The 57671-nt window shown below is 68.4% G+C and carries 46 protein-coding genes (2 of these 46 cut by a window edge); 30 read left to right on the top strand and 16 right to left on the bottom strand.

What is annotated here, in order from left to right; all coding sequences use genetic code 11:
- The 12 genes from ACIHAX_RS20630 to ACIHAX_RS20575 all read left to right on the top strand — a co-directional run.
- Positions 1-104, top strand: the 3' portion of a protein-coding gene (locus ACIHAX_RS20630; protein WP_355077680.1) for an ABC transporter permease. Its footprint begins 706 nt before the window's first position; the window shows 104 of its 810 coding nt (coding positions 707-810); its start codon lies beyond the left edge, outside the window; its stop codon occupies positions 102-104.
- 2 nt (positions 105-106) lie between these two features.
- Entirely contained in the window at positions 107-970 is an 864-nt protein-coding gene (locus tag ACIHAX_RS20625; protein WP_356961971.1) for an ABC transporter permease, read from the top strand.
- A gap of 8 nt (positions 971-978) precedes the next feature.
- Positions 979-2427 carry an MlaD family protein gene (locus ACIHAX_RS20620; RefSeq protein ID WP_397279070.1) on the top strand — a complete coding sequence of 483 codons (1449 nt, stop codon included), beginning with the start codon at positions 979-981 and terminating at the stop codon, positions 2425-2427.
- A complete protein-coding gene (locus ACIHAX_RS20615) occupies positions 2424-3446 on the top strand; it encodes an MlaD family protein (RefSeq protein WP_355077439.1) in 1023 nt (340 codons plus the stop codon). The genes ACIHAX_RS20620 and ACIHAX_RS20615 overlap by 4 nt, the downstream gene beginning before the upstream one ends.
- Positions 3443-4456 (top strand): MCE family protein, encoded by a 1014-nt coding sequence (locus ACIHAX_RS20610; RefSeq protein ID WP_397279068.1) that lies wholly within the window; start codon positions 3443-3445, stop codon positions 4454-4456. Before ACIHAX_RS20615 ends, ACIHAX_RS20610 begins: the two co-directional genes overlap by 4 nt.
- Complete coding sequence (locus ACIHAX_RS20605; protein WP_397279066.1) at positions 4456-5556, top strand: MCE family protein; 1101 nt, start codon at positions 4456-4458, stop codon at positions 5554-5556. The genes ACIHAX_RS20610 and ACIHAX_RS20605 overlap by 1 nt, the downstream gene beginning before the upstream one ends.
- The gene (locus ACIHAX_RS20600) at positions 5553-6683 is read left to right on the top strand and encodes an MCE family protein (protein WP_397279064.1); all 1131 of its coding nucleotides are present in this window, start codon (positions 5553-5555) and stop codon (positions 6681-6683) included. The genes ACIHAX_RS20605 and ACIHAX_RS20600 overlap by 4 nt, the downstream gene beginning before the upstream one ends.
- On the top strand, positions 6680-7858 hold the full coding sequence (locus ACIHAX_RS20595; protein WP_397279062.1) for an MCE family protein: 1179 nt from the start codon (positions 6680-6682) through the stop codon (positions 7856-7858). Before ACIHAX_RS20600 ends, ACIHAX_RS20595 begins: the two co-directional genes overlap by 4 nt.
- Positions 7859-7868: 10 nt before the next feature.
- Complete coding sequence (locus ACIHAX_RS20590) at positions 7869-8558, top strand: hypothetical protein (RefSeq protein ID WP_397279060.1); 690 nt, start codon at positions 7869-7871, stop codon at positions 8556-8558.
- Positions 8559-8568: 10 nt separating this feature from the next.
- Positions 8569-9819 (top strand): TetR/AcrR family transcriptional regulator, encoded by a 1251-nt coding sequence (locus ACIHAX_RS20585; RefSeq protein WP_397279058.1) that lies wholly within the window; start codon positions 8569-8571, stop codon positions 9817-9819.
- Between the two features lie 196 nt (positions 9820-10015).
- Complete coding sequence (locus tag ACIHAX_RS20580) at positions 10016-10288, top strand: hypothetical protein (RefSeq protein WP_364428450.1); 273 nt, start codon at positions 10016-10018, stop codon at positions 10286-10288.
- Positions 10285-11193 carry an oxygenase MpaB family protein gene (locus ACIHAX_RS20575; RefSeq protein WP_355077455.1) on the top strand — a complete coding sequence of 303 codons (909 nt, stop codon included), beginning with the start codon at positions 10285-10287 and terminating at the stop codon, positions 11191-11193. The genes ACIHAX_RS20580 and ACIHAX_RS20575 overlap by 4 nt, the downstream gene beginning before the upstream one ends.
- Before the next feature lie 189 nt (positions 11194-11382).
- Here the strand turns inward: ACIHAX_RS20575 and ACIHAX_RS20570 are convergent, their stop codons facing one another.
- Positions 11383-12258: an alpha/beta hydrolase gene (locus ACIHAX_RS20570; RefSeq protein ID WP_355077457.1), complete on the bottom strand. Its 876-nt coding sequence runs from the start codon at positions 12256-12258 to the stop codon at positions 11383-11385.
- A gap of 95 nt (positions 12259-12353) precedes the next feature.
- Here ACIHAX_RS20570 and ACIHAX_RS20565 point away from each other — a divergent pair, with 95 nt between their 5' ends.
- Positions 12354-12743 carry a winged helix-turn-helix transcriptional regulator gene (locus ACIHAX_RS20565; RefSeq protein ID WP_397279055.1) on the top strand — a complete coding sequence of 130 codons (390 nt, stop codon included), beginning with the start codon at positions 12354-12356 and terminating at the stop codon, positions 12741-12743.
- 35 nt (positions 12744-12778) lie between these two features.
- Here ACIHAX_RS20565 and ACIHAX_RS20560 read toward each other — a convergent pair whose 3' ends face one another.
- Complete coding sequence (locus ACIHAX_RS20560; protein ID WP_397279053.1) at positions 12779-13417, bottom strand: PAS and ANTAR domain-containing protein; 639 nt, start codon at positions 13415-13417, stop codon at positions 12779-12781.
- A 490-nt stretch (positions 13418-13907) separates the two neighbouring features.
- Here ACIHAX_RS20560 and ACIHAX_RS20555 point away from each other — a divergent pair, with 490 nt between their 5' ends.
- The 7 genes from ACIHAX_RS20555 (at position 13908) to ACIHAX_RS20525 (ending at position 22567) form a co-directional block, all read left to right on the top strand.
- Positions 13908-14591 carry a CPBP family intramembrane glutamic endopeptidase gene (locus ACIHAX_RS20555; protein WP_397279051.1) on the top strand — a complete coding sequence of 228 codons (684 nt, stop codon included), beginning with the start codon at positions 13908-13910 and terminating at the stop codon, positions 14589-14591.
- Between the two features lie 69 nt (positions 14592-14660).
- Positions 14661-15965: an APC family permease gene (locus ACIHAX_RS20550; protein ID WP_364428430.1), complete on the top strand. Its 1305-nt coding sequence runs from the start codon at positions 14661-14663 to the stop codon at positions 15963-15965.
- Positions 15966-16116: 151 nt separating this feature from the next.
- Entirely contained in the window at positions 16117-16662 is a 546-nt protein-coding gene (locus ACIHAX_RS20545) for a hypothetical protein (protein WP_355077465.1), read from the top strand.
- Between the two features lie 157 nt (positions 16663-16819).
- Positions 16820-17878: a TIGR03617 family F420-dependent LLM class oxidoreductase gene (locus tag ACIHAX_RS20540; RefSeq protein ID WP_397279049.1), complete on the top strand. Its 1059-nt coding sequence runs from the start codon at positions 16820-16822 to the stop codon at positions 17876-17878.
- A gap of 84 nt (positions 17879-17962) precedes the next feature.
- On the top strand, positions 17963-20275 hold the full coding sequence (locus tag ACIHAX_RS20535) for an arylsulfatase (protein WP_397279047.1): 2313 nt from the start codon (positions 17963-17965) through the stop codon (positions 20273-20275).
- A 463-nt stretch (positions 20276-20738) separates the two neighbouring features.
- Positions 20739-21449, top strand: coding sequence for a hypothetical protein (locus ACIHAX_RS20530; protein WP_364428419.1), 711 nt, complete (start codon positions 20739-20741; stop codon positions 21447-21449).
- 107 nt (positions 21450-21556) lie between these two features.
- Entirely contained in the window at positions 21557-22567 is a 1011-nt protein-coding gene (locus tag ACIHAX_RS20525) for a DNA topoisomerase IB (protein WP_397279045.1), read from the top strand.
- Positions 22568-22606: 39 nt separating this feature from the next.
- Here the strand turns inward: ACIHAX_RS20525 and ACIHAX_RS20520 are convergent, their stop codons facing one another.
- Positions 22607-23809: an AI-2E family transporter gene (locus ACIHAX_RS20520; RefSeq protein ID WP_364428413.1), complete on the bottom strand. Its 1203-nt coding sequence runs from the start codon at positions 23807-23809 to the stop codon at positions 22607-22609.
- 503 nt (positions 23810-24312) lie between these two features.
- Here ACIHAX_RS20520 and ACIHAX_RS20515 point away from each other — a divergent pair.
- Complete coding sequence (locus ACIHAX_RS20515) at positions 24313-25377, top strand: DUF4185 domain-containing protein (RefSeq protein WP_356962009.1); 1065 nt, start codon at positions 24313-24315, stop codon at positions 25375-25377.
- Here ACIHAX_RS20515 and ACIHAX_RS20510 read toward each other — a convergent pair.
- The 6 genes from ACIHAX_RS20510 to mftR form a co-directional block, all read right to left on the bottom strand.
- The gene (locus ACIHAX_RS20510; RefSeq protein WP_355077478.1) at positions 25322-27613 is read right to left on the bottom strand and encodes a SpoIIE family protein phosphatase; all 2292 of its coding nucleotides are present in this window, start codon (positions 27611-27613) and stop codon (positions 25322-25324) included. The two genes, ACIHAX_RS20515 and ACIHAX_RS20510, sit on opposite strands and share 56 nt — an antisense overlap.
- The gene (locus tag ACIHAX_RS20505) at positions 27610-28245 is read right to left on the bottom strand and encodes a SpoIIE family protein phosphatase (protein WP_355077479.1); all 636 of its coding nucleotides are present in this window, start codon (positions 28243-28245) and stop codon (positions 27610-27612) included. The genes ACIHAX_RS20510 and ACIHAX_RS20505 overlap by 4 nt, the downstream gene beginning before the upstream one ends.
- On the bottom strand, positions 28238-28651 hold the full coding sequence (locus ACIHAX_RS20500) for an ATP-binding protein (RefSeq protein ID WP_051020806.1): 414 nt from the start codon (positions 28649-28651) through the stop codon (positions 28238-28240). The genes ACIHAX_RS20505 and ACIHAX_RS20500 overlap by 8 nt, the downstream gene beginning before the upstream one ends.
- Positions 28641-29030, bottom strand: a complete 390-nt coding sequence (locus ACIHAX_RS20495; protein ID WP_039798459.1) for an STAS domain-containing protein — start codon at positions 29028-29030, stop codon at positions 28641-28643. Before ACIHAX_RS20495 ends, ACIHAX_RS20500 begins: the two co-directional genes overlap by 11 nt.
- Positions 29031-29043: 13 nt before the next feature.
- Positions 29044-29949, bottom strand: a complete 906-nt coding sequence (locus ACIHAX_RS20490; RefSeq protein ID WP_039798458.1) for an STAS domain-containing protein — start codon at positions 29947-29949, stop codon at positions 29044-29046.
- Between the two features lie 138 nt (positions 29950-30087).
- Positions 30088-30684 (bottom strand): mycofactocin system transcriptional regulator, encoded by a 597-nt coding sequence (gene mftR, locus ACIHAX_RS20485; RefSeq protein ID WP_364428405.1) that lies wholly within the window; start codon positions 30682-30684, stop codon positions 30088-30090.
- A gap of 64 nt (positions 30685-30748) precedes the next feature.
- Here mftR and mftE point away from each other — a divergent pair, with 64 nt between their 5' ends.
- Together mftE and mftD are read left to right on the top strand one after the other, a co-directional pair.
- Complete coding sequence (gene mftE, locus ACIHAX_RS20480) at positions 30749-31450, top strand: mycofactocin biosynthesis peptidyl-dipeptidase MftE (protein WP_364428402.1); 702 nt, start codon at positions 30749-30751, stop codon at positions 31448-31450.
- A complete protein-coding gene (mftD, locus tag ACIHAX_RS20475; RefSeq protein ID WP_364428399.1) occupies positions 31447-32670 on the top strand; it encodes a pre-mycofactocin synthase MftD in 1224 nt (407 codons plus the stop codon). Before mftE ends, mftD begins: the two co-directional genes overlap by 4 nt.
- Positions 32671-32674: 4 nt before the next feature.
- Here the strand turns inward: mftD and ACIHAX_RS20470 are convergent, their stop codons facing one another.
- Positions 32675-33145: a MarR family winged helix-turn-helix transcriptional regulator gene (locus tag ACIHAX_RS20470; protein WP_355077485.1), complete on the bottom strand. Its 471-nt coding sequence runs from the start codon at positions 33143-33145 to the stop codon at positions 32675-32677.
- 274 nt (positions 33146-33419) lie between these two features.
- On the opposite strand from ACIHAX_RS20470, the gene ACIHAX_RS20465 reads away from it, so the two are divergent.
- From ACIHAX_RS20465 to ACIHAX_RS20450, 4 genes are all read left to right on the top strand, one after another.
- Positions 33420-35096 (top strand): fumarate hydratase, encoded by a 1677-nt coding sequence (locus ACIHAX_RS20465; RefSeq protein WP_356962016.1) that lies wholly within the window; start codon positions 33420-33422, stop codon positions 35094-35096.
- A gap of 137 nt (positions 35097-35233) precedes the next feature.
- Complete coding sequence (locus ACIHAX_RS20460; protein ID WP_397279040.1) at positions 35234-35716, top strand: hypothetical protein; 483 nt, start codon at positions 35234-35236, stop codon at positions 35714-35716.
- A gap of 712 nt (positions 35717-36428) precedes the next feature.
- Positions 36429-38213 carry an ABC transporter ATP-binding protein gene (locus ACIHAX_RS20455; protein ID WP_397279038.1) on the top strand — a complete coding sequence of 595 codons (1785 nt, stop codon included), beginning with the start codon at positions 36429-36431 and terminating at the stop codon, positions 38211-38213.
- 268 nt (positions 38214-38481) lie between these two features.
- Positions 38482-38901 carry a M15 family metallopeptidase gene (locus ACIHAX_RS20450; protein WP_397279106.1) on the top strand — a complete coding sequence of 140 codons (420 nt, stop codon included), beginning with the start codon at positions 38482-38484 and terminating at the stop codon, positions 38899-38901.
- A gap of 262 nt (positions 38902-39163) precedes the next feature.
- Here the strand turns inward: ACIHAX_RS20450 and ACIHAX_RS20445 are convergent, their stop codons facing one another.
- The 4 genes from ACIHAX_RS20445 to ACIHAX_RS20430 form a co-directional block, all read right to left on the bottom strand.
- A complete protein-coding gene (locus ACIHAX_RS20445) occupies positions 39164-43354 on the bottom strand; it encodes a TIGR02680 family protein (RefSeq protein WP_397279036.1) in 4191 nt (1396 codons plus the stop codon).
- A 3-nt stretch (positions 43355-43357) separates the two neighbouring features.
- Positions 43358-44782, bottom strand: a complete 1425-nt coding sequence (locus ACIHAX_RS20440; RefSeq protein ID WP_397279034.1) for a TIGR02678 family protein — start codon at positions 44780-44782, stop codon at positions 43358-43360.
- A complete protein-coding gene (locus ACIHAX_RS20435) occupies positions 44782-46431 on the bottom strand; it encodes a TIGR02677 family protein (protein ID WP_397279104.1) in 1650 nt (549 codons plus the stop codon). The genes ACIHAX_RS20440 and ACIHAX_RS20435 overlap by 1 nt, the downstream gene beginning before the upstream one ends.
- Before the next feature lie 155 nt (positions 46432-46586).
- The gene (locus tag ACIHAX_RS20430; RefSeq protein ID WP_355077686.1) at positions 46587-47726 is read right to left on the bottom strand and encodes an XRE family transcriptional regulator; all 1140 of its coding nucleotides are present in this window, start codon (positions 47724-47726) and stop codon (positions 46587-46589) included.
- A 331-nt stretch (positions 47727-48057) separates the two neighbouring features.
- Here ACIHAX_RS20430 and ACIHAX_RS20425 point away from each other — a divergent pair, with 331 nt between their 5' ends.
- On the top strand, positions 48058-48363 hold the full coding sequence (locus ACIHAX_RS20425; protein ID WP_350901430.1) for a hypothetical protein: 306 nt from the start codon (positions 48058-48060) through the stop codon (positions 48361-48363).
- On the opposite strand, the gene ACIHAX_RS20420 is transcribed toward ACIHAX_RS20425, so the two are convergent.
- Entirely contained in the window at positions 48265-50856 is a 2592-nt protein-coding gene (locus ACIHAX_RS20420; RefSeq protein ID WP_397279032.1) for an AMP-binding protein, read from the bottom strand. The genes ACIHAX_RS20425 and ACIHAX_RS20420 overlap by 99 nt on opposite strands.
- A gap of 114 nt (positions 50857-50970) precedes the next feature.
- Positions 50971-51855 carry a PAC2 family protein gene (locus ACIHAX_RS20415; protein ID WP_063018039.1) on the bottom strand — a complete coding sequence of 295 codons (885 nt, stop codon included), beginning with the start codon at positions 51853-51855 and terminating at the stop codon, positions 50971-50973.
- Positions 51856-52022: 167 nt separating this feature from the next.
- Here ACIHAX_RS20415 and metH point away from each other — a divergent pair, with 167 nt between their 5' ends.
- Both metH and ACIHAX_RS20405 read left to right on the top strand, forming a co-directional pair.
- Positions 52023-55619: a methionine synthase gene (gene metH / locus ACIHAX_RS20410; protein ID WP_355077499.1), complete on the top strand. Its 3597-nt coding sequence runs from the start codon at positions 52023-52025 to the stop codon at positions 55617-55619.
- 656 nt (positions 55620-56275) lie between these two features.
- Positions 56276-57671 carry the 5' portion of a protein kinase gene (locus tag ACIHAX_RS20405; RefSeq protein WP_364428369.1) on the top strand. The gene runs 425 nt beyond the window's last position, so the window shows 1396 of its 1821 coding nt (coding positions 1-1396); it begins with the start codon at positions 56276-56278; the stop codon falls past the right edge of the window.

Genomic DNA, 57671 nt, shown 5'->3' with positions numbered 1-57671 from the left:
ACGCGGTGAATTCGGCGGTGGTCAGCTCGGCGCTGATGTTGTTCGCAACCAACATCATTCTCACTCAGCTGTACAACACGCTCTTCCCGGCGAAGGTGGTGTGAGCATGGCGAGCAGCTACACACCTCCGGCGCTGCGGCCCCTGCATGCCGCCGGGAAAGTCGCGCTGGCGCCTGTGCACGCCAATCAGCGCGTGGGGCATCAGGCCATCACGTTCTTCCAGGCGCTGATCGCCATCCCGTTCGTCCTGAAGCACTATCGCCGTGAGGTGGCCCGGCTGACGGCCGATGTCGGCTGGGGCAACGGCTCGCTCATCGTGGGCGGCGGCACGATCGGTGTGGTCGTCATCCTGTGCGCGTTCGGCGGCATCATCGTCGGCATGGAGTCGTTCACGGCTCTGAATCTGCTGACGATGTCTCCGCTCACCGGAGCGATCTCCGGATTCGCGACCACTCGCGAACTCGCGCCGATCCTGGCGACCTTGGCTTTCGCCATCCAGGCGGGATGCCGGTTCACCGCTCAACTGGGCTCGATGCGCATCTCCGAGGAGATCGACGCGCTGGAATCCATCGCCATCCGCCCGCTGCCGTATCTGATCAGCACCCGCATGATCGCCGCGACCCTGACCATCATCCCGCTCTACAGCATCGGTCTCGCCACCGCCTACCTGGCCACCAAGATCACGGTGCTGTTCTTGGGCGGCACGGCGGCGGGCACTTACGATCACTACTTCTTCCAGTTCCTGATCGGCCCGGACGTCTTCTTCTCGCTGCTCAAAGTAGTGGTGTTCGTGCTGCTTTCGACGTTCATCCAGTGTTACCACGGCTACGTCGCCACCGGTGGCCCGGAAGGCGTCGGGGTCGCGGCCGGGCGCGCCATCAAGATGGTGATCGTCGTGATGGTGTTCGCGAATCTCTTTCTCACGCTGACGATCTGGGGCATCGATCCCGGATTCCGGATCTCGGGGTAAGGCCGACGATGATTCTTGACCCCAGTGGTCGCGGACCGACCGCGAGACAGCTCACCCTCGCCGGGTTGGCGGTGCTGACGACGGTCGCGGTCCTGCTGTACCTGCTCGCGCTGCGCTACACCGGCTACTTCGAGGACAAGGTCCCGGTGACCGTGGAGCTCACCAGCACCGGCGACGGCTTGCCCGGGCGGGCGGACGTCAAATTCCGCGGCATGGTCGTCGGCCGGGTGGCCGCGGTGGACGTGGTGGCCCGCGGCGCCCGGCAGCAGGCGCGCGTGGATCTGAAACCGGGTGTCGCCTCGACCATTCCGGTGAACGTGACGGCCAGGGTGATCCCGAACAACCTGTTCGGCGTCACGGCGATCGAATTCGTCGACAACGGCCCTGAACCGGAAACGCTGCGCGCAGGCGCCACCATCGCGGAGGACACCAGCAGCGAGACGGTGGCGTTGCAGACGACGTTGAATGTGCTGCGGAACGTGCTCGAGAACATCCAACCGGAGAAATTGGGCCGGGTGCTGGCCACTCTCGCGGCCGCCCTGGATCCCGCGGCGCGTGCGCCCGGCTCGACGGTGGAGCGCCTGGACAACTGGCTGACCGAAATTCGGGCGACGCCCGGCATCGACGCGCTCCTCGGCGATCTCGGGCGGGCATCGATCGCGTTGAGCCAGTCGGCTCCCGAACTGGTCGGGGTGCTGTCGGAGTCGGTGACCACCGCCCGCACGCTGGCCGAACGACGGTCGAAGCTCATCGACTTGCTGGCCACCGGTAACGCGACGGTCGACTCGGTCAACGCACTGTTCGCCCGCAACCCCGACGCGGGCAAGTTCCTCGTGTCCGGTCTGGACGATCTGTTCGGCGGGTTGGCCAAGGATCCCGAGGCCATCCCGTACACGGCCGCGAATCTGAACGTGGCCCTGCGACGGCTGGCGACCACGTTCCACTTCGGTCCGTCCAAACAGATGGTGTGGAAGATGGATGTCTCGTTCACGCCGTTCCAGCAGTACACGGTGAAGGACTGCCCGCACTACGGCGACCAGTACGGTCCCCGCTGCGGAGGCGCCACGGTGCCCGAGGTGGCGCCGGAGCAGAACTACCCGCCGCAGCTGATGCCGAAGTGGCTCGACGCGGCGGGGCCCGCACCCGTGCCGGTCGCGCCCGCGCCGCTGGGCGCGATGGGGCTGGTGCTGCCGGGCCTGCCTGCGATTCCCGGTCTCCCGTTCATCCCGGGTCTGCCGTCCGTCCCCGGCCTTTCGCCGAGCGCCGTGGCACCCGGCGAGCCCGGCCCGCAGAGTCCGGGCCCCGAGGCGCGGCCCATCGCGCTGCGCGGTTCCGACGCCGTGGCGGCGATCGTGGGAGCGCGGCCGACCGTGGCCCAGTACCTGCTGCTGACTCCGGTGCTGGCGGGCGGATCGGTCACCGTGACCGCCGCCGACGAGGGAGAGGCGCGCCGATGAGATCAGGCAAGGCGCTGGCGGGATTCAGCTTGTTCGCGGTGCTGGCGATCGCGCTCACCGTCACCATCTGGTCCACGTTGCAGCGATCGGTCACCGGGGATACCCAGCGCTACTCGGCGGTCTTCTCCGACGTGCTCGGCCTGCGCGTCGGGGACGACGTACGCATGGCAGGCGTGCGGGTCGGTCGCGTGGACAAGATCGACTTCACCGACGGCTACCGCGCCGAGGTGGAGTTCCGGATCGATGCGCGCCAGCATCTCACCACCACGACGAAGGCACTGGTGCGCTACCAGAATCTGATCGGTCAGCGCTATATCGCCCTGGCGCCGGGCAAGGAAGCCGGCGCCGTCGTCGCGGCGGGCGCGCGGATTCCGCTGGAGCGAACCGAACCGTCGTTCGACGTGTCCGCGTTGTTGTCCGGCTTCGAGCCGTTGTTCAGCGTGCTGCAACCCGATCAGGTCAATTCCCTGTCCGAGACGTTGATCCAGGCCCTGCAAGGCAACCAGGTGTCGCTCAGCAGCCTGATCACCCAAGCCGCGGATCTGGCGGGCACTTTCGGGCAGCGGGACAAGATCCTGGGGGAGGTCCTGAGCAACCTGAGCTCCGTGATCGGCGGCCTGGCCAATCGCAGCGGCGAGCTGGAGACGCTGCTCACCCAGGCCAGGGCGCTGGTCGAGGCGCTCTACTCGCAAGGCGAGAGTCTGAAGCAGTCGGTGGACCGCGTCGCGCACACGACCGACTCGCTGACCCAGCTGATCATGCAGGTCAAGCCAGGTTTGTCGAAGGCGCAGAACGATGCCACCACAGGTGTGGCGTTGCTGCTGCTCAACGGCGCTTCCTTGGACCGGGCTGCGGTCGAACTGCCCGCCGTACTCAACGGCGTCGCGCGCTTCACCAGCAACGGCGCCTACGGCAACGCGTATTTGTGCAGCCTCGACGTGTCGTTGTGGGGCGTGCTGTTGCCTCCTGGACTGTTCTCCCAGGTGGGCGGCAACTCGCATTCGGAGGTGTGCCGATGAGCAAGCGCATTCCGTGGCCGGGATTCCTGCGGAACCGGTATCTGCGACTCGGCCTGGTCGCCGCCGCGACGGTGGCCGCTCTGTTGATCGGCTCCAGTGTCCTGACCCAGGCCCGGTTGGGCGACAAGACGATTCACGCCGAATTCGCCCAGGCCGCAGGTTTGCGTCCCGGCGCGACGGTGGACGTGTCGGGAATCGAAGTGGGTGCGGTGCGCGCGGTCCGGCTCGAAGGCACCAAGGTCGTGGTCGATCTCAAAGTGCGTCGCGATCTCCGTCTCGGCCCCGACGCGCGTGCGGCGATCAAGATGTCGACGATTCTCGGCCGCCTGCACGTGGACCTGGTGCCAGGAGACGGAAAGGGCCTGCCGGGCAATCGCATCCGCATCGAGAACACGTCGGTGCCGTACAACCTGAGCAAGGTCATCCAGGACCCGAAGTACAAGAACTCCTTCGAACGCATCGAACGCCTCGACCCGCAGAAGCTACGCCAGGCGCTCGACCTGGTCGACCAGCAGATGGGGGATTCCCCGCAGCTGGCGGTCCAGGCGCTCGACAGCATCGGCGCGCTCGCCAAGGTCGTGACCGATCGCCGCGACGAAGTGGACTCGCTGCTGAAGAGCATGGATGAGGTGTCTCAGCTGGTCTCGGACAACCAGAACAGCGTGCTGTTGCTGCTGACCCGCGGCGAGGCGATCGGCGACGCCGTTCAGCAGCGACAGGAGCTGTTGAAACAGTTGCTCGACAACGTCGCGGCCCTGTCGAGATTGCTCCAGGAGATGGGTCTGGAGAACAACGGCCAGCTCGGGCCGCTGATCCACGACCTGAACACCATGTCCGAGGGATTGGTCAAGAACCGCGACAATCTGGACCGGCTCTACGAGAACATGCCGATCGCTCTGCGGCAGTTCAACAACGCCGTCGGCAACGGTCCGTACGGCGACGTCTGGGCGCCGTGGTTCTTCCCGGACAACTGGCTGTGCTTCGCTCGAGCCGTACAGGGGTGCAATTGATGAGAACACGACGATTCGCGCAGCTCGGCGTGCTGATCGTGGCCGCGCTGGTCACCGCGAGTTGCACGCTCGTACCGGACAGCCTGACCGCGCTGCCGCGGCAGTACCTCGGCGAGCGCATCCGCATCAGCGCCGATTTCGAGAACGTCGCCGGGCTGTACGCGGGCAACGAGGTCGCGGTGCTGGGCGTTCCGGTCGGCCGGGTCGACACCGTGGAGGCCAAGGGCAGCTACGTCCAGGTCACCATGAGCCTGGAACAGGGAACCAAGGTCCCGGCCGATGCCATCGCCGCCTTGGTGTCGCCGCAGCTGATCACCAATCGGCATGTCGAACTCGCCCCCGCGTACAGCGGGGACGGGCCGCTGCTCACCGACGGGACGCACATCCCGCTGGCCAGGACGCGCACACCGGTCGAACTCGACCGCATCCTGCAGAATTTCGACCAACTCGGCGCCGCGCTCAAAGGCGACGACCGGAACGGTCCGATGGCCAGCCGTGTCCTGTTCCCGCTCTTGGACGGCAACGGCGACAGACTGCGCGCGACCCTGGACGCGCTGTCCTCGGCGTTCGAGGTGACCTTCGCCAACAAGGACCAGATCTCGAACACGATCATCAAACTCAACGAGATCACGCAGATCATCGCCCAGAACGACCAGACGGTACGTGATTTCAGCGGCCGCCTCACCGAACTGGTGCAGCTGATGGGCGACCAGGCGCCCGGTCTGCAGGCGGTGCTGCGGCAGTTGGACCAGTTCGTCGCCAACACCGCCACGCTGGTCGGCGAGAACTCCGATCAGCTCGCCGGTGCGCTGGAGCGATTCACGACCATCACCGAACAGATGCGGGCCAACGCCCGCGGCCTCACCGAGATCGTCGACGTCGGGCCGTTGCTGTTCGAGAACTTGTCCAACGCGGTCAGCCGGGAGCACCAAGCGCTGCGCCTGCACGCGCTGACCGACAAGGTCCTGCTCGACAACGAGGTCGTGTCCCAGTTCTGCGAACGCGTCCAGATGCGCCTGGATGGCTGCCGCACTGGGAAGATCCAGGACTTCGGGCCCGACTTCGGCCTCACCGCGGCACTACTGGGGATTTCGAAATGACCGGAACGAACCCGCTTCGACGCACCGCGGTGGCGGCGGCGTTGGTCGTGGTCATGGGCACCGCGACCGGCTGCGGCGTGACGGTGGCGAATCTGCCGATGCCCAAACCGGGTATCGGAGCCCCCGGCTACACCATTCGCGCGGCCTTCCGTGACGCGCTCAATCTGCCCGATCACGCGCACGTGAAGATCGGTGGCACCGATATCGGCGTCGTCACCGCGATCAGCACGACCAACTTCATCGCGGAGGTGGAAATGCTGATCAGGGAGGACATCCAGCTGCCACGCGGTACCACCGCGGAGTTGCGTCAGGCGACGCCGCTCGGCGACATCTTCGTCGCGATGACGTTGCCCGCGGCCGCATCCGGCGGCGAGAATCTGCGCGCCGGTGACGTCATCGGAACCGAGCACACGTCGGCGGCCGCGTCCGTCGAGCAGCTGATGATGTCGGTCTCGATGTTGATCAACGGCGGCGGCATCAACCAGGCCGCGAAGATCACCTCCGAGATGGATTCGATGTTCGCGGGCCGCGCGCCACAACTCGCGCACCTGCTCAGCGAACTGACCGGTGTCATCGCCGCGCTGAATCAGCGCACCGGCGACATCGACAGCGTCCTGACCGGCCTCAACGTGCTCACCGGTGAATTGGCCAGGCGGAAGGCCGAGTTGGGCGACGCCGCGGATACCTTCCCCGGGCTGCTGGCTCTGCTCGCGGAGAACAACCAGTCCATCGTGGACCTGCTCGACAAAGTCTCGACCACGATGACCGCGCTCGGCGATTTCACCGAGACGACCGGCCCGCAGGCGGTCAGCTTGTTCGACAGCATCCAGCGGTTGATGGCGGGTTTCACCCAGATGGGCGACGACCTGGACGGAACGTTGAACGGCCTGCACACCATCTATCCCTCGCTGATGGCGAGCCTCGACGGGCCCGCCCTGGCCGTCGCCGCGACGGTGTCCTACCTCAGCGTCGGGGCCTTGACCGATCCCAGCGGCAGCAGGCTGCCCGAGATCGGCGACGTGCCCGCGTTCATCGGCAGCTTGGCGCAGGTGATCGAGAAGGTGATCGGCCGGGTCACCAGTCCGCCACAGCAACCTCAGCAGCCCCAGCAAGGAGGAGAGCGATGAATCCCCCCTTGTGGCGATGGCTGGTCCGCCGCCGTGTCGCGGTGGCGAACTTCGGATTGATCGTGGTGCTGATCCTCGGCGCGGTCTATCTCGGCGCCGAAGTCCTGCGGTTCGATCCGCTACGCGACGACTACACGGTGACTGTGGAGTTGCAGTCGTCCGGTGGCTTGTCGGCGGGCAACGACGTCACCTTCCGCGGCACCAGGGTCGGCAAGGTCCGCGAGGTGAAAGTCGCGGGCAGCGGCGTCGCGGCCGTGGCCGAGATCGACTCCGCTGCCGAGATTCCCGTGGGCGGCACGGTCGCCGTCGGCCGGTTGTCGGCGGCGGGCGAGCAGTACCTGGACTTCCGCCCGGATTCCGACACCGGCCCCTACCTCACCGACGGCGCGCTGGTGGAACGCTCCCAGACGACCGTGCCGGTGAGCGTGCAGTCGGTGCTGACCGATCTCAGCGGCTTCATCGGGGGATTGAACCCGGACCGGTTGAACGTGATCGTCGACGAACTCGACAAGGCGCTGGCCGGAGGCCCCGACCAGTTGCGCAACATGGTGTCGGGCATCAGTCGCGCCATGGCCGGGCTGACCGACCTGCTGCCGCAGACACGTCAGCTGATCGAAAACCTCGAAGTGATCGCGGAGACGACCTCGCATGCGCAACCGGACCTCGCGACACTCACGCGCACGGGCGGCGTGCTGTTCGAGCAGCTGACCGCGGCGGATCTGGAAGTACGTCACCTCCTGGACGAAGGGCCCGCCCAGCTCAGCACGCTCGGCGGCTTCGTGTCCCGCACCCAGGATCCCATCACGAACCTGGTGACGAACTTCGTCGCGATCACCAAGGCGGCCAAGCTGCGCGCCCCGGCGATCGCGGCACTGTTCCCCGCGCTGCGGGTCGGCTCGGAGGCGCTGGGCATACCCGCCCACGACAACGCCTTCTACACCCTGGTCGACATCTGGCCGCGCCCCACATGCGAATACGACACCATCCCCGTGGTGCCCACGGACAAGATGACCGACACCCGAGTCCGGCTCTACAACTACTGCGTCACCAACGATCCCGCCCTGCAGGTGCGTGGTTCGGCGAACGCGCCGCGTCCCGGCATTCCGGACAACGGGGCCGCCCGGCCGCCCGGTGTCCGTGGCGACGAACTGTCCCGCCCGGTCCCCGGCAACTAGGAGATTTCCGATGAAGAATGAAGACGTCGATCCGCCCGCCGAAACCGGCTCGCGCGCAACGCAAGCGGATGAGAAGGACGCCGAGTCCGTGCGCACCGACTCCGCGGGCACGACTGCGCCGGACGCGAATCCCGCCGGAACCGGCACAGCGAAATCCGGTGATCGGTGGCGCCGGCTGCGCGGTCTGCCGATCCGCCGTCCCGGTCCGATCGCCCTGCGTTCGGCGGCCGCGATCCTCGTGGGTGTGTCGGTGGCGTCGGCCGGTTACTGGTACGTCCAGGATCACAACAGCAAGAATCTGCTGGCGGCACAGGAAGACGCACGCGCCGCGGCCTGCCGGTACGCGCCCGTCCTGGCGAACTACGACTCGAAGAATCTCGACGCCTACTTCGCCGCCGTCAGCGACGGCGCCACCGGCGACTGGAAGAAACAATTCGAGTCCACCAGCACGGAGCTGCGTACGGTGCTCGGCGAAGGCCAGGTCACTTCGGCCACGCGCGACGTGCAGTGCGCGATTCGCGCCGGTGACGAACACTCCGCCGAAGCGATCGTGGTGATCGGCCAGACCATCACCAGTCTCGGCACCAAGGGCAAGCCCGCGCCGGGGCAATTGTCGATGGTGATGCGCTTGGAGAAGGTCGGGGACAGGTGGCTGGTGAACAAGGTCAACTCGCCGTTGACATTGCCCGCGCAACCGTGACGCCGGTGCCGTGAAAAGCGCGAGAACAGAATCCGCCGAGCCCGGCTCGGAACGGGTGGTGCGCAGGCGCCCGCGCAACCGGCGGGCGCAGATCGCGGCCACGTCCGCCGCCGCGTTCGGGGCCCTCGGCTATCACGGCGTCAGCATGGAGGAGATCGCGGCCAAGGTCGGGATCAGCTCCGCGGCGCTGTATCGCCACTACCCCAGCAAGTATTCGCTGTTCCGCGAAGAGTTGCTCCGCTTGGGCCAGATCACCGTCGACGCGGTGACACTTCCCGCCGAGGCCGAGAGCTGGAGCGCCGAGGCTCGATTGCGATACGTCATCGATGCCTTGATCGCCCAGGCCGTCACCAATCGCCCGACCGTGACTCTGGCGCGCTGGGAAGGCCGCTATCTGGATGACGAAGATGGCAAGACCCTCACCGATCAATTCGCGACCTCGATCACCGCGCTTCGCCGGCTGATCGCTGCGGTGCGCCCAGGGTTGAGCAAGCGAGACGAATTCGTCCGTGCGGTGGCGATACTCAGCATCGTCAGCAGCATCGGTGATCACCACGCCGCCCTGCCGACGAAATCCCTCGCGGTCCTGCTGGCCTCCGCCTGTTGGACGGCGGTGCACGCGGTGTTGCCGACTTTCGCCGAATCCCCCGTCGCGCAGCCGTCGACGGACCCGCCGACCCCTTTCAAACATCAGTTGTTGCTGGCGAAAGCCGTGGAACTGTTCCATGAGCGCGGATATCCGAATGTCAGCGTCGAGGACATCGCCGCCGCGGCGGACCTGGCCGCCGCGTCCGCGGTCTACCGCTACTACCGCAGCAAAAGCGACCTGTTGACCGCCGCTTTCCGTCGCGCCGCCGACCAGGTGGCGGACGCCATCGGTCCCGTCATCGCGTCTTCGGCCACTCCCTCCGTGGCGCTGACAGAATTGATCGAACTCTACGTCGCGGGCTCCTTCGCCGAGCGGGAACTGACATTCGTCTACTACACGGAGTTCTCGCACGTCCCGGCCGAAGACCGAGTCGTGTTGCGCAACATTCAGCGTCTGTCGGTGGCCGAGTGGGGCAAGCTGCTGGTCGCCGTGCGCTCCGATCTCTCCGCAGCGCAAGCGCGAATTCTCGTGCACGCCGCGTTCGGTCTGGTCGTCGACCTCGGCAGGGCCCTCGGCGACGGCAGGCACGGCTGTCCGCAGGATGCTGTGGCGCGCTTGATGCGGGTCATCTTGTTCGATACGGCGAGCCAACCGCCCGGCGTGCGGAAATGAGCGACCTGGCACGGCCATTCCGGCGGCCGGGCGATCGACGTTAGACTCAGAACATAGGGCGACATATGACGCTATGCTCCCGGTAAATGTCTCCTTGGTTACTAGTTTTATTGCGTCAGTAACTCGGAGTCGAGTAGAATCATCAGTAACATAAACACGGGTGGCCGGTCCAGGTCATCGAACGCAGGAGAGTCCGATGCCCGCCGATGTTCTCGTGGAGGAGCGACCGAAGTGGGAACGCGCCGGAGTCGGGCGTGCCCCGGCTTCGGAGTCCGCGGGGTGGCGCGACACGGTCGGGTCCGGACCGTCGACCGTCGGTCGGGTGCTGGGAGCGGAGTTGACCGTGTTCGAGTTCCTCGTCGTGCTCTCCGCCGCCGGGCTGGTGTTCGGCGGTGTCCGGCTGACGTCGGCGCGACTGGTTCGCCTGGTCGCGCGACGTATGAACGCAGATGGAAGGACATCCCGATGACCGCAGTCGCTCATCAACCCGATCGCGAACACAGTGCGTCGCTGACGAAGGACCGCACCCGCATCGGTATCAGCGTCACGCATCGGCCGTACACCAAGCGGCCGATCAAACTCACCGACGCTCTGGACTTCTGGTCCTTCGCCGGCGCCGCGGCCAACGTCGTCATGCAGATGGCCCGGCCGGGTGTCGGCTACGGCGTGGCCGAAAGCAAGGTGGAGTCCGGCTCGCTGATGAAGCACCCGTGGAAACGGGCGCGTACGACCACGCAATATCTCGCGGTCGCCATCCTCGGTACCGACGAAGAGCGCAAGGCATATCGCGAAGCGGTGAATGTGGCGCACCGGCAGGTGCATTCGGCCCCGGGCGCCGCCGTGAAGTACAACGCCTTCGACCGCAACCTCCAACTGTGGGTCGCCGCCTGCCTTTACATCGGTTTCGAGGACACCTACCAGTTGTTGCACGGGAGAATGAACGACGAGCAGGCCGAGGCGTTCTACACCTCGTCCTCCACTCTGGGCACCACCTTGCAGGTCACGGAGGACATGTGGCCCGCCACCCGCGCGGAATTCGACGAATATTGGAACACCGCGTGCGAGCAAGTCGTGCTGGACGACTACGTCCGAGGCTACCTCGAGAGCCTGCTGAATCTTCGCATGATCCACTGGTACCTGCGGCTGCCTTTCCGGAACCTGCTCCGGTTCCTCACCATCGGATTCCTGGCCCCGATTTTCCGGGAACAGCTCCGGGTCGAGTGGACCGACGCCGACCAGCGCAGGTTCGAGAACCTGTTCGTATTCGTTTCCTTTGTCAACCGCTTCATTCCGCGCTTCGTGCGGCACGGCGGATCGCACGCGCTGATGGTCGATCTGCGTCGGCGAATCCGCAAGCAGAAGAACCTCATATGAGTCCGAACAAGTTGCTCGTTGAACCATTCCGCCCCCGCGGAACCCGGGTTTGGTGATTTCGCGTACAGCCCGGTACATTCGTCTTGTCAAACTACCGAGCGATCGGTGGATAGGCGCGAATACCCCCGAGCGAGCCCCGACCCGATGTATACCGGTTCGGGGCTCGGTTGGTTTGTCCGCGCTTTCCCGTCAATCCGGCCGTAGTGCGGCCCCGCGGTCGGCGGCAAGAAAATCGCTGAGCAGCGACACCAGTTCCGTCGGTGCGTGCAGCGGGATGATGTGCCCGCAACCCGGAATCTCATGGTGGATCAGCACATCGGTGATGGGAGCCAATTGCCGGGCCAGCGCGTCACCCACCGGGTGTGCGCCGACGGCCATGGTCGGCACCGTGAGCCGTACGGTGGCCGCCGCGTCGTGTATCTGCCGGGCGCTGGCCGGCATCGCACGGTAGTAGGAGAACGCGCATCGCAGCGCCTCCGGGTTGCCGTAGGCCTCGACGAAGGCGTCCCGAATCGGCCCGGGGACACCGTGGCCCAAAGTGCCCGCGTCCAGAAACCAGTCGATATACGCCGCCTCGTTTCCGGCGACGACCTTCTCCGCGAGGCCCGGCACCGCATGGAACCCGAACCACCAGGGCGGCCCGGCGGACAGGAAATCCTCGGCGCCGGGCAGCGTGCCCAGCAGCGATTCCATCAGCACCAGTCGCCGCACCCGGTGCTGGTGCCGCATGGCCAGCAGAAAGGCGGGTGGCGTGCCCGCGTCGATTCCGACCACCGCCGCGGTCGGCTCGCCGAGCGCGTCCAGCAGTCCTGCGGCGTCGACGGCCAGATTCCCCGCGTCGTAGCCGTCGGCCGCGCGCGTGCTCGCCCCGAGGCCGCGCAGGTCCGGTGCGATCACTCGGTGCCCTCGCGCGAGCGGCCCGATCACCTCGGACCACAGCTGCCAGGTGTGCGGGAACCCGTGCAACAACAGGACCGCGGGCCCACGTCCGGCGATCGCGACATTCACCTCGATGCCATTGGTCGCGATGCGGCGCAACGAGATCTCGGAAGACAAGGTGGTCATCACCTACTCCTGGTCACTATTGGTTATCAGGTGACCGTAGGTAAGCTGAGCGGCGCTGCCAAGACCGCACCTTCGAATCAGGTGGTGAGCCCGAGGTGACTACCGATCCCCGGCGTAAGCACGTCGAAGCCGCCGGTGACCTGTTCGATCCCGCCTGTCCGACCCGGCGGCTGCTCGACCGCATCGGCACGAAATGGGTCTCCATGGTGGTGAAACTGCTCGCCGAGGCCGCGCCCGGCGAGATTCGCTTCGCCGAACTCCAGCGCCGCATGCCCGGTGTCTCGCAGAAGATGCTCTCCGTGACACTCCGGAATCTGACCGGGGACGGCCTGGTCGCACGGCGCGTGGAACCCACCGTGCCGCCGCGCGTGTACTACCGGCTCACCGAACTCGGTCTGTCGCTGGAAGTTCCGCTGGCGGCGCTACGCGCGTGGGCCGAAGCGCACATGGCCGAGATCGACCACGGCCGTCCGGACAACCACTGACACGACGGGGGAGTCGAGACCCCGACGACATCGGGTCAAGGGCAGCCCTGCACACGACGCCCGTCCGCGGTGAGCAGCACGTGGTCGAAGCGCGTGCGGGTCTGCACATCCGCACCGCCGAAATCGCTCAGCGCGGCCACGAGTTCCTCGGCCAGAACACGCAGTTTCGTATTCGTCTCTTGTGATCGCCAGGTGAGCACACGGAATGCCTGATCGGCCGAAATCCCGTACACCAGCATCAAGGCGCCCTTCGCCTGCTCGATCACTTCGCGGGCGGCGACCATCTCCGGCAGCGTGGCGTCGATGATCTCCTGGCGCTCCTCGTCGACGGTGTCGGTGACATCGATGTAGTACCCCGCCGTGCCGACCACCGCACCGGTGGCGTCACGCATCTGATCGCCGACGACCAGCACGTGGTGCGTCACTCCCATGGTATCGACGATGCGGTGGCGGCCGCTGAACGGCAGCCCGGTCCGCACCGCCGTCGCCAAAGTGTCGGCGACCTCCGCTCGGTCGTCCGGATGCTTGTGCGCCAGGACCAGTTCCGTCGTCGGTGTCACCTCACCCGGTGCGTACCCGTGCAGGGCCGCGACCTCCTCCGACCACTCCCAGCGTTGATCGGCGAACCAGAATTGGAAACTTCCCGTTCTTTTGGAGACGGGGACCGTGGGCACGGCCCCCGATGGCGCATTGTCGTTCACTGGTCCGGCATTCCCCGCCGCGTAATGGGTATGCGTGTGTACCGCGCAGGCGTGAACCGCCTCACGACGCCGCGACGCATCCGCGGGCGGCCGGGCGTCACAGCTGTGGAAGCGCCTGCGCGACCATCGTGCCCTGGTGCGGGAAGACCGACCATGCGCGTCGTGGCTCCGGCAGCAGGCACACTGTGCGAGGCATTCGCGAATGTCACAGTGGCGTGGTCTGCTCCGTCTGCTCGGAGAGAACGCGGGGCGCGAGCGGCGAAGCAAGGAGCGGGAAGTGGACCATCTGCCGTCGCCGCTCCGGCTGGCCGGTATCGTGCCGGTCGCGGTGGCCGCGATGGTGTGGGTGATCATGCCGCTGCTGTCCCGGTGGTTCGCAGGGTGGTTGTCCCGCTGAGGATGTCGGTACCCAATCGTCCGAATGTGATCGGCGCGATTGTCGCTGCGGAATTATGCTGGGGCCGTGCGGATCAGACTGCGGCGTCGGGTGTACCTGGGCGCCGAGTACGCGACACTGTTCTTCGGCGGAGCGACCGTCTACAACGCGGTGTCGCGCGGCAAGTCGCCGATTCCCGCACTGCTCGCGCTGGCCGCGGGCGCGGCGGTCTATCTGCGGCGTTCCTCCGATTTCGATCGCGCCGCGTTCTGGCGCAGCGAGGCACTGCGCGCCCAGGCGCGGTCGATGGCGGCGGGCGCGGCAGCGAGCGCGGTGGCGCTCACCGCGGCGGTCGCGGTGGTGCGGCGGGAGGATCTGTTCGATCTGCCCCGGCGGAATCCCGGGATATGGCTCGCGGTGATGGTGCTGTATCCCGTGCTGAGCGTGTACCCGCAGGAATTGATCTTCCGATCGTTCCTGTTCCACCGGTACGCGCCCGTCTTCGGGGAAGGCGCGGGGTTGGTGATCGCGAGCGCGGCCGCGTTCGGCTTCGTGCACATCGTCTTCGGCAGCTGGTTCTCGGTCGCCGCCAGCGGCGTCGGTGGCTGGATCTTCGCCTCGCGGTACTCGCGGACCCGGTCGCTGTTCACCGCGTCGGTGGAGCACTCGGTGTACGGAATCCTCGTGTTCACGGTCGGTCTGGGCAGGCACTTCTATCACGGCGCCGTGCAGGCGGCCCCCACCCGGATGATCGCGGCGACGCCGGCGTGACACGGCGCGAGCTTCGGCGTCGATGACGCGGGTATCCGCCGCCCTGTGGTGGATACTCTGCGACGGGCGGTGAGCACGCCTCTGCTGTACTTCTTCATTCTCGGTGACATCCTGGGCGCGGGCGTCTACGTGCTGGTCGGCAACATCGCGCGGGAGTCCGGTGGTGCGATCTGGTTACCGCTTCTGGTGGCCCTCGGTATGTCCTGCCTCACTGCCGGTTCCTATGCCGAGTTGGCGACGAAGTATCCCCAGGCGGGCGGCTCGGCCCACTACGCGGGCCGTGCGCTCGGGCCGGCCGCGGGATCGCTCGTCGGCTTCTGCATGCTCGCGGCCGGTGTGGTGTCGGTGGCCGCGCTGAGCAGGGCGTTCGCCGCGGACTACCTCCGCGCCTTGGTCACATTGCCGACCGCGCTGGTCGTGGTGGTGTTCATCGGCGCGTTGGCGCTGCTCAACATCTATGGCATCAAGGAGTCGCTCGGCGCCAACGTGGCCGCGACCGTGGTCGAACTCGGCGGGCTCGTCGTGGTCATCGGGCTCGGCGCGTGGGTGATCGTTCGGGGAGACGCCGAACCGGCCCGGCTCGCCGAGGTGGGGACCGAACAGCACGGCGTCGTCGGCGCGACCCTGGCGGGCGCGGTGCTGGCCTTCTACTCTTTCGTCGGGTTCGAGACCTCGGTGAATCTGGCGGAGGAAGTCGCCGAGCCGCGCAGGTCCTATCCGCGCGCGCTGTTCGGGGCGCTGCTTACCGCCGGTGGCGTGTACCTGCTGATCGGCTTCGTGGCCGGCGCGGCGGTGCCCACCGATCGGCTGGCGAATTCGAGCGGTCCGCTGCTGGAGGTGGTGCGCCTGGCCGGTGGCGTCCCAGACGAGTTGTTCGCCGTGGTCGCCCTGGTGGCCGTCGCGAACGGGGCGCTGCTGACCGGCATCATGTCCTCGCGGCTGGCCTACGGCATGGCTCGCGAGGAGCTGCTTCCGCGCGCGCTGGGCCGGATTCTGCCGGGCCGCCGGACGCCGTGGGTGGCGATCGCCGTGACCGCGGCGGCGTCGTTGTCGCTCGCACTGACCGGCGAGGTGGCCTCCCTCGCCGAGACATTGGTGTTGTTGCTGCTGGTCGTTTTCGCGGCGGTCAATGCGTCGGCGCTGATCCTGCGGCGGGAGCCCGACGTGGCCGAGCATTTTCGCGTGCCGCGCGTCGTGCCTTGGCTGGGACTGGCCTCCTGTCTGTTCCTGTTCACCCGGATCGACGGGGTCGTGTGGTTGCGGGGTTGCGTTCTGATCGGTATCGGATTGCTGTTCGCCGCCGTGAACGCGGTTCGCGCGCATCGGTCCCAGCCGGACGGCCATAACACTTTCTCGGCCGGGCGCGGCGCATGACGATTCGCTCTCCATTGCGCGGCGACACGGACAGGTCGTTGCACCTGGATGCGCCCGGTGGTACTTCTTCACGGCGCCACAGCGCCGATCGCAGTACGGAGATTCGGATCGGTACCCCCTGAACTCGCCCCTGTCCCGGAGGTTCCACGCGATGACTTATCCAGTGCACGGCGGCTCCTCGCTCCGCAGCAGACTCCGCGGCTACACCCCGCGGCGGTACAACCGGCTCCCGGCGGCGCATCGCGTTCTCGCCGTCCCGAATCGTCCCAGCGAATGGCATCCGGGGATGCTGTGGTGGGATGCGAGCACAGTGCGCGTGACGTACCCACGGCCGGAGGCCACGGGGCGTTGGAACACCGTGCCGCATCTCGTGTTACCGGTCGACCACGGGCGTCTGGCCTTCTGTATCTCGTCGCATTCCAGCGAGGCTCGGCATCTGGCCCGCGAACCTCGGGTCATCGTGCAGGCCGCGGACTGGCGAGGTGCGCCGGCTCTCGGGTCGCGGCAGCATCAGGGCACGGCCGAATTGCTTCGTACCGGGCCACTGTTCCACCAGGTGCGGACCGGTATGCAGACCAAATACGGACGATGGCTCGGTCTGGCGCGTCTGGGCCACAGACTGGCCATGGGCGCGGCGCCCTACGGCGACATCGTGGTCGTCGTCACCGTGAGCGAGAACTCGCTGCTCGGTACGTGACCTCACCCCTCGGGAGTTCCGCGGTCCGGCGGTGACATCGCGCGAAGCCGATCCGAGAGCGGTTCGCTCGAACTGGACATGTGCACAGAGCACTGTCCATACGATGGGGTCGTCGTGTCGCGGAAAGCGTGACGCACCGGCACCGGCGGAGGTCGGCGTGAAGGTTCATGTGCAGGTCACCGGAGCGCCACCGCACGTCGCGGCCGACGCGCGAGCGCTGGCCGAGACCGGGGCCGACGGCCTGTTCACCTTCGAGGGCCCGCACGACGTGTTCTTTCCCCTCGTCGTCGCAGCCGGAGTGACATCCCTGGAACTGATGACGAACGTGGCGATCGCCGGGCCGCGTAGCCCGATGCATCTGGCCCACGCGGCCTACGATCTGCGGCTCTACAGCGAGGGACGGTTCCGGCTCGGGTTGGGCTCGCAGATCCGCGCCCATATCGAGAAGCGCTACGGCAGCAGTTGGGGCGCGCCCGCGGAGCGCACCGCGGAGAGCGTGGCGGCGGTGAAAGCGATCCTCGCCGCGTGGGAAGGGCGGGGCCCGTTGAACTTTCGCGGCAAGTACTACACGCACACGCTGATGCCGCCCACCTTCGATCCCGGGCCGAACCCGTTCGGTCCGCCTCCGGTGCTGATGGGCGCGCTCGGACCGGTGATGACGCGCAAGGCCGCGGAGGTCGCCGACGGACTGCTGGTGATGCCGTTCAACAGCGGGCGCCATTTCACCGAGCGCACACTGCCCGCCGTCGCCGAGGGCCTGCGCCGGGCCGGGCGGACCGCGGACGGATTCCCGGTGATCGCTCAAGTCATGGTCGCGCTCGGGCGCACCGAGGAAGCTCTGACCGCTGCGATGGGCGGCGTGGGCTCGCTGATCGCGTTCTACGGGTCCACGCCCGCGTATCGTCCGGTCCTCGAAGTCGAGGGATGGGCGGCGCTGCACCCCAGGCTCAACGCGCTGTCCAAGACGGGTGATTTCGCCGAGATGCGGGCGGCGGTCACCGACGAGATGGTGCGCACGATCGGGGTGGCAGGCACACCGGAAGAGTGCGCGGCGCAGATCAGGGCCCGCTTCGGTGCCGGGATCGAAGAGGTGTGCTGCTACTTCCCCGGTTACACACCGGATGCGGCGGACGTCGCAGACTTGGTGCAAGCCTTGCACCGGAGCGGTGAGGTGCGCCCGTCGCTCGACGTGGCCCAGGGCCGACAGCGAAGTTAGCAACCGCGGACCACCGGGTCATCCGTTCGGCGCACGATGCGCGAAAGAGTGGTGACCCGGGCGAAGGTGGCTTTGACTGCACGAATGCCTGTTCCACCCCATGCTCGCGGCTATGACGACTTCGGCGGCTCCGTCGGCCGCACCACGGCAGATTCGACACCGGAGTGGAGCTATCCGCCCACCGCTCCCGAGGGCGCTCCCAACATCGTCGTGGTGCTGATCGACGACATGGGGTACAGCGACATCGGCCCGTTCGGCTCCGAGATCGAGACGCCGACGCTGGACCGCCTGGCCGCCGACGGCCTCCGGCTGACCAACTACCACACCACTCCGCTGTGCTCGCCGTCGCGCGCGTCGCTGCTGACCGGCGTCAACGCCCACCGCGCCGGCTTCGGCTTCGTCGCCAACGCCGATCCCGGATATCCGGGGCTGCGCCTGGAACTGGCGGACGACGTGCTGACACTGCCGGAGATCCTGCGCGGCAACGGTTACGCCACCTACGCCGTCGGCAAATGGCACCTGGTGCGCGACGCCACGATGAACCCGGCCGCGCACCGGGATTCCTGGCCGACCCAGCGCGGCTTCGACCGCTACTATGGCTCGCTCGAGGGCCTCAACTCCTTCTACTACCCGAACCAGCTGGTGTCGGACTCCTCGGTCGTCGACATCGAGGAGTACCCGGAGGGGTACTACCTCACCGACGATCTGACCGACAAGGCCATCGCCTACATCAAGGATCTGCGCGCGCACGACGCCACCAAGCCGTTCTTCTTGTACTTCGCGCACGTCGCCATGCACGGACCGTTGCAGGCCAAGCCCGCGGACCTGGCCAAATACCGCGGCCGCTACGCGAAGGGGTGGGACGATCTGCGCAGGAGCCGGTTCGCCGCCCAACTCGCCCAGGGCCTCTTTCCCGCGGGCACGCAGCAGAAGCCCCGCAACACCGAGCCGGGTTACGAAGCGGCGGAGTGGGATTCGCTGACTCCCGCGCAGCAGCGGCGATTCGCGCGGTACATGGAGGTGTACGCGGGCATGGTCGACAGCATCGACCAGAGCCTGGGGCGCCTCGTCGACACGCTCGAACAACTCGGCGAGCTCGACAACACCATCGTGGTGTTCACCTCGGACAACGGCGGCACCGCCGAGGGCGGGCCGGAAGGCACCCGCACCTACTTCGCGGAGTTCGCCCACATCACCGATCCGGACTGGATCGGCGACGTCCCGCACGACGAGGAGCTGATCGGCACCGCGAAGCTGGGTGTCCACTATCCGCGCGGGTGGGGCCAGGCGTCCAATACGCCGTTCCGCTTCTACAAGGGCCAGACCTTCGCGGGCGGCGTACGCGTGCCGTTCGTGATCTCCTGGCCCAAGGGGCTGCCGCGCGGCGCGGGCGACAACGGCATCCGGCACGAGTACACCTACGTCACCGATCTCGCGCCGACCTTGCTGGAACTGGCCGGATTGCGGCGGCCGGGCGTACGCAACGGGCTGCCCGCCAAGGAGTTCGACGGCGTCTCGGCCGTGCGGACGCTGCGTGACCCCCATGCGGTGTCCGAGCACACCGAGCAGTACTCGGAGATGGTCGGCAATCGCGGCTTCTATCGCGACGGATGGAAACTGCTGTCGCTGTACGAGCCCGGGACCGATATCGATGAGCCGAGATGGCAGCTGTTCGACGTTCGCGCCGATCCGACGGAGCTGCACGATCTTTCCGAGCGGTTCCCGGAGAAGGTCGCGGAACTGGCCGCCGCATGGGACGAATCCGCCTGGGCGAATACCGTGTTCCCCTTGCTCACGCGCCAGGATCTGGCACGGCGGCGGCCGGAGGAGGATCGATTCTCCGCGCCTGTCCGGCTGCTGCCGGGCACCCCGACTCTGGAGCGGTATCGCTCGCAGCGACTGATCGCCTATCGGGACTTCGTCATCGAGGCGGAACTCGCCGGGTACGCGTCCGGCGACGAAGGGGTTCTCGTCGCGCACGGCGACCCGCTGGGCGGCTATGTGCTCTACCTCGAGAACGGCCGGGTGACGTTCGGTGTCAACAGCTACGGCCGCTACGACAGCGTCACCACGCGCACCCTCGCGGAAGGAACGCGGCACATCACCGTGCGCGCCACGGTGCGGCCCCGGCTGCGGTGGGATTTCGTCATCGAGCTCGATGGCGTCCAGGTCGCGCGGCTGGTGGATCGAGTCCAGCTGGTCGGTATGTCACCGTGGACCGGGATTTCCGTCGGCGTCGACGCTCGCGGTCCGGTGGCGTGGGAACTGCGCGAACGCCGCGGCACTTTCCGCTACACCGGCGCGCTGCGAGCTGTCACCTACACGCCCGGTCCGATCCAGGTGCCGCGCCGGACCATCGAGGCGGTGGAGCGCGAGGCGGAGTTCGTGGCCGAATGAACCTTTGTGACCGGGCGTTGGTGCACCGGTTCGATCAACTGGCAGCGGCGAGCATGTGCTCGGGGAAGGTGGGTGCATTCGGAGGGGATCGAGCGCACCCACCCTCGCGCCTCGGCGACAGCTGAGCAGCGGGCACAGCCGACGCGGGCAGCGTCGGGACTGACCGACGGAAACGAATGCGAAAACCCCCGGAAACCCCGACCCGTCACCGACCTTAACGCCGTCGGCCCGACAATGACAGAGAAACGCTTGCCTGAACCGGTTTTCAGGCGACTTCAGGCTGTCTTAAGCCTTCGCTTGCGAAGGTGATCTTCGTCTTCGAGATCCCTATTCCCGCAGGAGGTTTTCCTATGAAAGTCGCTATTCGCCGCGTACTTCCCGGTCGGCGCGGGCTGCTCGCGGCGGCCGCCGTCGACGCGAACTGCGGGGCCGTGCTGGGCACGGTGCGGCAGGACTGACGGACATGGTTGTGCGCAAGATCGCCACGATATCGACGCTCGCTGTCGCGATTGCCTGCGTTCCGGCCGGAAACGTAGGCGCCGCACCACCGGAAGCCGGTGGGCAAGCCGTGAACTACACCGCGACCGCTTCCGCCGAGAGCGTGGTCGTCCGGATCGACTCCGGCTCGCTGCAGGCCGAGAACGGAGTGTTCGCGATCGCGGCGAACGACGGCACCGTGCTCGCGGGCACGCCGCTGGAATTCCGTGTCGACGACTTCGTTTTCCCGATCGCGGCCGACATCGGCGGCCGGACCGCCACGCTCACACCGTTGTTCGACCTCGAGCACGCGGCGTACCGCCCGGTCGCCCTGCCGTTCGAGGACTCGGCGCGTTGGCGCACGCCGTATGAGCGGGAGGTCGCGGCATTCACCCGGCTGAAGGACACCATCGCGACGGGCGCCGCGATCGGCACCGTCGCCGGTGGCCTCGGTGGCGGCCTGGTCGGCTGCGTGCTCGGCGGCATCGCGGGAGCGACCGTCGCGGCCGCGACGATCGTCGGCATGTTCGGCCCGTTCATCCCGGCCGCCGCCGTCGGCTGTCTGGGCGGAATCCTGGCCGTGGGGGCTCTGGGCACACTCGCCGGTCAGCTCTTCGTCACCGCGCCGATCGCCGTCGCCGCTCTGGTGCAGTACTTCACCACCGTCAACCAGCCCTTCGTCCCGTCGGCCCCGTAACTCTCCGGCTGGATCACCGAACACGTGCCGCGCCGGGTCGTCCTGCCGGGTCCCGGCGCCTCGAACTGTTTCGCCCGTCCAGGACAGGGCAGCTATGTGATGTGAGCATGCGATTGCGTCGTAGCCGACCGTACGACGGCGGACTCCGACGCGTCCGGCGTGGACGCGGGTTCGGCTATCGCACCGTGCACGGCGAACCGGTGCGGGACGACGCGACACTGGAGCGCGTCCGCGGGTTGGCGATTCCGCCGGCCTGGCGAAAGGTGTGGATCTGCGCGCACGAGAACGGTCACATCCAAGCCGTCGGCGTCGATGCCGCGGGCCGCCGCCAGTACCTGTACCACGAGCAGTGGCGCAAGGAGCGAGACGAGGAGAAGTTCGACCGGGTCCTGGCCTTGGCGGGCCGCTTGCCGGAGGTCCGCGCGCAGGTCCGGGAGGATCTCGCCCTGCGCGGCTCGGCCCGGCGGCGGGTGGAAGCGGTGGCCATCGATCTGGTGGATCGCGGAGTGTTCCGGGTCGGGGGCGAGGAGTACGCCGAGGAGCACGGCACCAGGGGAGTCGCGACATTGCTGCGCGAGCAGGTCCGGGTGTCGGGGGAGCAGATGCTCTTCGACTATCGCGCCAAGGGCGGTATGCGGCGACGAGTGAGCGTCCGAGACCCATTGCTGGCCAAAGCCGTTCGATCACTGCAGCGCGGCAGGACGGAATCCGATCGGCTCTTGGTGTATCGGGACGGCGACCGCTACGGCGAACTGCGCGCCGACGACATCAACGCGCGCTTCCAAGAACTCGCCGCCTGCGAGTGCAGCGTCAAAGACCTGCGCACCTGGCAGGCGACCGTCCTGGCCGCGGCCGCGCTCGGTTCGATGGAACGGCCGTCGAACCTCCGTGCGCGCAAGCGTGCGGTCCGGGACGTCATGGACGAGGTCGCAGCCGCACTCGGCAATACCCCCGCCGTCGCCCAGGCGTCCTATGTCGATCCACGGGTGGTGACCGCCTTCGAGAACGGTACGACTGTCGCCGCGGCGCTGCGGCGCGCGAAGCGGGCCGGATCCCCCGACGCGGAGCGGGCGGTCATCGACAGCGCCGTCATCCGCATGCTGCGCCGGACACGGTGATACCGAGGTACCGGGAATGTGGCCGCCACCCGGTCTCGCTCATCGCTCGTCGAGTGAGGGCAGGACGGTCTCGCGCATGATCAACAGGACGGCCGCGGCGACGGGGATGGCCAGCAACGCCCCGATGATCCCGAGCAACGCGCCACCGAGCAGCACCGCCACCACGGTCACGAGCGCGGGTACGTGCACCGCGCGGCCGATGATGCGTGGCACCAGAACGTAGTCCTCGAACAGGCGCAACGCGATGAAGAACGCGACGGTCGCCACCGCGACCGGCAGGGAGACGGTCAACGCGACCAGCGCGACGATCACCCCGGCGAGCGTCGAACCGACGATCGGGATCAGGTCGAGCACAGCTACCAGCACCGCCAGCAGCAGTGGGTACGGCACGTCGAAGATGAGCAGCCAGATGCCGGTCAGGACGGCGGTGATCAGCGAGATGACCAGGTTGCCCAGGATGTAGCCGCCGACCTTGGCGAAGATCTCGTCGCCGATCAGAATGGCGCGGGAGCGGCGCGAGTGGGGGAAGAGCCGGTAGACCGAAGCGCGCACGCGGGTGAAGTTCGCCATGAAGTAGGCGGTCAGCACCGCGATGACGACCGTGCTGCTGACGATCGAGAACACCGCGCGCCCGGCGTCCAGCACCCCGGTGGTCAAGCCGGAGGAGTCCGATTCGAGTGTTCGCCGCAGCCGGTCTTGCAGGTGGAATCGCTGGTCGAGGCTGCCGATGTAGGGATAGCGGTCGGCGAGGTGAGTGACGTAATCGGGCGCGTTGTGCGCGAGTGCCTCACCCTGCGTGACCAGCGGTGGTATCGCCGCGGCGAGGAATCCGGCGAACAGGCCGAGCCCGACCAGGTAGACCGTCGTCACCGCGGCCCAGCGCGGGAACCGGGGCCGTACCAGCCGGGACACCAACGGCTCCATCCCGACGGCCAGGAACAACGCCACCACGATCAGGATCAGCGTCTGGCCCGCCGCGAGCACGGTGCGAATGGCGGCGTAGGTCACCGCGACGCCGGCGGCTCCGGTCATCCCGATCATGAACGGCGAGCGCCGATCGAAGGGACGCCCGGGTCGGCCCAGGGGGAACTCCGCACTGCGCGCACGGGCGGCTTCGGCCTCGGCGGCGACGATCGGACCGGATTCGTCGGTGCCGTGGGGTTGTGCGATGTCGCCGCTGTGTCCGCTGTCCGCGGCATCGGGGGCGGGATGTTCTTCGTCGGGAGTGTCTCTTTCGGACATACCTTCCGTCCGATCCGTGGGTGTGCTGGCCCGGTATGGCAGTGCGCGATTTACCCGCTGTACGGCCGCCCAAACACGGCGTCCGGAGCGGTGATGGCCGGTCTACGCGCCGAGGGTGTCGCACCGGCGCGGAATCGCACCGCGGCGACGGCACGCCCGCACGTCATCGGGGATCCGCGGCCCGATGGAATCGACACCGTCGGGTCGTTCGATCGGCACCAGCTGATCCCGCGCGTTCCCAGCCGTCGGCGAACACCGTGCACATCCGAAGCGGCACCCGAAAAGCGGCCTAAGCCACCGCTATAGCGCGGCCTGTCACCGCATCGAGCTGCCGGAATACAACCTGCACAGTCGGTTTCCGCATTCTCGCGTGCCCTCATCCGCCCGAATCAGCAACGTCGCAGCCATCGGCAGCCGATACTGGTGTACAGCCCGTGCACACTCGCGGTGATCCCTACGAGCCGATCCATCAGCGACGCTCCGAGAATCGACAGGATCCGGCGATGCCCAAGATCGCAAACCTGAACCCGCTGCCGATGGCCGACATCGGAGGGTCGGATCTGTTCATCCCCTTCCGCATGCCGAGCGGTGAGATCGGGTACCTGCTCGGTGACACGTTCTCCGGCGCCGAACCCGCGGTGGGAGGGCCGAATTGGCGTTCCCCGATGCTGTTGCGCAGCGGCACCCACGACATGTCCGCACCGATCGAATTCCGATCGGCGGCGCGGGATGCCCGGCAACTATGGGACTACCCGCACGACAATCCCCAGTACTCCACGGTTCTGCCCTGCGACGCCATCACCATCGGCAGCCGGATCTATCTGTGGGTGATGGTCACCCAGGGACTGGCGAACGAGCGGTGGTGCGAGATCCGGTATTCCGACGACAACGGCGAGAGCTGGACCGATACCGCCGTGCGGTGGTCGACCAGCGCCTACGGCGGTAAACGCACGATGATCTCGTGGGAACGCGGTGGCGACGGCTACGTCTACGTCATCTCCACCGGCGGACTGGCCAGGAACAAGAACATGCTGTTGTGGCGAGTACGCGAGAGCCATGCCGCGCTCATCGACCCGGCGGCCTGGCAAGGATGGGGCTGGAACGGACAGGATTGGGGCTGGGGCCGGGATCCGGGCGGCGATCCGCGTTTCGGCATCCTGGCCGACGACACGAAACTGGGCGAGATCGGATTGCGGCGGATCCAAGGGAATTGGGTGATGTCGGGATTCGACGCCGGGGCCTACGGTGCCTTCGTCAAGGTGGCCAGGAGGATCACCGACAACTGGCGCACAGCCTGGACCTACCGCCCGGTGAAAGGATCTTTCTGGGCGCCGGGCGGTCCCGATATCGTGCCGCGCCTCTATGGTTGTTATGTCCACCCGGACAGCAGGTTCGACGGCGCGTTCTGCATGATCGTCAGCGAATGGGCGGAATCCGGTAACCCGTATCGGGGCATGCAATACCGGATCTACGGAGTTCGGCCCGCCGCTGCGCTCAGCGCAAGGCGGGTCCTCAGCCGGGAACGCGCCGGTTCGTCCCGCGCAACGGATTGGCCACCGGGAAGGTGATCGCGGGCAGCGTCACCGACATCCGCACGGTCGTCCCCGATTCCGAATGGTCGATGTCGAGTTCCTCGGTCAGGGCGCGCATCATGTCGATACCGCGGCCGCGATACCCCGGATCGGATGCCCGTGGCTTCCAGCCGCCCGCGTCGGCGACCACGATGACGACGGTGTCGATGTCGCAGGTGGCCGACATCCGCACCCGGCCGGTGTCGTCGTTGCGGTAGGCGTGCTCGATGCTGTTGCTACACGCCTCGTTGGCCGCCGCGACCAGGTCGGCGGCCAGGTCGTGCGGCACCGCCGCGGCGGCCAGCCAGCCCTTCAGCGTGCGCCGCAGGGCCGCGAGCTCGTCCGCGCGCGCGGGCACGTCCAGCCGCAGCGGCGCGGGCGGCTGGCGGTAGACCACCATGGCGACGTCGTCGTCGTACCCCGCGGACGGCCGCAGGCGCGACAGCACCGCGTCGGCCACTTCGCGCGGCAGCCGTCCCGAGGTGTCGGCGAGGACCGCGGCGATCTTGGCGAACCCCTCGTCGATGTCGACGCCGCGCTGTTCGACCAAACCGTCGGTGAACAGCACCAGGGTCGAACCGGGTGTGAGCGCCGTGGTGGCCTCCGGCCTGCGCGGCGGATCGAAGGTCGCCAGCGGCACCGAGCGCCCGCCTTCCAGCAGCCTGCCGGTCCTGGCGACGTCCGCGAGGATCGGTGGCATGTGACCGGCGCTGCTGTAGCGGACCAGACCGCGCACCGGGTCCAGCACGGCGGCGCAGACGGTGGTGCACATGGCGCCGGGGATGCGAGCGGCGACGGTGTCGAGTTCGGCGAGCAGCTGCGCAGGTCCCGCGCCGCGCAGCAGCAGCGCACGGGCGGCGGTTCGCAGCTGTCCCATCACGACCGCGGCGGACAAGCCACGACCGACGCAGTCGCCGACCACGACGCCGATGGTGCCGTCGCGCAGCGGCACCACGTCGTACCAGTCGCCGCCGATCTCCAGCGGCGGCAGCGCCGGCTCGTAGTGCACCGAGAAACGCGGCGGCAGATCGATCGGGCCGAGCATGGCGCGCTGGAGGGTCAGCGAGGTGGCGCGGGCCTGGTCGAAGTTGCGCGCCCGCTGCACGGCGAGACTGAGATGACCGATCAACAGGGAGAACAGCGTCCAGTCCGCGGCACTGATCGCCCGGGGTGCGGCGAAGCGCAACCACACCGCCGCGTCGCCGGTCTCGCCGAGCGGAGCGACGATGCCCTCGGAGCTCTCGGCTCCATCCGGAATGGCCAGCAGGCTGCGTGGCGGCCTGCGTCTGGCCCGCTCCAGCAGGGCGCGCGACCCGTCGTCGAGGGACGCGGCGCCGTCGTGCGAAGTGCGGTCGGCGCCCGTGCCGGAGACGTACACCTCTGGCACGGCGTTGCGGCTGGGCCACACCGCCACCACCGCGGTTTCCGCGCCCACGGTACGGCGCAGCTCGTCGAGCCCGACGGCGAGCACTTCGACCACACTGGTGGCCGCGCCGACAGCCGTGGCGAGCCGGGACGCGGCCTGGTCGCGCGCCTGCGCGTCGTGTTCGGCGGTGATGTCGCGGAGCGTGCCGACGAAGATCCGCTCGTTGTCCTCCGGCTTGATCAGGGCGCTGGTGCTCACCGCGAGCCATACATTGCGCCCGTCGCGGTGCCGGATCGGGATGACGAAGCGCTGTGCCTCGGTACCGAGGTCGGGATAGCGCGGACCGTCCGGGCTCGACCACGGATGCGGCAGCGGATAGGGGATGCCCGCGGCGCCGTAGCCGGTCAAGGCGCCGAAGGCGGTGTTGACCTCGATGATGGTGCCCTGCGCGTCGGCGACGAAGAAGCCGTCCTGCAGCGATTCCACCAGCGCCGTGCGGAACGCGTCGCGTCCGGCCAGATCGTCGGCGCGGGTGCGCTGCTGCTCGTAGCGGCGGGTGCCGTCCAGATAGCCGCGGGTCGCGATGTCCAGCGGAACCAGGGTCTGCAACAGGAATTCCAGCGCGGTTTCCGGTAGGCGTGCCGCGAGTTCGCGGCCCTCGGTGGCCGCGTCCTTCTGTCGCTGTTCCTCCGCTTCCTGGACCACGCGGAAGTGGTTCTCCGTGAGGTCGAGCAGGCTGATGCCTTCGACCAGGGCCCGCCTGCCCAGCTCGTAGCCCTCGGCGAGACCGGCCTGGGTCGGCGAATCCATGTGCCGCCGTAGCGCATCGCCATAGTCGTCCAGGAAGTCGGCCAGCAGGGCGCTCATTTGGCCGTCCCCCCCGCACCGCGGTGCCGCGCCGCGAGCACCAGCGCGTCGTCGGTGTCCTTGGCGTGCCGGGCGAGCATGTCGGCGGTGATGTCGGCGGTGGACTTGGAAAGATCGATGGCCGAGGCGGATTCGGTGACGATACCGTCGGTGGACATCAACAGCAGGTCACCGGGACGGACCGCGACCGACTGCGGCTGGAGGTTGGCCGGAAGGCGATAGCCGACGATGCCCGCGGTCAGCAGGACGGTGGCGTGCACCTTCAGGCTGCCCGCCGGACCCGCGGTGAGCACCTGCGATTCGACATTGCCGACGCCGAGCCAGCGCACCGTGTCGCCCTCGTCGAACAGGGCCAGCGAGATCGCCGCCCCCCGGGTGTCGGCCATCGCCCGATGGCACAACACCATCAGCACGTCCAGCGGTTCGGCGCGGTTCTCCGACAGCACCCGTGCGGCGCGATCGGCCGCGTCCGCCGCGGCGGCGCCGTGTCCGAGCCCGTCGAGGACCGCGAAGAGGACGGTACCGCCACCGGCGTCGAGGACGACACCGCGGTCACCGGAGACCTGTTGACCCGGCAGTGCGCGTCCGGCCACCGCCCACTCGATCCGGCCGATGAACCCGTCCTCATGCACCGTTCGGTACCCACTTCCACATCTCCACCAGCGTGCCGCGACCCGGCGCGGAATCCACGGTCAGCCGGTCCATCAACCGCCGGGCGCCGGGCAGACCGAGCCCGAGCCCGCGTCCGGTGGAGTAGCCGTCCTCCAATGCTCTGGCGATGTCGATGATGCCGGGCCCCTGGTCCTCGGCCTGCACCACCAGGGCCTGACGGCCCTCCCGGTCGTCGACGAGCAGACGGATCTCGCCGCTGCCCGCGTAACTGGTGATGTTGCGGGCGATCTCGGAGATCGCCGTGGAGATCATCGTGCGGTCGGTGAGGGTGAATCCGAGTTTCGCTGCCAGTTCGCGTCCGGCTTGACGTGCGGTCACGATGTCTCCGGACACCCTGACCGCGATCACCACGTTCTCAGCGGCCACTGTCACGACCGTCTCGCTGGCGACGGGCTGGGATCTTGCGGTCCAACCAGGCGAGTCCCTCTTCCAGATCGAGGGCGGTGTGCATGTCCTCGAAGGTGAGACCGAGCTGCACCATGGCGAACGCGACTTCCGGTTGCAGACCGACGATCACCGTTTCGGCGCCGCGCAGCTGCGTCATGTGCGCGATGGTACGCAACGATCTCGCGGCGAACGAATCCATCACGTCGATCGCGGTGACATCGACGATGATGCCGTGTGCCCGGTATTTGCTGACCTGTTTCATCAGGTCGTCCTGCAGGCGCTCGGTATCGGCGTCCGTCAGCGCCGACTGCACCGACGCGATGAGATACGTCCCTTGTTTGAGAATCGGAACCGGCATGTGGCGCGCCCGATCAGCGGCCGTCGCGTTCGGTGACCCGTTCGGTCACGCGGGAAACCTCGTAGCCCAGCAGCCGTTCCGCTTCTTCGATACCGCCCTGCAGGTCGCCGACCGCGTTCATCTTCGACAGATCCAGGCCGATGGTGACCAGGGTGAGCGCGATCTCCGAGGACAACCCGGTGATGATCACGTTCGCGCCCATCAGGCCGGACGCGTCGACGGTCTGCACCAGATGGTTGGCCACGGTGGAGTCGATCTGGGGGACACCGGTGATGTCGATGACGACGACCTTCGCGCGGTTGGCCCGGATGGCGCGCAGCAACTGCTCGGTGAGCTGGCGGGCGCGCTGACTGTCCAGCACGCCGATGATGGGCAGGATCAACAGCTGTTCGCGCACCTGCAGCACCGGCGTGGACAACTCGCGAATGGCTTCCTGCTGCTGCCGGATGACGCGCTCGCGCTCCTGGACGAAGGACACGGTCACGGTGTTGGCGATTCGGTTGGCGGCCGGTTCGTAGGCGTCGAGCACCTTGTTGAGGAGTTCGAAGTCCGACTGGTACTTCTCGAAAAGGCTGCGTGCGAGCACGTCGCGCAGCAGAAGCACGATGCCGATGACCTCGTCGGTCTCGACGCCTCTCGGGATGATGCGTTCGGACAGGTCCCGCGCGTACGCCTGCAGCGCTTCGACGCTACCGGTCTCGAGCACGTCGACGTAGCCGTCGTAGATCGAGGTCGCCTCGGAGAAGATCTCCTCCGGGGTCATGGCGGTGAGCAGTTGGGCGTCGGCGATGCGGCGGGCCCACTCTTCACGCAGCGCGGTGCGGTTCTGGCGCAGGTGCTCGACGAGTTGCGGGAGCAATTGATCGATCGGTCCCGCGGTCAGGGAATCCGCCGAAAGGCTCATGGACACCTCGGACATGGACTCCTGCCCCTTTCGACGGTTCAGTCGGGATCTGTGTGCATTCGGCGCGTGCCGATTCCGAGCCTAGTCATACCCCACCCGAGTCGCCGACGAAACCTGCCGGTTGTTCGCCTGATGTTCGAGTGCGGGAGTGCCTCACCGCACCGTAGCGAATCCGCGTTCCAGCGCTGCGAGCGCCTCGTCCAAATACACCGTGAGGTCCGCGTCCGCGCGGGTCAGCCAGGCGTCGAACGCGGCGCGCGCCGCCGCCAGCGTGGTCCGGCCGACGGCGAGCGGGATGAGCCCGTCCTCGGGTTCGCCGAGCCGGCTCGCAGCGAACGCGCTTACGGCGCGCTCCCAGGCGTCGTAGTGCGCGCCCGCGGTGGCGGCCAGCGCGGGGATGTTCGCGACCAACTGCATCCGGGTGCGCAGTTCCGGAACGTCCTCGGCGCGATACTTGTTGGCTTCGACCACGACTCGGCGCACCGCGGTCATCATCGGAACATCGTCAGGCACCGTCGCGAACGCGGCGCGCAGTGCGGCGACCTCATCATCGAACTGCGACCAGAGCACCTCCGCCTTGGTGGGGAAGTACCGGAAGAAAGTGCGTCCGCTGATGCCGGCGGCGACGGCGATCTGCTCGACGGTGGTCTCGTCGAAGCCCTGTTCGCTGAACAGTCGCATCGCGATCAGTTCGAGTTCGCGTTTGGTGGTGCCGCGTGGGCGGCCGCGCCTGGCCCGGTTCTCCAGCATTGTTCGATTGTGCTCGGCCGCCACGGCCCTTGATTTTGTCAGTGACTGACGATAATCTCGCCGCATGTTGGCGGATCTCACCTGGCCCGAGGCGGGCGTGCGCGCCACCGCGGGTGCGATCCTTGCCGTCGCGGTCGGCGCGACCGAGCAACACGGCCCGCATCTGCCGCTGTCCACCGACACCGACATCGCCGCGGCATTGTGCGCCCGGCTGGCCGCGGCGCGCGCGGACGTGCTCGCCGCACCGGCGATCCCGTACGGCGCCAGCGGCGAGCACGCGGGCTTTCCCGGCACGCTGTCGATCGGGCAGGCGGCGCTGGAACTGCTGGTGGTCGAGCTGTGTCGCTCGGCGACCGAAGCCTTCGAGCGGATCCTGCTGGTCAACTGGCACGGCGGCAACATCGAACCGCTGCGCCGGGCCGAGGATCTGCTGCGCGCCGAATCGCGTGACGTGCGCGTGTACCTGCCGCGCTTCGACGGCGACCCGCACGCGGGCCGCTCGGAGACGGCGCTGCAACTGGCCCTCGCGCCCGAGCGAGTGCACGCCGACCGCGCCGCGGCCGGGGACACCCGCCCGCTGGCCGAACTGCTGCCGCTGCTGCGTAGCGGCGGAGTGCGCGCGGTCAGCGCCAACGGCGTGCTCGGCGACCCGGCGGGCGCGACCGCCGCCGAGGGCGCGGCACTGCTCGATCACCTGAGCACCGACCTGCTCGACCGAACCCGGCACTGGTGGCCGGAGAACTCCCCGGAAAGGACCGCAACATGAACCCGTGGTTCGAGACCGTCGCCGAAGCGCAGCGGCGGGCGAAGAAGCGCCTGCCGAAATCGGTGTACGGCGCGTTGATCGCAGGCTCCGAGCGCGGCCAGACCATCGAGGACAATCAGCGGGCGTTCACCGAACTGGGTTTCGCGCCGCACGTGGCCGGGCCGATCGGCGCGCGCGACCAGTCCACGACCGTACTGGGGCAACAGCTTTCGATGCCGGTGCTGATCTCGCCGACCGGTGTGCAGGCGGTGCATCCCGACGGTGAGGTCGCCGTCGCCAGGGCGGCCGCGGCGCGCGGCATCGCCATGGGCCTGAGTTCGTTCGCCAGCAAGCCGATCGAAGAAGTGATCGCGGCCAACCCGACGACCTTCTTCCAGTTGTACTGGTGTGGCGGCAAGGACGCGATCCAGCAGCGGATGGACCGGGCAAAGCGGGCCGGCGCGGTCGGGTTGATCCTGACGCTGGACTGGTCGTTCTCGCACGGGCGGGACTGGGGCAGCCCGGTCATCCCGGAGAAGCTGGACCTGCGCACGATGCTGAAGTTCGCGCCGCAGACCCTGGCGCGTCCCCGGTGGCTGGCGACCTATGCGCGGTCGGGCAGCATTCCGGATCTCACCGCGCCCAACATGGCCATCGGCGACGCGCCCGCGCCGGGTTTCTTCGGCGCCTACGGCGAATGGATGGGCACGCCCGCGCCGGACTGGGCCGATGTGCGCTGGGTCTGCGAGCAGTGGGAAGGCCCGGTGCTGCTCAAGGGCGTCATGCGGGTGGACGACGCGCTGCGTGCGGTCGACGCGGGTGTGGCGGCGATCTCGGTGTCCAACCACGGCGGCAACAATCTCGACGGCACCCCCGCCGCGATCCGCGCGCTGCCGGTGCTGGCGGACGCGGTGGGCGCGCAGATCGAGGTGCTGCTCGACGGCGGCATCCGGCGCGGCAGCGACGTGGTGAAGGCCGTGGCGCTGGGCGCGCGGGCGGTCATGATCGGTCGCGCCTATCTCTGGGGGCTGGCCGCGAACGGGCAGGCCGGCGTGGAGAACGTGCTGGACATCCTGCGCGGCGGCATCGATTCCGCGCTGCTGGGTCTGCGCAAGACGAGCGTCGGCGATCTGGACCGCTCGGACGTGGTGGTGCCCGCCGGGTTCGAGCGAGCGCTCGGGCTGCCCGAAAACCGCTCCGCGGCAAGCGGTCCGGCGGACCACGCGGCCACGCCCGCCTGAGCGGTCAGTTCTCGGCCGCCGCCCGACGGTGGTGCGCGAGCAAGGTGTCGTAGATGTCGGCCAGGGCGGCGAGCTGCTGGCGATCGAGGATGTCGATCATGTGCCTGCGCACGCTCTGCACGTGCGCGGGCGCGGCGTCGGTGAGCACATCGGCGCCGAACGGGGTGAGCTTGGCAGCGGTGCGGCGGGCGTCGTCGGGGATCGGCTCACGGACGACCAGCTCCCGTTTCTCCATCCGGGTGATCTGGTGGGAGAGCCTGCTCTGCGACCACTCGAGCTTGGCCGCCAGATCGGCGAAGGTGAGCCGGTGGTCCGGCGACTCGGCCAGATAGGCCAGCACCGAGTATTCGACGTAGGTGAGGTTGGACTCCTTGGTGGAATCCCGCCCGACCGCCGCGGCGATGAGGTCGCGGGTGCGCACGAAGCCCAGCCAGGCGCGCATCTCGACGTCATCGAGCCATTGGGGATCGGTCACGACAGCGCTCCAAACTCCGATTTGTCCCAAGATCGTTCCGTGTCGCGATGTGCGGCGCGGAACGGTCCGCGCGCGGCCGGACTCGGCCGCCCGAACGCTTTCTCAGAGATGAGAGGTAGCATCACCGGGGTTGAACGTGCAACCTTTGCTGGCCAACTGTCCGAGATAGGGTTGCCTAACCAGCAGGGGCGTGCGCGGCGGTGACTAGGCTCGCTGTGCTCGTGACCAGCCCGGCCGTTCGCGGTGTTCGGGCCCGTTCGAAGGAGTGCGACTGGTGACCGCGCCGGAGTTCCGTTATTCAGACCTGCTGCCCATCGGCGCGGACGATACCCCCTACCGGTTGCTCACGACGGAGGGCGTCAGCACGTTCGAGCACAACGGGCGCACCTTCTTGCAGGTCGCCCCGGAGGCGCTGCGGCTGCTCACCGAAACGGCGATGCACGACATCAGTCACTTCCTGCGTCCGGCGCATCTGGGCCAGTTGCGCAAGATCATCGACGACCCCGAGTCCAGCGGCAACGACCGCTTCGTCGCGCTGGATCTGCTCAAGAACGTCAACATCTCCGCGGGCGGCGTCCTGCCGATGTGCCAGGACACCGGCACCGCGATCGTGATGGGCAAGAAGTCCGAGGGCGTGCTGACCGGCGCCGACGACGCGGAATGGATCAGCAGGGGCGTGTTCGACGCCTACACCAAGTTGAATCTGCGGTACTCGCAGCTGGCGCCGATCACCATGTGGGAGGAGAAGAACACCGGTTCGAACCTGCCCGCGCAGATCGAGCTGTACTCCACCGCGGGCGATCCGGCGAACCCCGCCTACAAGTTCCTGTTCATGGCCAAGGGCGGCGGGTCGGCGAACAAGTCGTTCCTGTACCAGGAGACCAAAGCCGTCCTGAACCCCGCGCGGATGCTGGAGTTCCTCGACGAGAAGATCCGCTCGCTCGGCACCGCGGCTTGCCCGCCGTACCACCTCGCTGTCGTGATCGGCGGCACCAGCGCCGAGTTCGCTTTGAAAACGGCGAAATACGCCTCCGCGCACTACCTCGACAACCTGCCCACCGAGGGCTCGCTGTCGGCGCACGCCTTCCGTGATCTGGAACTGGAGGAAGAGGTCTTCAAGCTGACCCAGTCCTTCGGTATCGGCGCCCAGTTCGGCGGCAAGTACTTCTGCCACGACGTGCGGGTCGTGCGCCTGCCCCGGCACGGCGCCAGCTGCCCGGTCGCCATCGCGGTGTCCTGCTCGGCCGACCGGCAGGCGCTGGCCAAGATCACCGCCGAGGGTGTGTTCCTGGAGCAGCTCGAGCGCGAGCCCGCGCAGTACCTGCCCGAGCAGACCGACGCGATCCTCGGTGGCGACGTGGTGCGCGTGGACCTGAACCGGCCGATGGACGAGATCCGTGCCGAATTGTCCAAATATCCGGTGAAGACCAGGCTTTCGCTGACCGGTCCGCTGGTCGTCGCCCGGGACATCGCGCACGCCAAGATCAAGGAGCGGCTCGACGCGGGCGAGCCGATGCCGGACTATCTGCGCGACATGGCCGTCTACTACGCGGGCCCGGCCAAGACGCCGGAGGGTTACGCGTCCGGCTCGTTCGGCCCGACCACCGCGGGCCGGATGGACTCCTACGTCGACCAGTTCCAGGCGGCGGGCGGCTCGTTCGTCATGCTCGCCAAGGGCAACCGTTCCGCGCAGGTCACCAAGGCGTGCAAGGAACACGGCGGCTTCTATCTCGGTTCGATCGGCGGGCCCGCGGCGCGGCTGGCGCTGGACTGCATCAAGTCGGTCGAGGTGCTCGAATACCCCGAACTGGGCATGGAAGCCGTCTGGAAGATCGAGGTCGAGGACTTCCCGGCGTTCATCGTCGTCGACGACAAGGGCAACGACTTCTTCGCCGAAACGCAGAAGCCGATCGCGCTGCGCGTGCGCACCCGCTCCAAAGAGCGCGTCTGAGTCGTTCTCCGGGCCTGCCTCGGCAGGCCCGGACACGACGATGTCACCCCGATCACCGGGGCGGTGGTGCGGTCGCAGCGAGCACGCTTAGCGAAGAACTTCGTCGATTTCCGCACCGATGCAGGTCGAGGAGAGCTATGAGCACGTCCAGGCCAGTACCGACGGCGTTGTGTATCACCGAGTCGGCCGCCTCCCGGTTGGCCGATCGCGCTGCCCGTGAGGGAACCAGCTGTACCACACTGCTCGATCGGCTGATCCACGAAGGCGTCGACCAGCTCGACCACCCCGGAATCGTTTTCCGCGGCCCGCTGCACGACCGGCGCGCCGCGCTGACGGCCGGTCCGGAGGTTTGGGAAGTCGTTGCGCGCCTGCGCGAATTGGACGGACCGCTGGAACGCCGGATCGCCGTGCTCAGCGCCGAATCGGACCTGCACGCGAGCAAGATCAGGCTGGCGCTCGCGTATGCCCGCGCGCACGGCGGCGAGATCCTGGAGCGGATCGCGCGCAACAGGGAAGCGGCGGAGTCGATTCGCCGGGCAGGTGTGCGGATGACCGCGCCGCCGTCGCGTCCGAGCGCGCTGGGCGGCCCGCCGGGAGTGTGGCCGGTCCGTATCGTCTGATGCGGCCGATCTTCACATGACTGGGGAGGGAATGTGAAATTCCCGACATCTGTGGATGATTCACCCGATTCACGGGCGGCTGGCGGCGCGAGCCACGGCCGCCCGCGGTGTGTCTAAGGCTCGAAATGGTTCGCCGCGCCCGGATCGCGGGGATTCGCGGAATATATCCGTGCTGATGCCTTGGTCCGGGTATGCCTGACATACCGGCCGAAAGGGACACATCGCCTCGCGAAAGTTTCTCGCGGAGGCTCGATCTCATCCCTCCGGTTGTCCACGACAGGGCACAAATCACCCAAAAGTCGCTTATCGGCGGCCAATTCGCGATTGGTAGCAGGTTGATGCCGTAGTGATCCACAACACATCCACAGATTGTGGACATCACTCGTTCCAGGATGGGCGAAATGTTTGCCGCAAGAGGACAATTGGCCGCATAACGGACATAGCAGATGGACATTATCCCAAGTTGTGGAGTTTTCTGTGGAATTCGCTGACTGTTGTCCACACGTGCAGTGCGCTGCATGTGGAGTAGTGCGCTAGTTGGATGCCCCGGCTGAAGTCGATCTTGTGTCTCACAACACGCCGAGGCGGAAGCGGACGTTTTGTCCGCCCACGCACCGTTCGAAGCCGGAATGAACTTGTTCGCCTACCCTGAACCGTACGACTATGGCAGTAGATCGATATCTGCTTCATCGGTCGGACACAGGGGGGTGAAGTGTCGGAATTGCGGCGCGAAGACCGAGTTCGGTATCGCGATCTGGTCGCTCTACTGCGGCGGCACGCAAGGGAAGTCGGTGCCGGTGCCGTGCTGCTGTTGGCGGGTACCGGCGCGGGCCTCGTGCAGCCTTGGGTGACCATGCGGATCATCGACGCGGTAGCCGGTCGGCACGCGATAGCCGGGCTCGTGGCATTGCTCATCGTGGTGTTCGTCGCACAGGCGCTGTTCGAGACCTGCGGCGACTTTCTCGTATCGCGCACCAGCGAACGAGTGGTATTCGATCTGCGTGCGCGTGTCGTCGAGCGCTTGCTGCGGGTGCGAATGCCGGCACTGGACCGTATGCGGATCGGGGATCTGACATCCAGACTGGGCGCCGATACCTCGGCGATGCGCGAGCACGCGGTGACGAGCGTGGTGCAGTTGGGAATAGCGGTGGTCTCGGCGATCACGGCGTTGGCGGCCATGGTCTGGCTCAGTCCGTTCATGACCGTGGTGACCCTGGTCACCATCGCCACGGCAGGATTGCTGGTGGCGGCTGCTCTGGCGGGGATCAGAACCGCCTCGGAGAGCGCGCAGACCGGTGTCGGAGAACTCGCCGCCGACACCGAACGAGCCCTGAGTTCACTGCGAACGGTGCGCGCGAATTCGGCTGAGGACCGGGAAGCGGCTCGCCTCACCGCGAAGGCGGCCGAGGCGTTGCACAGCGGTGTCCGCGCCGCGCGCATGGAGGCGATCATCCGCCCGGCGAGTTCGGCGGCGGTCAATGGGTCGTTCCTCGCTCTGCTGCTGATCGGTGGTATTCGCGTGGCAGGCGATCGGATGGAAGTCGGTGAACTGGTCGGGTTCTTGCTGTACGCCACATTTCTGGCCACACCGCTCGCCGGCGCCATCTCGCTGCTGGGATCGATACAGAAAGGGATGGGTGCGTTCCAGCGCGTCGCCGAAGCGCTTCGGGTCGACATCGAAGACGACACCGGTACCGAGGGTCGCGCCACGCTGACCGGTCTCGGGAAGGGGCAGGCGGTGGTGCACGATGGGCGGCGCAGACCGGCCACGGTAGAACTCCGTACGCTCACCTTTTCCTATGAGTCGTCACGCCGAGCGCTCGACGAAGTGTCTTTCACGGTGCCGGGTGGCGAACAAGTCGCGTTGGTCGGTCGATCCGGCAGTGGTAAAAGCACGGTGTTGTCCCTGATCGAGCGTTTCTATGAGCCCGATGGTGGTGTGATCCTCCTCGATGGTCACGACGTGTCTCGCCTCCATCTGCCTCCCTATCGGCGTCGTATCGCCTTCGTCGAGCAAGGCGCTCCGATCCTGCACGGTTCGGTGCGGGAGAACCTCACCTACGCTCATCCGCACGCCACCCAGCGGCAGGTCGAGCGCGCGGTCGAGCTCGCTGGTTTCGAGGATGTCCTCGCCCGGCTCGACGGCGGCATGGACGCGCAGGTCGGCGAGCACGGACAGTCCCTGTCGGGCGGCGAGCGGCAGCGTTTGGCGATCGCGCGCGCGTTGCTGACCGAGCCCGACCTGCTTCTGCTGGACGAACCGACGTCGAACCTGGACCCGATCAGCGAGGCGGCTGTCTTGCGGACGTTGCGCGAACTGCGCGGACGTTGCACCGTTCTCGTGGCCGCCCACCGGTATTCGACGATTCGGGACGTGGACAGTGTCGTGGTGCTCGCCGGCGGACGTGTGGAAGCGATCGGAACCCATGACGAGCTGATGGCGTCGAGCGAGTACTACCGCGAGCTCGCGAAGGACACGATCACCGCATCCGCGTGAAGCTCCCGCACCGCCCGGGCTGCCGAGCCGGCTCCGGTGCGGCGGCGACCTGCCTCCTGCCGTGCGCCGGTCACCGCGAAAGTCCTGCGCCGTTAGCGCGGGAGCGCGTTGCGATCGGGGCATATCCGGCATAGGTGATCGCAAGCGATAGCATCGGCGCATGGTGTTCGGGAATGCTGGGCGGAGTCGGGTGGCGGCGGGACTATCGGTGGCAGTGCTTCCGGCGCTGGTCGCGGTCGGTTTTTCGGCGGGGGAAGCGCAGGCCGACATGGCAGTCGCCATCGAGCAGCGCGAGTCGGTGGGCTCGGCGACGGGGACCGAAGGGCTCGATCCCAAGCTGGCGCTGGCCTACACCTTGGCCGAACGCGAGGCGCACGCGCAGGGGGTGCCGCTGTCCATCACGTCCGGGTACCGGACGCCCGCCGAGCAGCAGGCGCTGTGGGAGGACGGTGTGGCGACCTACGGGCCGGACAACGCGCGCCGCTGGGTCCTGCCGCCGGAGGAGTCCACCCACGTGTCCGGAGACGCCGTCGATGTCGGTCCGCAACAGGGCGCGCGGTGGCTCGAGGCGAACGGCTACCGATGGGGGCTCTGCCGCTCGTTCGAGAACGAGTACTGGCATTTCGAGCTGCAGACCGCGCCGGGCACACCGTGCCCGCCCATGCTGCCCGACGCCAGCGTGCGGTGATCGGGTCGGTTCGGCAGAATACGACCACTTCGAAAACCATTGGCGGCGCTGCGAATCGCCCATCCCGTACGCGAGCTGACCGGCGTGGGAACCAGCCGCGCACGCTGACTGCCGCTGCTGCGGCGCGCTGGACCGCCGGGTCGGGAACGGCGGTGGGCAGACTGCCGTCGATGAGCAGATCCCGCCCGTAGTCGTTCCCTGCTCGACGCGGCCTGCTGCGACCTCCCGGACCGAGCCGTCGATCAACCCGGCCCGGAGGCGATCAGCTCACCGGCGTGAGTTCCAGCCCGCCCTCGATCGTGGTGGGAAGCCTGCGCCGATCGGGGGAGCCGAGCGCGGCGGTGAGATCCGTTCCGTCGTGTTCGGCGAGCAGGTCGCCGCTGTCCCACACCAGCAGTGTCGCGCTGACGGTGTTCTCGGCCGCCGAGTGCGCCAAGTCATAGTGTGCGCACGCCGGGACGTGCGGATAGGTGATCCACAGGTCGTAGCCGGTCATGAACAGATCGAGGTCGAATTGCACACTCAGTCCGAGCAATTCGCTGCGGCCGTTGTCGTCGACGCCCGCGAACGCCTCGTCCAGGGCCAGTAGGCGCGGGGCCTGCGGGTCGGCGGAATCGAGCATGACGTGCGCCGCGGCGAACAGCGGCAGGTGCAGCGACACCGACTGCTCGCCGCCCGACAGCGCGCTGTGCCTGGCCACGGTGAGCTTGTCCTCGCTGCCGTCGGCGGAGATCAAAGTGAACGAGAACACCCGCCAGGTGCGATAATCCAGGGTCGCGGCCAGGATCTCGGGGTAGGAGCGTTCCGGGTGCGCCGCCCGCGCCGCCCTGATCTCGGAGGCGAAGTGCGCCCGGATCGCCGCGAGATCCTCCGCGGTCAGCGCCGACGCGTCCCGGTCGAGCAGCTTGCACATTGCCCGCGCCGCGTCGGACAGGCTGTCGGCCAGCACCCAGTGCACGCCGATGGTGTTGCCCGAGGACATCCGCCGCTGCTTCATCTCCGCGCCCATCCTGGCGATGAGATCGCGCGCGTCGCTGGTGCGTTCGTGGATCTGCTGGGCCAGGCCGGTCAACAGGGCATCCTCCAGGATGCGGCGCTCGGCGTCGGTGAGCAGCAGTTCCTGATCCCGCCGGGCGGCGTCGACGCGGGCGGCGAAGTCGGCCAGCGCGGAAGCCCCGTGTTCGTCGTGCACCTGGACGACGGTGAGGCCGTCGGCGGCGTCCCATTGCAACCGGTAATCGCGGCCCGAGCCGGCCAACGCCGCGTCGAACTCCTGCAACGCCCCGGTCACCGCCGTGCGGGTGGACTTGCGCGTCGCCTCGCTCACGCGCACCGCTGCCGTGGCCGCCGAGAGGCTGTCGAACAGCGCGGCGACTTCGTCCGGCAGCACCCGCGGTGATGCCTCCGGCCCCGCCGTCGCGATCCGGTACAGCAGTTGCTCGGGCGTCGACCACGCGGCGTCGCTGCTGGGCCAGCGGCCGTCGGCGGGGGCGCCGAGCAGCGTGAGCAGATCCGGCTGAGCGTATGGCGCGAGGGCTTTCACCTCCGCCAGCACCTCGGTCAGCGCGGTGGCCAGCGACTCGTGCGCGGTACGGTAGGCGGCTTCGGCGTCGCCGACCGCCTCGATGGCCTGGTTGGCGGCCTTGCGCGCGGCCTTCTGCTCGACCTTGGTCGCCTCGATCCGCTGCCGGGCCTGCTCCAATTCGCGGTCGATGTCGGCCGTGCCTGCGCCGAGGGCATCGCGCAGGGTCTCCAGTTTGCGCAATTGCTCCTGGTATCCGGTGCGCGCGGCCTCGGCCTCTTCCGCGAACGCCTCGGCCAGGTCGGTGGCTTCGGTCAAGCGGTCGTCGGCTTCGCGTTCGCGCTCTCGTTCCCGCTCGTGGTCGCCGCGCAACCGCAACAATCCCGTGCCGGTGTTCTCGAAGTGCCGGATGGCGGCGGCGAGGGCGTCGATCTCGCGCGCCGTGCGCGGTGTGCGGTGTGCGGTGGCGGCGGCGCGCAGTTTCTTCTCCGCGGCGGACACGTCCGCGACCGCCTGGTCGAGTTCGCGCTCGGCGTGGGCGGCGGCCTCCGCACGCGACCGCAGCACGCCCGCGGCCTCGGACACCGCGCGCAGCGCCGTGGTCACCGCGGTCGGACGCGGAAGCGCTTTGGCGGCGGCGGAGATTCGCGCGAGTTCGGCGGTGGCGGCGGCCTCCCGCTGTCCGGCGGCGCTCCGGTCCGCCTCGGCGGCCGCCACGGCCGCGGTCAACTCGGCCGAGCGGAGCTCGCGGCGTCTGGCTCGCGCGGTGGCGCCGATGAATTCCGCGTCGGTCTTGCGGTGGCGGCCGATCTGCACGCCTTGCCGGAACGCGCCGTTCGCTCCGATCGTCACCGCGCCGCTCGGCTCGCCCGCGTCCTCGTGCAGGGCGATGGAAGCGAGCACATCGGCCACGACCTGCCGCGGCACCGTCAGCGTGTCCGAATCGTCTTCCACGATAAGCACGTCGGCGAGCGTGCGACCGGCCGGGCGGTCCGATGCGGGCAGCGGCAGCAGGAACTGATCGGATTCGTAGTCCGGCGGCAGCTCGCCTTCCGGGCACACCCAGGCGTCCAGCAGATTCGCGGCGTGCAGCGCGGCCTCGATGCCCGCGGCGGTCTCGGGCGGCACGTCGTCGGCGAAGCGCACCAGCCGCCACAGCGCGGCGCCGGACCGGTCACCGGTCCGGCCGGAGCGGCCCGCGAATACCGGCGGCGCGTCGTCGCGCCGGGCCGCGACCCGCTCGAGTTCGGCGGTCAGCTCCTCGACGTGTGCCGTGGCCGAGGCCACCTGGGCGCGTGCCTCTTGGCGGCGGGTGCGGATCTCCTCGAGCAGGGGTTCCGTGCGATCGGCCAGCACCTCGGCCACGGTGGGCGCATCCGAACCGGCCTCGGCCAGCGCCGAGTTCAGCGCTTCCAACAGGCCGGAGCGCACCGGGGTGTAGACCGCGCGGTGCTCGTCCCACCAGGTCCGCAACGCGGCCGCGGCCTCGGAACGGGTCAAGGCGACCGTCGCTTCGGCGTGCGCGACCTCCGCCGCGGCGGCATCACGCAGTTCCCGCGCGCGCTCGGCCAGTCGCTCGGCCCTGGTGCGTTCGGCGGCAGCGGTATCCACCGCGCCCACCGCCTTGCGCACCGCGCGCACATCGACGTCGCGCTCCTCGGCGTGCCCGCGCACCGCCGCGGTGAGCTGCTCGGCCCGCGTCGACTCCGGCAGCGGCGTCCATGCGATCCCCGCCTCCTCGGCGGCGGCGCGCAGATCGTCCTCGCCGCGGGCGAGCGCGGCGGCGGCGGTGCGCACCGCGGTGCGTGCGCGCTCGGCCTCCTGGGTCCGCTGGTCCAGGGTCTGGCGGGACTTGAGCGCCTTGTCGGCGTGCACGCCCGCCGAGGTCTCCAGGCGACGCACCGCGTCGGCCAGGTCGTCGAGCTGCTGTTTACCCTCGTAGGCGCTGGAACGCTGGAGATTCTCCCGGTCGGCGATGGCCTGCTCGTAGGCGCGGTCGGCGTCCTCGGCCCGAGCCTCGGCCGTGGCACGCTCGGTCTCCCTGCGCTCGCGCAGCGCGGTGGCGGCGAACAGCGCGGTGCTCGCGTGGGTCACCGCGTCGAGCCGCGCCCGCACCTGGTCGACATCCGTCTTCGCTTGAACCGCAAGATATTTGCGATACACCTCGACGAAAGCCCTGGTCGCCGTGTCGGCGTGCACCAAACCCTCCAGGGTCCTGCCGACCTCCTCCATATCGCTGAACGAGCGAGCGGCGTCCAGGATCAGTTGCTCGTCGAGCGGGCGCAGGCCGTCGGTGAGCGCCTGCGACAAACCGCGCGGGTCGAGGTTCTTGGCCAGCTGCGGGCGGCGCAGCGTGAGGATCAGATTGATCAGCTGGTCGTAGCGCTGCGTCCCGAGGCCGAACATGCGCGCGTCGATCGCGTTGCGATAGTCCACCGGCCGGTCGACGATCGAGTCGGTGCCGATCTGCTCGGCCAGCTGCTTGCGGGTGAACGGCCGATCGTCGGGGCCGATCAGGGAGAAGTCGATCCCGACCCGGCCGTCGGCGACGAAATACCAGCGGGTCACCTTGTCCGAGGAACGGGTGGCGCGCATGCCGATGCCGACGGTGACCGCCTCGGGGTCTTCCCAGCGACCGCGCGCGAACTCCATCCAGACATAGGAGTAGGCCGAGTCCTGCTTGCGGTAGAGGAGGTTCGACTTCATCGTGCGTTCCTCGCCCGCGAACGGGTTCAGCCTGCGCGGCTCGATCCGTCCGTCCAGAACGAAGGGGAACAGCACCTCCAGCGCTTTGGTCTTGCCCGACCCGTTCGGCCCGCGCAGGACCAATCTGCCGTCCGCGAAACAGAACTCCTGGTCGCGGTAGTCCCACAGGTTGACGATCCCGGCGCGGGTGGGGGTGAACCGCACTCCGCCGTGAATGAGCGACATTCGTCAGTTCCCTTCCGTCCCGGTGCCGCCGGGCCCGTAGGTGTCGGCCGCGGTGACGAACAGCTCCGCGGCCCGCTTGGTGCGGACCGTGACGACCGCGCCACGGTAGCGGGCCAGTGCGGGCAGCACGAGCAGTCCGTCCTCGACCATCCGGATCAGCCGCAGCCGTTCCAGCAGCGCCACCACCTCGGTGGTGAGGCGAGGAACGTCGGCCTGCCATTGCGCGGCGAACGTCGTGCCGTAGCGATCGGCCAGCGCCTGCACCGTCTCATACAGCCAGGCCCGGTCGATCAGCGGATAGCCTGTCGCGACGGACCGGTCTGTCTGCTCCGCTGCATCCGTCGCCGAATCCGGTTCGGGGGCGGACGGATCCGGCGAACGCGGCTCCGCGAGCGGCACGAACAGCGTGGATTCGGGAATGGCTTCATCGAGCTGGTCGGCCAGTGCCGCATCCGTGTCCGGGCCGGCGTGGCGCCGCGGCAGCGGGTGATCGATGTCCAGCACGCGGTCGGCGATCTCACCGGCCAGGAGCAAGGCGACCTGCGCGAGCGTCCCGGTCCCCGGAAAGCGGACGTCCGACAGCCGCCCCGAGGTGTCGATCAGCGCCACGCCCTCCGCGCGGCGTTCGGCGCGCAGCCCGGTGAACAGTTCGACCTCCGCGACGATCCGCTCCTGGGCGAGAACAGGACGCTCTTCGGGTGCGAGATCCTCTGCGTACACCACCGGCTGCTCCACCAGCGCCCTGCGTACCCGGCGGGCGATTTCGGCGGTGGTCGTCGCGTGCGCGGAAACACCGCCGACCATGGGCTCTTCGGTGAGCAACCCGCGCACGCCGTGCAGATGTTGCAGGGCCCGCGGCGGCCGGAACAGCGCGAAGACGACCGGCCGGTCGATGTCGTAGAGCGCCTCACCGGCCTCCGGATCGCTGGCCCAGCCGCCCGCGTCGCCGTCGGCCAGGCCCAGCGCGCCGCGCACGGTCAGCCAGCCCACCGCGTCGACGAACGCGTCGCGGTCGGCGGCCCGGTCGGTGGCCAGTTCCAGTCCCTCCACCCGGTTCGCGTAGGCGGCGACCTGATCGGCCAGCTCCGACAGCGTGATCTGGTCCCCGGCGCGCCCCAGCGCGGCCAGCGCGAGAGCCAGGTAGGCGTAGCGGCGGCGGTCGAAGACGCGCTCGGCGGCGGTACGCGCGGGCCTGCCCGCGTCCAGGCGGTCGGCGACCGGGAAGACCCGCGCGGTGGTCTCGGTGACTTCCAGGCGGTACCCGAACAATTCGGCGAGGTCCTCGCGCAGCTCGGTGGCCCAGCGCCGGATCAGCGGCAGTGCGATCCGGTCCGGATAGGCGCGGGTCACCAGGTGGTTGGCCAGGACGACTCGGGCGGCGCGTTGGTAGTTGTCCAGGGCGAGCGCATCGATGGTGTGTGCGTGCATCAGCCGTGCTCCCCGCGCGGGCGGGACCGTGTTCCGGCGGTCTGCTCGATCTTCAGTGACCGGTTGTTCAACCGCAGCAGTCCCCGGGTGGTGCGCACGACGGTCGGACCGTCGTGCTCGGACACCGTCAGGGTGACGCCGCTGTCGGAGCCGGTGGTGCCGGCCACCCGGCCGCGCACCGGAACCCACGCGGTGGACGCGGCGTCCAGCAGCCGCAGCAGCACCTCGGTCTCCCGGTCGTCCAGCACTCGTTCGTGCACGTCGCCGGACGCCAGCGACCTGGCGGCCTCCGCGCGGGCCCGCTGCGCGTCCAACTGCGCCTCGCGCAGACGCCGGATACCCGCGTCGTTGCGGTGGATACGGGCGGGCGCACCCGCGGTGGGCGGGCGTCCGGTCTCGGCGAGCGTGCGCGAGATCTCCAACGGCGGTGCGTCCCACCAAGATCGAATCGCCGGAATCACGTCGGCGTCCGGGTGCTCCATCGCCAGGTGCCGCGGCTTGCCCAGCCCGAACACCGCGTCGAAGAGCGCATGGGCGCTGTCCACGGTCGGCGCCGCGGTGAACCAGCCGGCCAGATGCCGCAGCGCCGACTCCCGGCTGACCCCGCCGCGCCGCGTCTCGGTGACCCGCCGCAGCAGCGACAGCACCGCGGCGATCGCGCTCATGGTGGCCTCACGCAACCGCTCGGCCTCCGTCGTCCCCGCCTGTTCACCGCCGGACGCGACGAACCAGGTCCGCAGTCCGTCCCACCTGGCCTGCCAATCCGACCGGCGTTCCTCGACACTCAGCAGCACCCGCTCGTCGCAGCGCGCCGCCCGGCCGATCAGGTCGTCGACGCCGGTCTCCTCGATCTCGGCGATCGCGGCCGCCAGCCGCGGGGTGAACCGGGCCAGGTCGAGGCTGAACTCCCGCATGTGCGCCAGCAGGGCGTCCTTGTGCGCGAGAAACGATTCCGGGGTGATCTCGGTGGTGCGAACCAGGTCGCCGAGCCCCAGATAGAAGTGCGCGGCGCGGGCGGCCAGGTCGGATAACGCGATGTCGAGACGGCGCAGCGTGCGGTAGACGCGTTCGGCGTCACCCGCCCGGTTGGCCTCGGCCAGGGTGTGCAGATCGGCCAGCAGTTCCGGCAGCACCAGGCGCGACAACGAAGCTTCGTCGAGGCGGGCGCTGAGCACACCGGCGACTGCCTGGTAGGCCTGGAAACCAGCCTGGGAGAACTGGTACACGTAGTGCCGATTACGATATTCGGCCAGCGTCGCGGCGCGGGTTCCGTCGTAACTGCGCTCCAGCATGCCCCACTGGTGCAACTGGTCTAGCAACGGGCCGATCTCGGCCGCGGTCAGCGGGGGGGCCGCGGGTCGGCCGGGTGTCTCCGGGGACCGGTCCGGCGCACCGGTTTCCGGCTCGCCCCCGGGTGGATCCGACGGACGCGTGCGCGCTTGCGCCGGATCCACGCCGGCATTCGTGACCGGTTGGTTCGCAGTGACCGGATCGGGCGTGTGCGGCGTGTTCCCGTTGCGGTCGATCCACTCCGCGACGTCGTCCGCGTGCAGCAGCACCACGTATGCTGCCCGCGCGCCGTCGAACGCGCGCAGCACCCGGAGGTAATCGGCGCGCCGCTCGGCGGTGGCGAAAGAGAACAGCCGCAGCCGGTCGTCCCAGTGGGCGTCGGCCCAGCCGTCATCGGAGTCGGTCACCGGGAACAGGGTAGTAGCGGGCCGATCGCCACCCGCACGACGTTCCGGTGTTCGGCGTGGCCGCGTCCGGTTCGTCACCGTTCGCCGCTGCCGCTGCGCAGGTCGGCTCACTCGACGGACAGCGAACGCAACTGGTCCAGATAAGCGCGGGTGCGCGGATCGCCGGGGAACCGCTCGATGATCTCGCGCGCGACTTCCCCCGCGATCCACATCAGCGAGGGCAACGACCGCCTGCTGCCCGCGAACGCGCGCATGCCCTCGGCGACCGCGAGTTCCAGGTCACGGTCGCGCACCGCGACCACGGCCAAAGTCAGGTGCGCCTCGGAGACCCGCATCGGATTGCGCACGCTGCCGTCCGGGCGGGTGGCGTTGCGGATCACTTCCCGCGCGTAGGTTTCGGCGAGCCGATCCTCGCCCGCGACCCGGCAGCAGTCCATCGCGTAGAAGTCGAACTTGTTCGCATCGATGACGAAATGGTTGTCCAGATTGGCCGGATGATCGAGTCGCTCCAAGATAGCTCGGCCTTCGTCGAGCGCCGCCTCCACCTCGCGCGGGTTGCCCAGCCTGGCCCAGGCTTTGGCGCGCTGGGCGGCGAGCTGGACACCGACGCGCAGGTGCTGGCTTACTTCCAGCGTCGGCTGCACGGTCTCGATGACGCCGCGGTAGTTACCCTGGGTCAGCGCGAACCACGCGGTCATTTCCGCTGCCCATGCCGCGATCTCGATGTTCTCCGCCTCCTGCGCCAGCGACTGGGCGGCGCGGCGGGTCGCCTCCGCGGCGGTGCGCCTGCCGAGGTCGTAGTCGACGCAGCCGACCAGCAACGCCACCCATCCGGCGAGAACGAGGATTTCGCGGTGCTGCGCCAGGGTCAGGCGACCGTCCAGCAACGAGGTGATTCTGCGCAGCCACGCGGTGCCGTCGGCGTGCAGGTCGTGCGGGTCGGCGTAGGAGTATTCGCAGCACAGGCGTTCTGCGGTGATGCGGACGGCCTCCAGTGTCACGGAGGACACATCGGACATACGGAGTCGTCCGATGAACTCGAGCGTGTCCATGCCGGTGGCCGAGAGCAATTCGTCGTCCCGGTTCGGTCTGGCCTTGGGAAAGAACGCCGCGGTCACCGTGTCGAAGGTGGCGGCGATGATCGGCGCGTAGAAGTCGTCGGGGCGTGATTCGCCCGATTCCCAACGGCGCCAGTTGCGTAGGAGAGTACTGTCGGTCGGCAGGTTGTGCGAAGACTTTCCACGCATCACGCGAACAGCGTCGGCTTGCGACCACCCCCTCGCGTCACGCTCGGAACGCATTCGGACTGCCCAGACGGGTCGATCGTCGGTAGCGGCCACGTCTGTAGTATCGCACCAGTTAACGTTTGGTGGCCTTAAGAGGGCAGGCAGATGTCCGTGTGTTGACAGCTACTTTCGCGCCGCCGCGTTGTGCATGCTGAACATGGCGCTAGAAGTTAGCCAGCCCCTCCTGTAAGAGCAATTGCAAGTACATCTGCTCTTGCACGAAGCGCAAATACCCCGTAAAACGGGTGGATCCACATAAGAGAACAGCGATCCCAATCCAACGGAGGTTCGGGTGGAAGCGTTGATCTATGGATACTTGCGTGACGATCTGGCCGATGGCCATAGCAAGGAGCTCGAGGCCGCGATGAGCAGCCTCGCCCGCGAGGAAGGGCTGTGCTTCGCCGCAACGTTCCATGAATCGACCGGCGGTGACGGGGCGGCTTTCGCCGAGCTCACGGCGGAACTCAAGCGCGCGGACGCGCACCATGTGGTGGTTCCCTCACTCGATCACTTTGCCGGCCAGACGATTCCGCGCGACATCTTGATAGCCAAGCTGGCTCAGGAGGCGGCGGCGCGGGTGTGGACGGTGGAGAGCTGATCGCCGCGACCGAACTGCCCGGTACCGCCCCGAACCCCAGCGTCGCAGCCCGGTCACCGCGCCGGTGACGAGTACACCCGCTGCCAGGGAAGCGAGCAGCCCCGCGAGCCGGTGCTGTTCGAACAGCGGGTATACCTGCCAATGCAGCAGATAGACGAACAACGAGCCGTCGGCCAGCACCGCGGCGCAGACGGCGACGGCGGCGGGAACCCGGACCGCGGACAACCACACCAGTGCGAGCAAGCCCGCCATGATCAAACGTTCCCGTTCGGGAACGCCGAAATAGCCAGGCACCGTGATCAGTACGACGGCACTCACCGTCATCCGCTGCCACATCGACGTCGCCTTCGCCGCCGCCCAGCCGAGCGCGAAGAGCCACACCGCCAGCGGAGAGAACGGGATGTCCTTCGCCGAATACAGACCGAACGCTTGGTATCGAAAGACGAGGCTCAGCGCGACCAGCGCCATCGCGAACCAGAACGGCTCGGCCCGTTGCCACCGGTCCACCACGGGGATCCGGATCAACAGCGCGGCGGCCAGCATGAAATACACGAGCACCTCGAGGAACCACAGGTGCCCGGCGGTGGCGCTGTCGTGCGGGCCGAGAATCTTGTTCAGTAACAGGACATTCTGCCAGCCGTAGTAGTCGGTGCGGGTCATGGTCAGCGCGACCCAGAGCGCCGTCGGCACCGCGATGTATGCCACGGTGCGTAACGTGTGGCGCAGTCGCTCGGCGGCTGGGGCCGTGGTCACCCCGAACCGCGCGAAGTTGAATCCGGCCACGCCGAGCAGCACGTGCGCCGCGCCCCAGAGCACGTACACTCCGGCGTGCGAGCTGACGATGAGCACGATGCCGACCGCGCGCAGCAGCGTTCCGGTGTCGAGTGCCCGTCCGAAACGCCTGCGGCCTCGTGGTATCCGTTCCAGTTCCGCCACGGACGTGTTCGGCCAGTCGGTGGGCAGGCGGCCGATCGCCCGCTCCAGCCGTGCCGCGGTGGTCACGTAGGTGAGCGAGTTGCCGCCGAGGTCGACGAACGTGCTGTCCGGGTGGACCCGCGCGGGATCGATGCCCAGCGTCGTGGCGTAGAGGGAGCGGATATCACGTGTCTGCGGCGCGGATCCGGCCAGCCGCCGGATAGCGGGGTAGTCGGGTTTGCCGTTCGGTAACCGTGGGATCCGTTCGACCACGTGGACCCGCACGGCGGCGGCGGGCAGGCCGGACAGTCGCGCGGCGAGCTCGGTGAGATCGGACCGCGGGGTCTCTACGGCCACGACGAGGTGCGCGTCGTCGTCCGCGCACCGTGCCGTGAATCCGGCCTCCGCCAGCCCGGATTCGAGACGCTCCAGATCGATGCGCAGTCCGAAGATCTTGGCGAACCGGCTACGCCTGCCGACCACCTGGTACAAGCCGTCGGGTGTGCGTCGTGCCAGGTCGCCCGTGCGCAGGGCATCGACCGTACGGCCGAGGGCGAGGTCTGCGGCGGACTTCGCATACCCCATCATCACATTGGACCCGCGATAGACCAGTTCACGCGGTTCGTCCCCATTGTCGTCGGCTTCCTCGACCGGCTCGAGGGTGAATTCGCCGCCCGGAATCGGGATCCCGATGCAGTCCGGGTGCGCGCTCGCCAGATGCGCGGGCAGATAGGCCATTCGCGCGGTGGCCTCGGTCTGGCCGTACATGACCACGAACTCCCAGCCGTGTTCCCGGCCGAGCGCGGCGTATTCGCGTACCCGCTCCGGCGCCAGCCTGCCGCCCGCCTGGGTGACATAACGCAGGTGCGGCAGGTCCATACGGGCGAAACCGATGCGGTCCAGCAGTTCGATGGTGTAGGGAACCGCGGCGAACGACGTTGCGCGGCAGTCCCGGAACGCGCGCCAGAACTGCGTGTCCAATACCGACTGGTCGGTGAGCATGAGGCTCGCCCCGCGCCACAGGTGGCTGTGCACCACCGACAGCCCGTAGCAGTAGAACATCGGCAGGGTGGTGGCCGCGCAATCGCCAGGACCGATGGCCAGGTACTCGGCGATGGCCGCCGCGTTGGAACGCAGGTTCGTCGCCGAGAGCCGGACCAGTTTGGGCGACCCGGTGGAGCCCGAGGTGCTCAGCAGCAGCGCGAGCTCCGGATGCAGGCGATGCGCCGAGCGTTCCCGGACCACCTCGGCGCGCCCGTCTTCGACGAGCACGTCCGGGTCGTAGGCGTCCCGCAACTCCGCAGTGATCTGCTCGGTCAGCAAGACCACGCATCCGGCGCTGAGCGCTCCGAGGTACGCGACGAGCGAGGAAAGATCGTTGCGCGCGGCGAGCGCGACGAGGCGACGGGCCGGGCCGAGTTCGGCCGCGAAGGACTCGACGAGCGCAGCAAGCCGAGCGTAGGTCACCTGCCGGGTGGGTGGGGATCCGCCGCCGTCCGCGCCCGCACGGTCGGGGCAATGGACGGCGATCCGCTCGTCGAAGGTGCGCAGACGCTCGACGATCGGATGGACGGTCACCGGCGAAAGTGTAGGAGGGGGTCGTTTCCCGACCTGAAGGTGGCCCCCCGGCGAACTTCCGGTGAACCCCGCGGACGCCGGCCGCCCGCACCGAACGCGCCGACGCGCAACCGATCAGAGACCGAAGCTGCCCGGACCCCGTCTGCGCAGGTACTTCTCGAATTCGGCCGCGATGGCGTCGCCGTCGATCTTGGCCATCGCCTCGTTCACGTCGACCGCGGCGTCGCCGCGTTCCTCCAGCGAGCGCACGTACTCGCTGATCTCCTCGTCGCCCACGGTCATCTCGTTCACCGCGGTCTCCCAGTCCTCGGCCTGCTTGGGCAACTCACCCAGCGGCACCTCGATGTCGAGCACGTCCTCGACCCGGTGCAGCAGCGCGATGGTCGCCTTCGGATTCGGCGGCTGGGAGACATAGTGCGGAACGGCGGCCCAGAACGACACCGCCGGGACCCCCGCCTTCACGCACTGGTCCTGCAGCACGCCGGTGATCCCGGTCGGTCCCTCGTAGCGGGTCTGCTCCAGGCTGAACCGCTCGGCCGCTTCCTTGCTGTATGCCGAGCCGGTCACCGGTACCGGACGAGTGTGCGGAGTGTCCGCGAGCAGTGCGCCGAGAATGACCACGGTCTGCACCCCGAGTTGCTCGATGAACTCCAGCAGGTCGCCGCAGAAGCTGCGCCAGCGCATATTCGGTTCGATACCGCGTAGCAGCACCACGTCGCGGTCGCTGCCGGGCGGCGAGCACACCGACAACATCGTCGACGGCCACTGGATTTCCCTGGTCACACCGTCCACCTGACGCACCGTCGGCCGGTTGACCTGATAGTCGTAGTAGTCCTCGGAGTCGAGCTCGGCCAACGGCTCGGCGTCCCAGATCAGTTCCAGATGCTCGACGGCGCCGCTGGCCGCGTCACCGGCGTCGTTCCACCCCTCGAAGGCGGCGACCAGTACCGGATCCCGCAACGTCGGCAGTTCCGGATCGGGAGTTTCACTGGCGTTCACTCGGTCAGCCTACGGTGTGCGGCGATATGGCGTGTCGTAGAACGGCCGGACGGGGTGGCGTGTTCCGGAGCGCGGACGCGGCGGCTCCGGGCCGCGCGTGTGGTCCAGGACACCGAGCCTCCACGCCGTGGCCTGGATCGTCAGCCGCGCCCACTACGCTGGAACGCATGTCTGCGTCCGTCCCCGCCGAGTTCGACACCACGCTACTCGACACGCTGCGCCGCCGTGTCGTCATCGGCGACGGTGCGATGGGCACCATGCTGCAAGCTGCCGATCTGACCCTCGACGATTTCCGCGGGTTGGAGGGCTGTAACGAGATCCTCAACGACACCCGCCCCGAGGTCCTGCGCGGCATCCACCGCGCCTATTTCGAAGCGGGCGCCGACGCGGTGGAGACCAACACCTTCGGCTGCAACCTGCCCAACCTCGCCGACTACGACATCGCCGACCGGATCCGCGACCTCTCCGAGCGGGGAACCCGGCTGGCCCGTGAGGTCGCCGACGAGATGGGACCGTCTCCCGACGGTACGCCACGCTACGTGCTCGGCTCGATGGGGCCGGGCACCAAGCTGCCCACGCTCGGACACGCCCCGTTCGCCGCGCTGCGCGACGCCTACACCGAGGCCGCCCTCGGCATGCTGGACGGGGGCGCCGACGCCATCCTCATCGAGACCTGCCAGGACCTGCTGCAGGTCAAGGCGGCGGTGACCGGCAGCAAGCGTGCGATGGCGAAGCTGGGCCGCCGGATCCCGATCATCACGCACGTCACGGTGGAGACCACGGGCACGATGCTGGTCGGCAGCGAGATCGGCGCGGCGCTCACCGCGCTGGAGCCCCTCGGCATCGACATGATCGGCCTGAACTGCGCGACCGGCCCGGACGAGATGAGCGAGCACCTGCGCCACCTGTCCCGGCACGCGCAGGTGCCGGTCTCGGTGATGCCGAACGCCGGGCTGCCGGTGCTCGGCGCGGACGGGGCGGTCTACCCGCTCACCCCCGAGGAACTGGCGGTCGCGCTGCGCGGGTTCGTCACCGAGTTCGGCCTGGCCCTGGTCGGCGGCTGCTGCGGTACCACGCCCGAGCACATCCGCCAGGTCACCGCCGCGGTGCGCGAAGTCGAGCCGGCCCTGCCGCCGATCGCGCAGCGGCGCGCGCCGGTGCACGAGCCGAGCGTGTCCAGCATGTACACCGCGGTGCCGTTCGAGCAGGACGCCTCGGTCCTGATGATCGGCGAACGCACGAACGCCAACGGCTCCAAGGCATTCCGTGAGGCCATGCTCGCCGGGGACTGGCAGAAGTGCTTGGACATCGCCAAGGACCAGACCCGTGACGGGGCACACATGCTCGACCTGTGCGTCGACTACGTCGGCCGGGACGGCACCCGCGACATGTCGGAGCTGGCGAGCAGGCTGGCCACCGCTTCGACGTTGCCGATCATGCTCGACTCCACCGAGGCCCCCGTACTGCGGGCCGGGCTGGAGCACCTCGGCGGGCGTTGCGCGGTCAACTCGGTGAATTACGAGGACGGCGCCGGTCCCGATTCGCGGTTCCAGCAGACCATGCGCCTGGTCGCCGAGCACGGCGCCGCCGTGGTCGCGCTGACCATCGACGAGGAGGGCCAGGCCCGCACCGCGGCGAAGAAGGTGGAGATCGCCGAGCGGCTGATCGCCGACATCACCGGCAACTGGGGGCTGTCGGAGAGCGACATCATCATCGACACGCTCACCTTCACCCTGGGCACCGGCCAGGAGGAGTCGCGCCGCGACGGGCTGGAGACCATCGAGGCCATCCGCGAGCTCAAGCGCCGGCATCCACGGGTGCAGACCACCTTGGGTCTGTCCAACATCTCCTTCGGCCTCAATCCGGCCGCCCGGCAGGTGCTCAACTCGGTCTTCATGCACGAATGCGTCCAAGCCGGTCTGGATTCGGCGATCGTGCACGCCTCCAAGATCCTGCCGATCAGCCGTATCCCGGAGGAGCAGCGCGAGGTCGCGCTGGATCTGGTGTACGACCGCCGTGCGGAGGGCTACGACCCGCTGCAGAAGCTGATGGCGCTGTTCGAAGGCGTGTCCACCTCCTCGTCGAAGGCGTCGCGGGCGGAGGAACTGGCCGCGCTGCCGTTGTTCGAGCGGCTGGAGCGGCGGATCGTCGACGGGGAACGCGCCGGGATGGAAGCCGACCTGGACGCGGCCATGACCGAGGTGCCGCCGCTGCAGATCATCAACGAGACCCTGCTGGCCGGGATGAAGACGGTCGGCGAGCTGTTCGGGTCCGGTCAGATGCAGCTGCCGTTCGTGCTGCAGTCCGCCGAGGTGATGAAGGCCGCCGTCGCGTACCTCGAGCCGCACATGGAGGCCACCGACGACAGTGGCAAGGGCCGCATCGTGCTGGCCACCGTGAAGGGCGACGTGCACGACATCGGCAAGAACCTGGTCGACATCATCCTGTCGAACAACGGCTACGAGGTGGTCAACCTCGGCATCAAGCAGCCGATCGCCACCATCCTGGACGCGGCGGTGGACAAGAAGGCCGACGTCATCGGCATGTCGGGCCTGCTGGTCAAGTCGACCGTGGTGATGAAGGAGAACCTCGAGGAGCTCAACGCCAAGGGTGTGGCCGAGCAGTTCCCGGTGCTGCTGGGCGGTGCGGCGCTCACCCGCTCCTACGTGGAGAACGACCTGACCGAGGTGTACGAGGGCGACGTGCACTATGCGCGCGACGCGTTCGAGGGCCTGCGGCTGATGGACGACATCATGACCCGCAAACGCGGTGGCGACCTCGACCCGGACAGCCCGGAAGCCATCGCCGAGCGGGAGAAGGCCGCCGAGCGCAAAGCGCGCCACGAGCGCTCCAAGCGAATCGCGGCGGAGCGCAGGGCGAACGAGGCGCCCGTCGTGGTGCCGGAGCGCTCCGACGTCGCGGCCGATCTGCCGGTGCCGGTGCCGCCCTTCTGGGGCACACGGGTGGTGAAAGGCCTCGCGCTGCACGAATATTCGGGCCTGCTCGACGAGCGGGCGTTGTTCCTGGGGCAGTGGGGCCTGCGTGGGCAGCGCGGTGGCGACGGTCCCGGCTACGAGGAACTGGTGGAGACCGAGGGCAGGCCGCGTCTGCGCGCCTGGCTGGACCGATTGAGCACCGAGGGTGTGTTGCAGCACGCCGCGGTGGTGTACGGCTACTTCCCCGCGGTGTCCGAAGGCGACGACGTCATCGTGCTCACCGAACCGGAACCCGATGCGCCGGAGCGGTACCGGTTCACCTTCCCGCGGCAGCAGCGCGACCGGTTCCTGTGCATCGCCGACTTCATCCGTTCGCGGGAGTACGCCCGCTCGACCGGTCAGGTGGACGTGCTTCCGTTCCAGCTGGTCACGATGGGGCAGCCGATCGCCGACTTCGCCAACGAGCTGTTCGCGGGTGACAGCTACCGCGATTACCTCGAGGTGCACGGCATCGGCGTCCAGCTCACCGAGGCGCTCGCCGAGTACTGGCACCGCCGCATCCGCGAGGAGCTCGTCCTCGACGGTCACGCGGTCGCCGACTCCGACCCGGCCGACGTGCTGGAGTACTTCAAGCTCGGCTATCGCGGCGCCCGCTACTCGTTCGGCTACGGCGCCTGCCCGGAGCTGGAGGACCGCGCCAAACTGGTCGACCTGCTCGAAGCCGATCGCATCGGCGTCGTGCTCTCCGAGGAGCTGCAGCTGCATCCGGAGCAGTCCACCGACGCCTTTGTCCTGCTGCATCCGGAGGCGAAGTACTTCAACGCGTAGCCGTTCGCCGATGCGGCGCGGCGCCGACGCCCGAGGGTCTCGGCGCCGCGCTGTCAGCGCGAACGCGGCTGCCCGATCGTCAGGCGCGAGGCTTTGGAAGCCGTATCGGTACGTCGCCTTTGCCGCAGGTCGGGCATCGCTGCTTCCGGACGCTCTCGACCGGCCGATCGGTCTGCCGAGTGCCCGGGGCGCGCCATCTTCGTCTCGCGAATCGGGCGTAGGCGCGCGGAGTGCAGCGGACGTGAGCGCCTTTCTCGGCCTGTCCGTCCGTTCGTGGTCCGCAGCGGGCGTCGCGGCCGGACGGCGATCAGTGGTGGACTGTGAGCAATAGCGAGATGCTCTCGTGTGAAGGGCCTTTGCTACCTGCCCGGATGTCATGTCTCGCGTGCATCGGGGCGCTCGTCGGCGCGTCACAGTGGCGGGCGCGCGCGGTTTACCTGGGCGATCGTCCGTGCCCGCACCGGGAGGTGGCTGTGTGTCGGGTGGATGTGCCATTGTCGAAGGCGTTGTAACTGCATCCGGGGCAGTCGGCGGATGCGTTCGCGTCCCTGCTCAGTGGTGCAAAGCACCTCGGCGCGTACGCTTTCGGAATTCTTCCGGGCTTGCGTGTGGAGTGCGAGACGGCTAGGCGCGCAAGTAGGAAGAGGCACACCACGATGACGGCGGATCGATTGATCGCGGGACGTTACCGGCTCACGGATCCGATCGGCACCGGCGCCATGGGTGTGGTGTGGCGGGCCACCGACGTCCGGCTGCAGCGCACCGTCGCGGTCAAACAGGTGCTCCTCGGTCCCGGACTCACCGGATCGGCTGCGCTGGAGGCGAAACGGCGTGCCATGCGGGAGGGGCGGATCGCGGCGCGGCTGCACCACCCGAACGCCATCACCGTGTTCGACGTGGCCGAGGAAGACGGCCAGCCCTGGCTGGTCATGGAGTACCTGGACGCGCCGAGCCTGGCGACCAAGCTGTCGGGCAACCGGACGCTGCCGCCGCTGGAGGTCGCCCGGATCGGCGCGCAGGCGGCGAGCGCCTTGGCCGCGGCGCACGACGCGGGGATCATGCACCGGGACGTGAAGCCGGCGAATCTGCTGGTCGCCGACGACGGCACGGTCAAGATCACCGACTTCGGCATTTCCCGCGCGGTCGGCGACGTGACGGTCACGGCCACCGGGTTTCTCGCCGGGACGCCGGCCTACCTGTCGCCCGAGGTGGCGCGCGGCGAGGACCCGGAACCGGCTTCCGACGTCTTCGCTCTCGGTTCGACGTTGTACGCGGCGGTGCAGGGCGCTCCACCGTTCGGTGAGAGCGACAACCCGCTGGCCCTGCTGCACGCGGTGGCGCGGGGCGAAATCCCGCCGCCGGAGGCAGCCGGCTCGCTGGGGCCGGTGCTGATGTACCTGCTCGCCCCGGCCGTCGCCGACCGCCCGACCATGCGGGAGGCGAAAGCGGTCCTCGAAGCCGTCGCGGCGGGACGGGATCTGGAGCTGCCCGCATCGGTGACCAAGGTGATTGCCGCCCCCGCCGCCACGACGACCGTGCTGCCCGACCCCGCCGCTGCCGTATCGCCGGAGCAGTCGGACGACACCGGTGTCACCGCGGTCGTACCCGCCGCTGTGCCGGGTCCGGCCGTGCCGCAAGGAGTTACGTCACGGCCGGTGCCGAGGCTGGCCGGGGTGGCGGCGAGGTTGCGGAGTGTTCTGAGCGGCAGGCAGCGCCGCAGACTGATCGCCGTGGAAGTCGCCGCGGTGGTCGGGGTGCTGATCCTGGTCGGCATCATCGCGACGCTGGCCGGCGTGGACGGCGAGGGCGGCGCCGCGCCGACGTCGTCGGTCGAGCCTCCGGCCGCCGTGGCGCCCGAGAACACGCAGGCGCCAGCCGACGCGGCCGGAGCCGAGCCTCGACCGGCGCCGGTGCAAGCTCCCGCTCCCGCCCCGGCGCAAACATCCGCCTCCTCAGCGCCCGCGCCCACTTCTGGACCCGTGCCGGGGCCCGCGCCCACTTCAGCGGGTGCTCCGCTGCCCCCGCCTGCCCCGGGCACCACCCCTCCGGCGC

Source organism: Nocardia sp. NPDC051929 (assembly GCF_044548645.1).
In the GTDB taxonomy this organism is placed as follows: domain Bacteria; phylum Actinomycetota; class Actinomycetes; order Mycobacteriales; family Mycobacteriaceae; genus Nocardia; species Nocardia sichangensis.
The sequence above is the reverse complement of the archived record's forward strand: the minus strand, read 5'-3'. Positions and strand labels throughout refer to the sequence as shown.

Excerpts from the sequence above, each read along its gene's own strand:
- ACIHAX_RS20590 (WP_397279060.1), top strand. The coding sequence starts at position 7,869 with ATGAAGAATGAAGACGTCGATCCGCCCGCCGAAACCGGCTCGCGCGCA.
- ACIHAX_RS20595 (WP_397279062.1), top strand. The coding sequence starts at position 6,680 with ATGAATCCCCCCTTGTGGCGATGGCTGGTCCGCCGCCGTGTCGCGGTG.
- ACIHAX_RS20440 (WP_397279034.1), bottom strand. The coding sequence starts at position 44,782 with ATGCACGCACACACCATCGATGCGCTCGCCCTGGACAACTACCAACGC.
- ACIHAX_RS20520 (WP_364428413.1), bottom strand. The coding sequence starts at position 23,809 with ATGTCCGAAAGAGACACTCCCGACGAAGAACATCCCGCCCCCGATGCC.
- ACIHAX_RS20610 (WP_397279068.1), top strand. The coding sequence starts at position 3,443 with ATGAGCAAGCGCATTCCGTGGCCGGGATTCCTGCGGAACCGGTATCTG.
- ACIHAX_RS20570 (WP_355077457.1), bottom strand. The coding sequence starts at position 12,258 with ATGACCACCTTGTCTTCCGAGATCTCGTTGCGCCGCATCGCGACCAAT.
- ACIHAX_RS20490 (WP_039798458.1), bottom strand. The coding sequence starts at position 29,949 with ATGTCCGAGGTGTCCATGAGCCTTTCGGCGGATTCCCTGACCGCGGGA.
- ACIHAX_RS20575 (WP_355077455.1), top strand. The coding sequence starts at position 10,285 with ATGACCGCAGTCGCTCATCAACCCGATCGCGAACACAGTGCGTCGCTG.
- mftR (WP_364428405.1), bottom strand. The coding sequence starts at position 30,684 with ATGCTGGAGAACCGGGCCAGGCGCGGCCGCCCACGCGGCACCACCAAA.
- ACIHAX_RS20430 (WP_355077686.1), bottom strand. The coding sequence starts at position 47,726 with ATGCGTGGAAAGTCTTCGCACAACCTGCCGACCGACAGTACTCTCCTA.
- ACIHAX_RS20620 (WP_397279070.1), top strand. The coding sequence starts at position 979 with ATGATTCTTGACCCCAGTGGTCGCGGACCGACCGCGAGACAGCTCACC.
- ACIHAX_RS20625 (WP_356961971.1), top strand. The coding sequence starts at position 107 with ATGGCGAGCAGCTACACACCTCCGGCGCTGCGGCCCCTGCATGCCGCC.
- mftE (WP_364428402.1), top strand. The coding sequence starts at position 30,749 with ATGTTGGCGGATCTCACCTGGCCCGAGGCGGGCGTGCGCGCCACCGCG.
- ACIHAX_RS20535 (WP_397279047.1), top strand. The coding sequence starts at position 17,963 with ATGCCTGTTCCACCCCATGCTCGCGGCTATGACGACTTCGGCGGCTCC.
- ACIHAX_RS20600 (WP_397279064.1), top strand. The coding sequence starts at position 5,553 with ATGACCGGAACGAACCCGCTTCGACGCACCGCGGTGGCGGCGGCGTTG.
- ACIHAX_RS20525 (WP_397279045.1), top strand. The coding sequence starts at position 21,557 with ATGCGATTGCGTCGTAGCCGACCGTACGACGGCGGACTCCGACGCGTC.
- ACIHAX_RS20495 (WP_039798459.1), bottom strand. The coding sequence starts at position 29,030 with ATGCCGGTTCCGATTCTCAAACAAGGGACGTATCTCATCGCGTCGGTG.
- ACIHAX_RS20605 (WP_397279066.1), top strand. The coding sequence starts at position 4,456 with ATGAGAACACGACGATTCGCGCAGCTCGGCGTGCTGATCGTGGCCGCG.
- ACIHAX_RS20615 (WP_355077439.1), top strand. The coding sequence starts at position 2,424 with ATGAGATCAGGCAAGGCGCTGGCGGGATTCAGCTTGTTCGCGGTGCTG.
- metH (WP_355077499.1), top strand. The coding sequence starts at position 52,023 with ATGTCTGCGTCCGTCCCCGCCGAGTTCGACACCACGCTACTCGACACG.
- ACIHAX_RS20530 (WP_364428419.1), top strand. The coding sequence starts at position 20,739 with ATGGTTGTGCGCAAGATCGCCACGATATCGACGCTCGCTGTCGCGATT.
- ACIHAX_RS20450 (WP_397279106.1), top strand. The coding sequence starts at position 38,482 with ATGGCAGTCGCCATCGAGCAGCGCGAGTCGGTGGGCTCGGCGACGGGG.
- ACIHAX_RS20510 (WP_355077478.1), bottom strand. The coding sequence starts at position 27,613 with ATGAGCGCCCTGCTGGCCGACTTCCTGGACGACTATGGCGATGCGCTA.
- ACIHAX_RS20580 (WP_364428450.1), top strand. The coding sequence starts at position 10,016 with ATGCCCGCCGATGTTCTCGTGGAGGAGCGACCGAAGTGGGAACGCGCC.
- ACIHAX_RS20545 (WP_355077465.1), top strand. The coding sequence starts at position 16,117 with ATGACTTATCCAGTGCACGGCGGCTCCTCGCTCCGCAGCAGACTCCGC.
- ACIHAX_RS20515 (WP_356962009.1), top strand. The coding sequence starts at position 24,313 with ATGCCCAAGATCGCAAACCTGAACCCGCTGCCGATGGCCGACATCGGA.
- ACIHAX_RS20460 (WP_397279040.1), top strand. The coding sequence starts at position 35,234 with ATGAGCACGTCCAGGCCAGTACCGACGGCGTTGTGTATCACCGAGTCG.
- ACIHAX_RS20445 (WP_397279036.1), bottom strand. The coding sequence starts at position 43,354 with ATGTCGCTCATTCACGGCGGAGTGCGGTTCACCCCCACCCGCGCCGGG.
- mftD (WP_364428399.1), top strand. The coding sequence starts at position 31,447 with ATGAACCCGTGGTTCGAGACCGTCGCCGAAGCGCAGCGGCGGGCGAAG.